35 protein-coding genes, 1 pseudogene and 1 riboswitch are annotated in these 40,868 nt (G+C 66.4%); of the genes and pseudogenes, 18 read left to right on the top strand and 18 right to left on the bottom strand.

Features of this window, described 5'->3' with window-relative positions; all coding sequences use genetic code 11:
* Nucleotides 1–64: 64 nt before the first annotated feature.
* The gene (locus R1L06_RS16745) at nt 65–916 is read right to left on the bottom strand and encodes a pirin family protein (RefSeq protein WP_132810597.1); all 852 of its coding nucleotides are present in this window, start codon (nt 914–916) and stop codon (nt 65–67) included.
* 215 nt (nt 917–1,131) lie between these two features.
* On the opposite strand from R1L06_RS16745, the gene R1L06_RS16740 reads away from it, so the two are divergent.
* Entirely contained in the window at nt 1,132–3,213 is a 2,082-nt protein-coding gene (locus R1L06_RS16740) for a carbon starvation CstA family protein (protein WP_032129857.1), read from the top strand.
* Nucleotides 3,213–3,437, top strand: a complete 225-nt coding sequence (locus R1L06_RS16735) for a YbdD/YjiX family protein (RefSeq protein ID WP_005410613.1) — start codon at nt 3,213–3,215, stop codon at nt 3,435–3,437. The genes R1L06_RS16740 and R1L06_RS16735 overlap by 1 nt, the downstream gene beginning before the upstream one ends.
* Nucleotides 3,438–3,641: 204 nt before the next feature.
* Here the strand turns inward: R1L06_RS16735 and R1L06_RS16730 are convergent, their stop codons facing one another.
* Nucleotides 3,642–4,892 carry a DUF819 family protein gene (locus R1L06_RS16730; protein ID WP_049421249.1) on the bottom strand — a complete coding sequence of 417 codons (1,251 nt, stop codon included), beginning with the start codon at nt 4,890–4,892 and terminating at the stop codon, nt 3,642–3,644.
* Between the two features lie 133 nt (nt 4,893–5,025).
* Between R1L06_RS16730 and R1L06_RS16725 the strand changes: the two genes are divergently transcribed.
* Complete coding sequence (locus R1L06_RS16725; protein WP_317218256.1) at nt 5,026–5,415, top strand: VOC family protein; 390 nt, start codon at nt 5,026–5,028, stop codon at nt 5,413–5,415.
* A 215-nt stretch (nt 5,416–5,630) separates the two neighbouring features.
* Here the strand turns inward: R1L06_RS16725 and R1L06_RS16720 are convergent, their stop codons facing one another.
* The gene (locus R1L06_RS16720) at nt 5,631–6,917 is read right to left on the bottom strand and encodes a sensor histidine kinase (RefSeq protein ID WP_107431481.1); all 1,287 of its coding nucleotides are present in this window, start codon (nt 6,915–6,917) and stop codon (nt 5,631–5,633) included.
* Nucleotides 6,904–7,617: a response regulator transcription factor gene (locus R1L06_RS16715; protein ID WP_049421248.1), complete on the bottom strand. Its 714-nt coding sequence runs from the start codon at nt 7,615–7,617 to the stop codon at nt 6,904–6,906. Before R1L06_RS16715 ends, R1L06_RS16720 begins: the two co-directional genes overlap by 14 nt.
* Before the next feature lie 130 nt (nt 7,618–7,747).
* Here R1L06_RS16715 and R1L06_RS16710 point away from each other — a divergent pair, with 130 nt between their 5' ends.
* The 4 genes from R1L06_RS16710 (at nt 7,748) to R1L06_RS16695 (ending at nt 14,647) form a co-directional block, all read left to right on the top strand.
* Complete coding sequence (locus R1L06_RS16710) at nt 7,748–9,451, top strand: ArnT family glycosyltransferase (RefSeq protein WP_317218255.1); 1,704 nt, start codon at nt 7,748–7,750, stop codon at nt 9,449–9,451.
* Between the two features lie 111 nt (nt 9,452–9,562).
* Complete coding sequence (locus R1L06_RS16705) at nt 9,563–10,330, top strand: phosphatase PAP2 family protein (RefSeq protein WP_317218254.1); 768 nt, start codon at nt 9,563–9,565, stop codon at nt 10,328–10,330.
* Nucleotides 10,327–11,976 (top strand): phosphoethanolamine transferase, encoded by a 1,650-nt coding sequence (locus R1L06_RS16700; protein ID WP_317218253.1) that lies wholly within the window; start codon nt 10,327–10,329, stop codon nt 11,974–11,976. Before R1L06_RS16705 ends, R1L06_RS16700 begins: the two co-directional genes overlap by 4 nt.
* Before the next feature lie 706 nt (nt 11,977–12,682).
* Nucleotides 12,683–14,647, top strand: coding sequence for a M2 family metallopeptidase (locus tag R1L06_RS16695; RefSeq protein WP_317218252.1), 1,965 nt, complete (start codon nt 12,683–12,685; stop codon nt 14,645–14,647).
* 118 nt (nt 14,648–14,765) lie between these two features.
* Here the strand turns inward: R1L06_RS16695 and R1L06_RS16690 are convergent, their stop codons facing one another.
* The 3 genes from R1L06_RS16690 to R1L06_RS16680 all read right to left on the bottom strand — a co-directional run bounded on the left by R1L06_RS16690 (nt 14,766) and on the right by R1L06_RS16680 (nt 17,506).
* Nucleotides 14,766–15,158 carry a hypothetical protein gene (locus R1L06_RS16690; RefSeq protein ID WP_008265644.1) on the bottom strand — a complete coding sequence of 131 codons (393 nt, stop codon included), beginning with the start codon at nt 15,156–15,158 and terminating at the stop codon, nt 14,766–14,768.
* An 83-nt stretch (nt 15,159–15,241) separates the two neighbouring features.
* Entirely contained in the window at nt 15,242–16,138 is an 897-nt protein-coding gene (locus R1L06_RS16685) for a siderophore-interacting protein (protein WP_317218251.1), read from the bottom strand.
* A gap of 141 nt (nt 16,139–16,279) precedes the next feature.
* Nucleotides 16,280–17,506, bottom strand: a complete 1,227-nt coding sequence (locus R1L06_RS16680) for a multidrug effflux MFS transporter (RefSeq protein WP_317218250.1) — start codon at nt 17,504–17,506, stop codon at nt 16,280–16,282.
* A 299-nt stretch (nt 17,507–17,805) separates the two neighbouring features.
* Nucleotides 17,806–17,908, top strand: a riboswitch (glycine riboswitch).
* A gap of 62 nt (nt 17,909–17,970) precedes the next feature.
* Here R1L06_RS16680 and gcvP point away from each other — a divergent pair.
* The gene (gene gcvP / locus R1L06_RS16675) at nt 17,971–20,838 is read left to right on the top strand and encodes an aminomethyl-transferring glycine dehydrogenase (protein ID WP_317218249.1); all 2,868 of its coding nucleotides are present in this window, start codon (nt 17,971–17,973) and stop codon (nt 20,836–20,838) included.
* Nucleotides 20,839–20,930: 92 nt separating this feature from the next.
* Here the strand turns inward: gcvP and R1L06_RS16670 are convergent, their stop codons facing one another.
* The 3 genes from R1L06_RS16670 to R1L06_RS16660 form a co-directional block, all read right to left on the bottom strand.
* Nucleotides 20,931–21,341 (bottom strand): VOC family protein, encoded by a 411-nt coding sequence (locus R1L06_RS16670; protein WP_005410627.1) that lies wholly within the window; start codon nt 21,339–21,341, stop codon nt 20,931–20,933.
* Nucleotides 21,342–21,444: 103 nt separating this feature from the next.
* A complete protein-coding gene (locus tag R1L06_RS16665) occupies nt 21,445–22,812 on the bottom strand; it encodes an amino acid permease (RefSeq protein WP_317218248.1) in 1,368 nt (455 codons plus the stop codon).
* Nucleotides 22,813–22,893: 81 nt separating this feature from the next.
* Nucleotides 22,894–23,616: an AraC family transcriptional regulator gene (locus tag R1L06_RS16660; RefSeq protein ID WP_032127825.1), complete on the bottom strand. Its 723-nt coding sequence runs from the start codon at nt 23,614–23,616 to the stop codon at nt 22,894–22,896.
* Nucleotides 23,617–23,789: 173 nt separating this feature from the next.
* Here R1L06_RS16660 and R1L06_RS16655 point away from each other — a divergent pair.
* A pseudogene (locus R1L06_RS16655) lies at nt 23,790–25,823 on the top strand (catalase); the annotation flags it as partial.
* Between the two features lie 22 nt (nt 25,824–25,845).
* Nucleotides 25,846–26,319, top strand: a complete 474-nt coding sequence (locus R1L06_RS16650; RefSeq protein ID WP_317218246.1) for a hypothetical protein — start codon at nt 25,846–25,848, stop codon at nt 26,317–26,319.
* A gap of 9 nt (nt 26,320–26,328) precedes the next feature.
* Here the strand turns inward: R1L06_RS16650 and R1L06_RS16645 are convergent, their stop codons facing one another.
* On the bottom strand, nt 26,329–27,069 hold the full coding sequence (locus R1L06_RS16645) for an alpha/beta fold hydrolase (RefSeq protein ID WP_317218245.1): 741 nt from the start codon (nt 27,067–27,069) through the stop codon (nt 26,329–26,331).
* Between the two features lie 140 nt (nt 27,070–27,209).
* Here R1L06_RS16645 and R1L06_RS16640 point away from each other — a divergent pair, with 140 nt between their 5' ends.
* Nucleotides 27,210–27,749 carry a hypothetical protein gene (locus R1L06_RS16640; protein ID WP_180844200.1) on the top strand — a complete coding sequence of 180 codons (540 nt, stop codon included), beginning with the start codon at nt 27,210–27,212 and terminating at the stop codon, nt 27,747–27,749.
* Between the two features lie 14 nt (nt 27,750–27,763).
* Nucleotides 27,764–28,054: a hypothetical protein gene (locus tag R1L06_RS16635; RefSeq protein ID WP_107432237.1), complete on the top strand. Its 291-nt coding sequence runs from the start codon at nt 27,764–27,766 to the stop codon at nt 28,052–28,054.
* A gap of 86 nt (nt 28,055–28,140) precedes the next feature.
* Here R1L06_RS16635 and R1L06_RS16630 read toward each other — a convergent pair whose 3' ends face one another.
* Complete coding sequence (locus R1L06_RS16630; protein WP_317218244.1) at nt 28,141–30,267, bottom strand: methyl-accepting chemotaxis protein; 2,127 nt, start codon at nt 30,265–30,267, stop codon at nt 28,141–28,143.
* Nucleotides 30,268–30,501: 234 nt separating this feature from the next.
* Between R1L06_RS16630 and R1L06_RS16625 the strand changes: the two genes are divergently transcribed.
* On the top strand, nt 30,502–31,464 hold the full coding sequence (locus R1L06_RS16625; RefSeq protein WP_317218243.1) for a L,D-transpeptidase family protein: 963 nt from the start codon (nt 30,502–30,504) through the stop codon (nt 31,462–31,464).
* Between the two features lie 4 nt (nt 31,465–31,468).
* A complete protein-coding gene (locus R1L06_RS16620; protein ID WP_317218242.1) occupies nt 31,469–32,143 on the top strand; it encodes a M23 family metallopeptidase in 675 nt (224 codons plus the stop codon).
* Here R1L06_RS16620 and R1L06_RS16615 read toward each other — a convergent pair.
* The 5 genes from R1L06_RS16615 to hflK all read right to left on the bottom strand — a co-directional run bounded on the left by R1L06_RS16615 (nt 32,079) and on the right by hflK (nt 36,758).
* Complete coding sequence (locus R1L06_RS16615) at nt 32,079–32,747, bottom strand: hypothetical protein (protein ID WP_317218241.1); 669 nt, start codon at nt 32,745–32,747, stop codon at nt 32,079–32,081. The two genes, R1L06_RS16620 and R1L06_RS16615, sit on opposite strands and share 65 nt — an antisense overlap.
* A 117-nt stretch (nt 32,748–32,864) precedes the next feature.
* Complete coding sequence (locus tag R1L06_RS16610; protein WP_014038120.1) at nt 32,865–34,157, bottom strand: adenylosuccinate synthase; 1,293 nt, start codon at nt 34,155–34,157, stop codon at nt 32,865–32,867.
* 354 nt (nt 34,158–34,511) lie between these two features.
* Nucleotides 34,512–34,697, bottom strand: a complete 186-nt coding sequence (locus R1L06_RS16605) for a DUF2065 domain-containing protein (RefSeq protein ID WP_005410640.1) — start codon at nt 34,695–34,697, stop codon at nt 34,512–34,514.
* A 67-nt stretch (nt 34,698–34,764) separates the two neighbouring features.
* Nucleotides 34,765–35,628: a protease modulator HflC gene (gene hflC, locus R1L06_RS16600; protein WP_010482785.1), complete on the bottom strand. Its 864-nt coding sequence runs from the start codon at nt 35,626–35,628 to the stop codon at nt 34,765–34,767.
* The gene (hflK, locus tag R1L06_RS16595) at nt 35,625–36,758 is read right to left on the bottom strand and encodes an FtsH protease activity modulator HflK (protein ID WP_049401370.1); all 1,134 of its coding nucleotides are present in this window, start codon (nt 36,756–36,758) and stop codon (nt 35,625–35,627) included. Before hflK ends, hflC begins: the two co-directional genes overlap by 4 nt.
* Before the next feature lie 153 nt (nt 36,759–36,911).
* Here hflK and R1L06_RS16590 point away from each other — a divergent pair, with 153 nt between their 5' ends.
* Both R1L06_RS16590 and pilH read left to right on the top strand, forming a co-directional pair.
* On the top strand, nt 36,912–37,907 hold the full coding sequence (locus tag R1L06_RS16590; RefSeq protein ID WP_317218240.1) for a YhdH/YhfP family quinone oxidoreductase: 996 nt from the start codon (nt 36,912–36,914) through the stop codon (nt 37,905–37,907).
* A gap of 88 nt (nt 37,908–37,995) precedes the next feature.
* Entirely contained in the window at nt 37,996–38,367 is a 372-nt protein-coding gene (gene pilH / locus R1L06_RS16585; RefSeq protein ID WP_005410644.1) for a twitching motility response regulator PilH, read from the top strand.
* A gap of 163 nt (nt 38,368–38,530) precedes the next feature.
* Here the strand turns inward: pilH and R1L06_RS16580 are convergent, their stop codons facing one another.
* Nucleotides 38,531–39,424 carry a DnaJ C-terminal domain-containing protein gene (locus R1L06_RS16580; RefSeq protein ID WP_106468840.1) on the bottom strand — a complete coding sequence of 298 codons (894 nt, stop codon included), beginning with the start codon at nt 39,422–39,424 and terminating at the stop codon, nt 38,531–38,533.
* 260 nt (nt 39,425–39,684) lie between these two features.
* On the opposite strand from R1L06_RS16580, the gene R1L06_RS16575 reads away from it, so the two are divergent.
* Both R1L06_RS16575 and R1L06_RS16570 read left to right on the top strand, forming a co-directional pair.
* Nucleotides 39,685–40,167, top strand: a complete 483-nt coding sequence (locus tag R1L06_RS16575) for a peroxiredoxin (protein WP_317218239.1) — start codon at nt 39,685–39,687, stop codon at nt 40,165–40,167.
* 29 nt (nt 40,168–40,196) lie between these two features.
* Nucleotides 40,197–40,772 (top strand): ferritin-like domain-containing protein, encoded by a 576-nt coding sequence (locus tag R1L06_RS16570; RefSeq protein WP_317218238.1) that lies wholly within the window; start codon nt 40,197–40,199, stop codon nt 40,770–40,772.
* The last annotated feature ends 96 nt before the right edge of the window (nt 40,773–40,868 follow it).

The following is a 40,868-nucleotide window of genomic DNA, read 5'->3' as shown; positions in this document are numbered from 1 at the left end:
CCGCTGGCCGGCACCCCGATCCGCCTTTGTCCGAGGCTGCTGCCGGCCAGCGGCCGGCACTCCCTCAGAACTTGCCTTCCTGGAAATCGACGAAGGCCTGCATCAGTTCCTGCCGCGTGTTCATCACGAACGGCCCGTGGCGCATCACCGGTTCGCGCAGCGGACGGCCGGCCACCAGGATCAACCGCGCACCTTCGCTGCCGGCCGAGAGGTGCAACTGCTCGCCACCGCCCAGCACCGCCAGTTCCTGGCGTGCAACGTCGCGCGCGGCGTCCTGCTCACCCACGGTCATCGCACCTTCGAACACGTAGGCGAACGCGTTGTGCCCCTCCGGCAGCGCATAGGTCCAGGCCCGGTCGGGCGCCAGCGTGATGTCGAGGTAGAGCGGATCGGTGGCCGGCTGCACGATCGGGCCATCGGTGCCGTCCACGCTGCCGGCAATCACCTTCACCTCCACGCCCGGCTCCGGGTGCACCACGGGAATGCGCTCGGGTGCGAATTCCTGGTACTTCGGGTCGGTCATCTTCTCCTTCGCCGGCAGGTTCACCCACAGCTGGAACCCGCGCATCTGCCCGCTTTCCTGCTCGGGCATCTCCGAATGCACCAGGCCGCGGCCGGCGGTCATCCACTGCACGCTGCCCGGGGTCAGCAGGCCTTCGTTGCCGTGGTTGTCGCGATGCCGCATGCGTCCGTCGAGCATGTAGGTGACGGTCTCGAAACCACGGTGCGGGTGTTCCGGGAAGCCGGCGATGTAGTCTTCGGCACGGTCGGTACCGAACTCATCAAGCAGCAGGAACGGATCCAGGTCGGGCAGCGTCGGGCCGCCGATGACGCGGGTCAGGCGCACGCCGGCACCGTCGGAGGTGGGCATGCCACGGATGGTGCGCAGTACGCGGACCGGTTCGGGAAAGCTCATGGCGACTCCTGTTGGATGGATGCCACTGAACATGGACGCCACACGGCCGTAGGCCAATGGATGGCTCCGCAACCGATTGTTCCATCCCTGATGTTCGCTGCACGTCAGCGCAGCCGCCGTACGACCAAAGTACTACCGCTGATTCGTCCTGTGCCAATTGACCCTGTCGTGGGCAAGCAGGACTCTTTGTCTGTCTTTCCGGGAGAGAGCACCTCATGAAAGGGTTTTCCAAACTGGGCTGGGCGGTACTCGCTCTGCTCGGCGCGTTCTGTCTGGGTACCGTGGCGCTGCGCCGCGGCGAACACATCAATGCCCTGTGGATCGTCGTCGCGGCGGTGTCGCTGTACCTCGTCGCCTATCGCTTCTACAGCCTGTTCATCGCCAACAAGGTGATGCAGCTGGATCCGACCCGGGCCACCCCGGCGGTGATCAACAACGATGGCCTGGACTACGTCCCGACCAACAAACACGTGCTGTTCGGCCACCACTTCGCCGCCATTGCCGGCGCCGGCCCGCTGGTCGGCCCGGTGCTGGCCGCGCAGATGGGCTACCTGCCCGGCCTGCTGTGGCTGGTGGTGGGCGTGGTGTTGGCCGGCGCGGTGCAGGACTTCATGGTCCTGTTCCTGTCCAGCCGCCGCAATGGCCGCTCGCTGGGTGACCTGGTAAGAGAAGAGATGGGCCAGGTGCCCGGCACCATCGCGCTGTTCGGTGCGTTCCTGATCATGATCATCATCCTGGCAGTGCTGGCGATGGTGGTGGTCAAGGCGCTGGCCGAAAGCCCGTGGGGCATGTTCACGGTGATTGCGACGATGCCCATCGCGATCCTGATGGGCGTGTACATGCGCTACATCCGCCCCGGCAAGATCGGCGAGATCTCGGTGGTTGGCCTGATCCTGCTGCTCGCCGCGATCTGGTACGGCGGCAAGGTCGCCGCCGACCCGGTCTGGGGCCCGGCGTTCACCTTCACCGGCACCCAGATCACCTGGATGCTGATCGGCTACGGCTTCGTCGCCTCGGTGCTGCCGGTGTGGCTGCTGCTGGCCCCGCGTGATTACCTGTCGACCTTCCTCAAGATCGGCACCATCATCGCGCTGGCCATCGGCATCCTGGTGGTGATGCCGGAACTGAAGATGCCGGCGCTGACCCAGTTCGCCGCCAGCGGCGACGGCCCGGTGTGGAAGGGCGGCATGTTCCCGTTCCTGTTCATCACCATCGCCTGTGGTGCGGTCTCCGGCTTCCACGCGTTGATTTCCTCCGGCACCACGCCGAAGCTGCTGGCCAATGAAGCGCACATGCGCTACATCGGCTACGGCGGCATGCTGATGGAATCGTTCGTGGCGGTGATGGCGCTGGTGGCGGCCTCGATCATCGATCCGGGCATCTACTTCGCGATGAACAGCCCGGCGGCGGTGATCGGTGCCGATGCGGCCTCGGCCGCGCACTACATCACCAACACCTGGGGCTTCACCATCACCCCCGAGCAGCTGACCGCGACCGCGGCGGCCATTGGTGAACCCACCATCCTGCATCGTGCAGGTGGCGCGCCAACACTTGCGGTAGGCATCGCGCAGATCCTGCACGAAGCGATTCCCAGTGGCAGCGACGCGATGATGGCGTTCTGGTACCACTTCGCGATCCTGTTCGAAGCGCTGTTCATCCTCACCGCGGTGGACGCCGGTACCCGTGCGGGCCGCTTCATGCTGCAGGACCTGCTGGGCAACTTCGTGCCGGCCCTGAAGAAGACCGAATCGTGGACCGCCAACATCATCGGCACCGCGGGTTGCGTGGCGCTGTGGGGCTACCTGCTCTACACCGGCGTGGTGGATCCGTTCGGCGGCATCCAGACGCTGTGGCCGCTGTTCGGCATCTCCAACCAGATGCTGGCCGGTATCGCGCTGATGCTGGGCACGGTGGTGCTGTTCAAGATGAAGCGTGACCGCTATGCGTGGGTCACCGCGGTTCCGGCCATATGGCTGCTGATCTGCACCACCTACGCCGGCTTCATCAAGATCTTCGACAGCAACCCGGCACAGGGCTTCCTGGCCCAGGCGCACAAATTCCAGGCCGCGCTCGCCAGCGACACCATCACCGCACCGGCCAAGTCGGTGGCGCAGATGAAGCAGATCGTGGTCAACGCCTACGTCAACACCGGCCTGACCGCGCTGTTCCTGCTGGTGGTGGGCGCGGTGCTGGTGTATTCGATCAAGACCATCCTGGCGGCCCGCCGCAATCCGCAGCGCACTGACCGCGAGACCCCGTACGTGGCGCTGAAGCCGCATGAAATGGTGGATCTGTGATGAGTACCCAACTGGTTCCCGCCGGCCAGTACCAGGCGCACCGCCGCATCTGGCGGCGCCTGGTGCAGACCGCACGACTGTGCTGTGGCATTCCTGATTACGACAACTACGTCCGGCACATGCTGGAAAAACATCCGGACCAGGAGCCGATGGACTACAAGACGTTCTTCCGCGAGCGCCAGGAAGCGCGTTATGGCGGACGCAACGGTGGCCGCTGCTGTTGAGGGTCCGGTTCAACAGCGCTCGAGTGACGTTGAGTAGATCCACGCCATGCGTGGATGAAACCTGGCAGATGTCGAGTTGAGTCCGGGGTCAGATCCGTTTCCTCCGGGAAACAGATCTGACCCCTTCCTTGTTCATGGATACCCATGAAATGCATCCACGCATGGCGTGGATCTACGGAAGCATGACGCCAGGGCAGTCCGAACTCAGCCGGTGGCCATCCACTTCAGGATCAGGCCGGTGACGTAGGCCAGGCCCGTGCCGGTGGCATAACCCACCGTACCCAGCAGCACGCCCACCGGCGCCAGCGTCGGATGGAACGCCGCCGCCACCACAGGGGCCGAAGCGGCTGCGCCGATGTTGCCCTGCGAACCAATGGCGAAGAAGAACAGCGGCGCGCGCAGCAGCTTGGCCACCACCCACAGCACCAGCACGTGCGTGGCCATCCAGATCGCGCCGAGCAGGAACAGCCACGGCCGATCCAGCAGCGACAGCAGGTTCATCTGCATGCCGATGCAGGCGATCAGGAAGTACAGGAACACCGTGCCCAGCCGCGAAGCGCCAGCCGCTTCCAGCCGGCGGGCACGGGTGAAGCTCAGGCCCAGGCCCATCGCCGTGGACAGCAGGATCACCCAGACGAACTGGCTGTCGAGGCTGAACTGGCTGGCCCAGCTGACATTGGCCTTGAACCAGCCCGCCAGCGGCGCGGCGATGGCATGGGCCAGGCCGACGCCGCCCAGTGCCACGCCAACGATCACCATCAGGTCGGTCATGCTGGGAATGCGCGCGTTCTGCGCCTCGTAGGCACTGATGCGCGCCTTCATCTCGTCGATGGCACGGGTGTCGGCACCATTGCGGGTGTCGATCTGCTGTGCGCGGTTGGCCAGGAACAGCAGGATCGCCATCCACAGGCTGGCACAGGCCACGTCAACCACCGCGAACTGGCCGAAGGTGGTGGCATCGGTGCCGAACACCTCGCGCATGGCGACCATGTTGGCGCCGCCACCGATCCAGCTGCCGGCCAGCGCCGCCATGCCGGCCCAGGTATCACCGGCCACGGTTTCCGGATGGATCAGCTTCATCAGCTGGAACGAAACGATGGCGCCGAGCATGATGCCGGCGGTACCGGCACAGAACACGATCAGCAGTTTCGGGCCGAGCTTGATGACGCCTTTCAGGTCGATCGACAGGGTCAGCAGGACCAGCGCGGCCGGCAGCAGCACGTCACGCGCGACCGGGTTGTACAGCGAGGTGTTGTGGCCATCGATGACACCGGCGGTGTTGTAGACGGCGGGGATGAAATAGCACAGCAGCAGGGCCGGCACCCAGGCGAAGATCTTCTTCAGCAGCGGGGTTGGACCACTGGCGGCCCAGAAGATCAGGGCCAGGGTGGCGGCAATCAGGCCCAGTCCAACGATGTCGTTGCTGATCAGGGCAGTAGCGGGTTCGGTCGGCATGGGATCCTCTGTCGATCGAAAGAGCGGAGAAAAAAAAGCGCCGCATAAGGCGGCGCAGATCGAGATTAACATTGTCTTCACGCCCGGTCATGCTGCAGTGCCGACACCCCCCATCCCGTCAGGGAGCCCACTCATGCAGCTTGGTGCCTTTTCGGTCAGCCTCTCGGTGAAGGATCTCGCGGCCTCCCGTGCCTTCTACGAAGCCCTGGGCTTCTCGGTCACCGGCGGCGATCCGGCACAGAACTGGCTGGTGATGCGCAGCAACGGCACGGTGATCGGGCTGTTCCAGGGCATGTTCGAGGGCAACCTGCTGACCTTCAACCCCGGCTGGGACCAGCACAAGCAGGAACTGCCCCGCTTCCAGGATGTGCGTGGGCTGCAGGCAGAGCTGGATGCCAGGGGCATCGAACTGGCGGTCCGCACCGATCCTGATGGCCAGGGTACGGGCTATCTGCAGTTGGCCGATCCCGACGGCAACGTGATCCTGATCGACCAGCACGTGGCGCGACCGAACGGGCGTTGAGGCGGACAGCCATTGCCTGGGTGGGCGTCGACCTTGGTCGACGAACGGCATGCCAACCAAGGTTGGCATCTACCAGAGCACGGCCAGCCACCGCCAGGGCATGCCAACCAAGGTTGGCATCTACCAGAGCACGCCCAGCCACCGCCTGGGTAGGCGTCGACCTTGGTCGACGAACGGCATGCCAACCAAGGTTGGCATTTACACGAACGGCCGGATCAGCACGGTCGCGAGGCACTGAAATCGAGCGTGACACGCGTGCCACGCGGCTCGCAGGGCTGCAACTGCAGAGTCCAGCCCAGGTGCTCGCACAGCCGCGCGATCAGATCCAGTCCGATGCCGCCGCCACGATCGGCGCGTTCGCCACGGGCCATCCGCGCATGAATCGCCGCGATCTCTTCCGGGCTCATGCCATGTCCCGGGTCCTGCAGGGTCAGCACCGCCGATGAACTCAGGCGCAATTCGATGTGGCCACGGCCACTGTTCTCGATGGCGTTGCGCAGCAGGTTGCCGATCGCTGCCTGCACCACCGCCAGCGGCGCGACGATGTCCACCGGTGCGGCCTGGATGCCGATGCTCAGGTCCTTGTCGCCCAGCAGGTGGCGATGGTCGTCGACGATCTCCGGCAGCAGCTGGTCCAGCGCGATGCGCTCGGCACGCGCCGCCAGTCGCGCCGGATCACGCGCCAGCACCAGCAGCAGTTCGATCAGCTGCTCCACGCTCTGTGCGGTGCGCAGTACCCGTTGCATCTGCTGGCGCGCACGCTCGGGCAGGCCCGGTTGCTCCAGCGCCAGTTCGGCGGCACCGGTCATCACCGCAATCGGCGTGCGCAATTCGTGGCTGGCAGTGCTGATGAAGACCCGCTCGCGTTCGACGAACTGCTCGTTGCGGTCCAGGTAATCGTTCAGCGCATTGGCAATGGTGTGCAGCTCTGAGCTGCCGCGCGGGTCGACCTCGATGCGCTGCCCCTGCACGCCCGGCCTGAGCGCGGCGATGTGTTGTGCCAGCAGGCTCAGCGGACGCACCATCCGCTCCATGCCGAACGAGGCCATCAGCACGGTAACGAAGATCATGATCACCCCGGCCAGCATCACCCAGCGCGTGGCGAACTGTTCCAGGTCATGGAAGTCGGAGATGTCCAGTACCAGCGCGACCCGTCCCATCGACTGGGTTTCACGCACCATCACCGCCGTCTCGCGGCCCTTGACCATTACGCCGTCGTGCAGCCCTGGATGCAGGGTACGCAGGCTATCGGGAAGGTTGACCGCGTCGAAGCGGTACAGGCTCAGCGTGTCCGAATCCTGCCAGCGATAGTGCGGTTCGTGCTCGACATGCTCGACGATGCTGTCGAGCTCGGAGTTGAGCAGCGCGCGCCAGGCAGCATGCTCGGCGTGCTCGTGCACGTAGTTGCCGACGCTGAACACCGCGATCGACAGCAGCGCCAGATAGCCCAGCAACCACCACACCACGCGCCGGTACAACGGCCCCGGCTTACGCGCCCTCATCAGCATTCCTGCCGGCGTCGGCACCCTCCACTACCGCCAACCGGTAACCCACGCGCGGCAGGGTGTGGATCAGCTTCTCGGCAAACGGACCGTCAACGCTGCGACGCAACTCGTAGACATGCGAACGCAGCAGGTCGCCATCCGGCGGCTCGTCACCCCACAGGGCGAACTCCAGCTGCTGTCGCGTCACCGCACCCGGGCTGGCCCGCATCAGCACTTCCAGCAGTTTGCGGCAGGCCGGGTACAGGTGCAGCACCAGGCCCTCACGCTGGGCCTCCAGCGTCGCCAGGTCCAGCACCAGATCGCCCACCTGCAGGCGCTTGCGCGGGTTGCGGCCCTGCGCACGCAGCAGCAGCGCTTCCAGCCGCACCTCCAGCTCGGGCAGGGCAAACGGCTTGGTCAGGTAGTCGTCGGCACCGGCGCGGAAACCGGCGATCTTGTCCGGCAGTTCATCGCGCGCGGTCAGCATGATCACCGGCACCTCCGACGCGTGCTCGGCACGCAGCCGGCGCAGCACTTCCGGTCCCTCCATGCGCGGCAGCATCCAGTCCAGGATCACCGCATCGTAGGGGTGGCTGCCGGCCAGGTGCAGGCCGGTGATGCCATCCGGGGCCACGTCCAGCACATGCCCGCGCGACTCGAAATAGTCGAACAGGTTGGCCACCAGCTGGCGGTTGTCCTCGATCACCAACAGACGCATGCACGAAACATCCACGGAAGTTCGTACCATGGTAGCGCCGCCCATGTCGGAATGCGGTCGTCCCGCCCCCTTCTGACGCTTTTCCCACCCCCGCCACCTCAGAATGGCCGTTTTGCTCCCGGAGCCTGCCGTGCCCGTAGCCCTGCCCCGCCGTTGGCGCCTGCCCCTGTTGTGGCTGCTGATCATTGCTGCATTGGCAGCGGGCATCGGCCTTCGGCAGCCGCAGCCACCGGACGAGCCGCGCTTCGTGCTGGCCGCGCGGACCATGGTCGAGAGCGGGCAATGGCTGCTGCCGCATCGTGGCAGCGAGCTGTATGCCGAGAAACCACCGGTGTTCATGTGGCTGCAGGCGGCCGCCTACGAGGTGGTCGGCAGCTGGCAATGGTCGTTCCTGCTGCCGTCATTGCTGGGCGCCCTGCTGAGTCTGTGGCTGGTGTCGGATCTGGCACGGCGGCTGTGGTCGCCGCGGCATTCCATCTATGCCCTCGCGGCGCTGTTCTGCACCCTGCAGTTCGGGCTGATGGCCAAGCGTGCGCAGATCGACATGGTGCTGGTGGGGATGACCACCGTCGCCCTGTGGGGCTTGATGCGGCACCTGTGCGAACGTCGCAACCTGCCCGCGCTGTGGCTGGCCGGTTTCGCCGCCGGCCTCGGCACGGTGACCAAGGGCGTGGGTTTCCTGCCGCTGCTGCTGGTGCTGCCCTGGTTCGGCTGGTGGCTGTACCAGCGCCGTCGCGGGCACCGTGTGGAGGGTCCGCACCCGGCAACGCTGCTGTGGTTGATCCCGGCGTTCCTGCTGGGCGTGGGCGTGTGGCTGGCGCCGCTGGGCTGGGCCCTGCTGCATACGCCCAGCGCCGAACTGCAGGCCTACGCGCACGAGCTGTTGTTCAAGCAGACCGGCACCCGCTACGCCAATGCCTGGCACCACCGGCAGCCGGCCTGGTACTACCTGCAGGTGATCCTGACCCTGTGGCTGCCGGGCAGCCTGCTGCTGCCGATGCTGTTCAAGCCCTGGTGGCGCCGCATCCGTCGTGGCAATCGCCGCCAGTGGCTGCTGCTGGGCTGGGCCGTACTGGTACTGGTGTTCTTCAGTGCCAGCCCGGGCAAGCGCGAGGTGTACCTGCTGCCGATGCTGCCGGCGATGGCACTGGCCGTGGCGCCACTGCTGCCCGGCCTGCTGCGCCGCGTGTGCGTGCGCCGCTACCTGTTCGGCTACAGCGTGGTGCTGATGCTGGCCACCGGCGTACTCGGCGTGATGCTGATGACCGAGCACCCATGGGCGTTGGCGCAACTGCAACGCCGCGCCATGCCCGAGACCTTGCTGCCGGTGCTGGGCGATGGCCTGCTGACCTTCGCCATTGCCCTGGCCACGCTGATCGTGTGGCTGCGGGTACGCCGTGCCGCGACGCTGGTACTGCTGACCCACGGCATGCTGTGGATGCTCTACGGCCTGGTGCTGATGCCTGCCCTGGACCCCTTCGCTTCGGCGTCGGCACTCATGCGCCGGGTGGGCGCGCGGATCGGACCCGACGCCGAACTGGCGCTGGTGGCCTGGCGCGAGCAGAACCTGTTGCAGGCCGACCGGCCGGTGCGCGAGTTCGGCTTCAAGCGGCCCTGGGCCGAGCAGTGGCACGACGCCGGCCCGTGGCTGGCCGAGGCACCGGACAAGCGCTGGCTGCTGGTGCTGGACGATGCGATGAGCCCGTGCGTGGACCCGGGCAAGGTGATCGATATCGGTATTGCCAACAGGAATCGCTGGCAACTGCTTCCCGGTACCGCGTGGGACGCGGAATGCCACGCCGAACGGGCCGGCGCGACCGCTGAAGAAGACTGAATGCTGACACGTGCCGGGCAAGCATTAACCCGGCACGAACGAGCGTCCGACCCTTCTCCGACATCCAGGTGACGAGCATGGCCGCGGATTCCCGACCCGCCCTTTCCCAGCATGCCCGTCCGTCCCCTTGATTCGGTAGCGCCGCTTGCGACATCGCCACTGGCGTCAAAATTCGCCGTAACTCACCTCTGGCTGCCTGTCGCAATCGGTCTGCCCGTGTTTACGCTGCTGATGGGTTTCGGCGGCGACCAATGGGTGGCCGATCACCTGTTCCGCCTTGAGGGTGGCCATTGGGCGCTACAGGACGCCTGGGTCACCCGCACGGTGGTGCACAAGGCCGGCAAGTGGCTGAGCACGACTGCTGCGCTCGTGGCGATCCTGCTGTGCTTCCACCACTGGCGTAAGGGTCGCGATCGCACCCTGCGGTGGGCGCTGCTTTATGTCGTGATTGCCATGGCCCTGGGCACCGGTGTGATCTCCCTGCTGAAGTCGCTGGTGCCGATGGAATGCCCCTGGGACCTGCTGCGCTACGGCGGCCACCAGCCGTTCATCGGGCTTTTCACGGCACGCCCCGCAGGCATGGCCGCGCAGGCCTGCTTCCCGGCCGGCCACGCCAGCGCAGGTTATGCATGGTTGTCCCTGTACTTTTTCGCCTTGCTGTGGCGCCCTTCATGGCGCTGGGCCGGGTTATGGATCGGCCTTGGCACCGGCCTGGTATTCGGCGTCGGCCAGCAACTGCGGGGCGCGCATTTCCTTTCGCATGACGTTGCTACTGCGTTGATCTGCTGGCTGCTTTCGCTGGGCCTGTATCTGATCGTCAAACGCGTCCTGGCCCGCCGTCAGCTGGACCGTCCCCACCGCCAGGAGGCAAACGCATGAGTGCATCGGTCCAACGCCCCGCCCGCCTTCCCGCGTTGGCGAACCTTCGCCGCTGGCGGCCGCAGCTGTCCACCGAAGCACTGATCGCACTGACCAGCCTGTTCTTCGCAGTGGCCGGCAACGGCCTGTTCTGGCACAGCGCGATGGCCAGCCATCCGGGCAGCCTGCGCTACGCGCTGTCGCTGCTGCTGTTGCTGCTCGGTGCGCACGGCGTGCTGCTGGGTATCCTGGTCTGGCGCTGGAACGCCAAGGTGGTGATCAGCCTGTTGCTGCTGGTGACCGCATTCGCTGCGCATTACATGAGCCGTTACCACATCTACCTGGATGCGGACATGCTGCGCAACGTGCTGGCGACCGATCCCAAGGAAAGCCGCGAGCTGATGACCGTGTCGCTGCTGTGGCCGGTGTTGTTGCTGGCAGTGCTGCCGATGGCGGTGCTGTGGCGCGTGCAGCTGCGCCGCCGCAGCTGGGGCCGCAGCCTGCTCTGGCGCGTCGGCTTCCTGGTCGTGGCGGCAGTGACCGCGGTGGGCGGCGCATTGATCTCGTTCCAGGATGTCTCGGCACTGATGCGCAACCAGCGCGAAGTGCGTTACCTCGCCACCCCGGCCAATGTGCTGCTGGGCATGCCGCGTGCACTGCGTGGCGACAACCCGGTGCAGCGCGCACCGAAGTTGCCGATCGGTACCGATGCCAAGGCCACCCCGCGCGCCCCTGCCAGCAAACCGCGCCTGCTGGTGATCGTCATGGGCGAGACCGTGCGCGCGCAGAACTGGGGCCTCAACGGTGGCCGCAACACCACCCCGGAACTGGCCCAGGCCAGTGTGGTCAATTTCCCGGACATGCATTCGTGCGGCACCAGCACCGAGGTTTCGCTGCCGTGCCTGTTCTCGCCATGGGGCAGGCACGACTACGACGAGAAGAAGATCCGCGCGCACCAGTCGTTGCTGCACGTATTGAACCGTGCCGGTATTACGCCGCTGTGGCGTGACAACCAGTCCGGCTGCAAGGGCGTGTGCGAAGGCCTGGACTTCCAGTCATTGTCCGATGCGACCACCCCGGGCCTGTGCGCTGACGGCCGCTGCATGGACGAAATCCTGCTGCAGGACCTGGCCACCCAGGTACGTGCAAAGCCGGGCGACCGCGTTGTGGTGCTGCATCAGCTGGGCAACCACGGCCCGGCCTACTTCGAGCGCTACCCGCCCGCGTTCCGCCGCTTCACCCCCACCTGCGATACTCGCGACATCGGCCGCTGCTCGCGCGAAGAGATCACCAACAGTTACGACAACGCCGTGCTGTACACCGATCACTTCCTGACCAAGACCATCGGCACGCTGCAGGGCATGCAGGACTACGACACGGCGATGATCTACCTGTCCGACCACGGCGAGTCGCTGGGCGAGAAGGGCCTGTTCCTGCATGGCGTGCCCTACGCCATCGCGCCGGCCGAGCAGACCCGGGTACCGATGACGATGTGGTTCTCGCAGGGCTTCGCCAGCAGCCGCGGGCTGGACCTGCAGTGCGTGCGCAAGCGTTCGGCGGCATACACCGACCATGACAACCTGTTCCCGTCGGTGCTGGGCCTGATGCAGGTGAAGACCTCGCTGTACGAGCGCGACCGCGACGTGTTCGCCAACTGCGAGGGTTGAGGGTTGTTCGGCAGGGCTTGCAGCCCTGCACCCGCAGAGGCAACGGCAACTTCAACGGCCGAAGCAACAGCAGAAGCGGGCTTCCTGAAGGTTGGCGGGGTGGGTCCGGTTGCGGGGACGCTGCAAGTCCCCCTCCGGGGCCCGGCCCAGCCGCTGGCGGCTGTGCGTTCGGGCGCTTGCGAAGCGGTGCTTCGCAAGCAAAGCGCCCTCACCCATGTAAGCTCGGTCGCCGCTTGCTCGTGTGCGCAGTCCTGCGCACACGGCAAGACCGGGGCTGGGCATCCTGCCCAACCCGCCCGAGGCATGCCTCGGGCCCATGCGGCTCACGCCCCGTCAACCGCACCCACCCCGCCTTCGACATTTTTCCGCGATCTGTTGGAACCTGCTGCTGATGGTGGGTGCCGACCGTTGGTCGGCGCTGGGGCGGATGTCGATATCTGATGGATTTCATCCACGCACGGCGTGGATCTACTGCCGTCACCGAATCGCGTCTGGGGGAGAGCCCCCTGAGTCAGGGGGCGGCCGCGAAGCGGCGGGGGTCTGGAAGCTGATAAGCGGGGCCCGCGTTTCGCGCAGCGAAGCGTGGGAGCGACGGTGCGCATGCGATGTCGCGGTCCCAGGGCGCCGCCCGGCCGACTTCCGCCACTTGCGGTGGCGGCGACTGCCCACTAGCCTTCGGCCGTCGTTCACCACCCAAGGACCGCCCGTGAAACACCGTCATCTCCTGCTGGCCTCGGCAATCGCCGCCGCCACGCTGGCCCTGGCCGCCTGCAAGAAGGAAGCTGCCCCAGGCACCGATACCGCCAGCAGCAGCGCCCCGGCCGGCGAAACCGCCGACCAGTTCGTGGCCCGCATCAATACCGAGTTCAAGGCCGCCTACCCGGAGATGACCTCGGCGCAGTGGCTGTCCTCCACCTACATCAACAGTGATTCGGAACGCATCGCGGCCAAGGCCAACGAGCGCTCGCTGACCCAGCTCAACAGCTGGATCGAACAGGCCGCCAAGTTCGACGGCAAGCCGATGAGCGAGGACAGCAAGCGCGCGATCCACCTGCTGAAGCTGATGTCCTCGATGCCGGCACCGCGTGACCCTGCCAAGCTGGCCGAGCTGACCCAGATCGCCACCCGCATGGAAGGCAGCTACGGTGCCGGCAAGTACTGCACCGATGCCAACGATCCCAACTCCTGCCGCCAGCTGGGCGAGCTGGAGCAGGTGCTGGCACGCAGCCGCGACTACGACAAGCAGCTCGACGCCTGGCAGGGCTGGCACAGCACCACCAAGAGCATGCGCGGCGACTACCAGAAGTTCGTCGGCCTGGTGAATGAAGGCGCCAAGGGCATGGGTTTCACCGATGCCGGCCAGATGTGGCGCAGCGGCTACGACATGCCGCCGGAGCAGATCGGCCCGGAAACCGATCGCCTGTGGGAACAGGTCAAGCCGATGTACGAGCAGCTGCACTGCTACGCACGCGGCAAGCTGGACAAAACCTACGGCAAGGACAAGGCCGAAGTAGGCAACGGCCTGATCGCCGCGCACCTGCTGGGCAACATGTGGCAGCAGGACTGGTCGAATCTGTGGGACCAGCTGGAGCCGTATCCGGGTGCCGGCAGCCTGGACATCACTGCAGCGCTTGAAAAGCAGTACCAGACCAACCTGAGCGCGGCGCTGGCCAAGGCCGGCAAGGATGCCAACGTAGCGGCGCAGTACAAGGCACAGCGCGAGGCCGAACTGCGTACCGCCAGGCAGATGACCGAGCGCGCCCAGGACTTCTACGTGTCGCTGGGCATGCCGTCGCTGCCGCAGTCGTATTGGGAAAAGACCCAGTTCATCAAGCCCGACGATCGCGACGTGGTCTGCCACGCCAGCGCCTGGGACATGAACATGGAAGGCGACGTGCGCACCAAGATGTGCATCAAGCCGAACGAAGAGAACTTCACCACCATCTACCACGAGCTGGGCCACATCTATTACGACCTGGCCTACAACCCGCTGCCGCCGCTGTTCCAGGGCGGTGCCAACGATGGCTTCCATGAAGCGATCGGCGACACCATCGTGCTGGCGATGACGCCCAAGTACCTCAGCTCGATCGGCCTGGTTGATGCGCCGACCGAAAGCCGCGAAGCGGTCATCAACAACCAGATGCGCATGGCGCTGTCGGGCGTGTCGTTCCTGCCGTTCGGGCTGATGATCGACCGCTGGCGCTGGGGCGTGTTCGATGGCTCGATCACCGCCGACAACTACAACAAGGCGTGGTGGGACCTGAAGGCCAAGTACCAGGGCGTGGCGCCGGCCAGCACCCGTGGCGAAGAGTTCTTCGATCCGGGCGCGAAGTACCACGTGCCGGGCAACACCCCGTACACCCGCTACTTCCTGGCGCGCATCCTGCAGTTCCAGTTCTACAAGGGCCTGTGCGACGCGTCCGGCTACAAGGGCCCGCTGCATGAGTGCACCTTCTACGGCAACAAGGAAGCCGGCCAGAAGTACTGGGCGATGCTGAGCAAGGGTGCCAGCCAGCCGTGGCAGGCCACGCTGAAGGAGCTGACCGGTACCGACAAGCTCGATGCCGGCCCGATGATCGAGTACTTCACCCCGGTCAACGAGTGGCTGAAGCAGCAGAACGAAGGCCAGATGTGCGGCTGGCAGGCCAACGCGTCCCCGGCGGCGAAATGAGAAAAGGGCGGGTCCGCGAGGACCCGCCCCTTTCCGGTAGAGCCGGCCGCTGGCCGGCAACTGCACGGTGGACATCTGTCTGGCAGCCGGCCAGCGGCCGGCTCTACCGAAATGCCTGTCAGCTGTTCTTCTTCGCCGCCATCGCTGCGGCCAGCTCGGCCTTGAATTCCTCGAAGGTCTGGCCCTTCTCCTTCGCTTCGGCCTGCGCGGCATCGCGCAGCGCATCGGAGTACATCAGGCGCACCGGCGTGCCGTTGCGTTCGTGCAGTTCACCGGCCTGCATGATCAGCGCCAGCACCTGCGCAGCACTCTCGCTGTGGCCAGCGATGCGGCCGTCCATGCCCAGCACCCATTCGCCGTCACGGCGCACGACACCGGCCAGCAGGGTGCGCTGCGCATCGCGCAGCTCGGCATGCGGTTCCACCGGCGATGCCTGCGCGGCGGCCTTGTTGGCGGCCTGCTTTTCCTGGCGACGGCGCTGGTCGCGGCGGGTCTTGGAGCTGGTGGACATGGTGCGGTACCGCTGCGAAGGGGGGCGCAAGGATAGCGCACCCCGCCCGCAGCGCTGCTTCACGCGTGCTCGATCAAGTATGGTCAGTCCAGCACCTTGCCGTGCCGCCAGTAGCCCATGAAGGTGATCGCGCGGCGGTCCAGCCCGCAATCGCGCACCAGGTGGCGGCGGATCGCCATCACCGCCCCCGCCTCGCCCGCCACCCAGGCATACAGCGGCCCGGCCACGCAGGTGTCGGCCTGCTCCCAGAGGATCTGCGTATCGACGTCGATCTCCTCCAGCGCATCGCCAGCAGCCACGCTCGAGGTCGCTGACAGCCGTTCCTGGACCGCCTGCAGCAGCGGCTGGCCATAGGCGGCCTGCCCACGCGGCAACCACACCAGCTCGGCGGTGCCCGGCGCTTTCAACGGCACCGCATCGCCGGCCTGGGCCACTTCCAGCAACGCCAGCGTGCGCGGCGGATCAGGCATGGCCGCCAGCTCTTCGAGGATGCCCGCCACCGCAGGTAACGCCGTTTCATCGGCCACCAGCAGTACCTGGCCGACACCGGCCGGTGGCTTCCACTCCCAGCCTTCGCTGCTCTCGGCACAGTCGGCATCGGGGGCCAGCAGCACCACGCGATCGCCCGGCCGTGCATGCATGGCCCAGCGCGAAGCGGGGCCGGTCACGCCGTGAATGACGAAATCGACATCGACCTCGCCCTGCTCCGCACGCAGCTGGCGGATGGTGTAGGTGCGCATCGGCGGGCGCTGATCGTCCGGCAGCGCCCGGTAGCGCGGGTACCAGTCCTCGCCGCTGGGGACCTGCGGCAGGTCCTGGCCGGGCAAGGGGAAGAACACCTTGATCCGCTGGTCCGGGCCTTCGGTCTTCATCCGCGCCACGTCGGCGCCAGTGAATACCATGCGGTCCAGGGAAGGGGAGAGAACGCGGCGCTCCTTCAGCGCCACCTCGAACAGGCGGTAGGTCTGCTGCGCAGCCATGGGGGAACCTCATGCAACGACATCGGATTGGCTGGCTGTCGTGCACCCGTGCACCGGCTGGCTGGAGTGCCCAGCCTAGTCCGGTGGTTTCCCGTCGCAAGCGCTGCCGGCGTCGCGGCCTGCCCTACCCCTGCACGCTGCTCAGTGACCCGTGCAGGCTGCCTGCGCCGCGCGTTCACGCTGGTGTTCCCAGTACCAGAACACGAAACCAGCACCGAAGAACGCAGCCTGGCCCAACGCCAGGTGCAGCGGGCTGGCGCTCAGCAGCGGCGATACCACGCCAGCCACCACGGTGCTGATCATCAGCTGCACGAAGGCCTGCAGCGACGAGGCCAGGCCGCGCTGGTGCGGGTACATGTCCAGCACCGCCAGCGCCAGGATCGGGAAGATCAGCGCCATGCCCATGCCGCCCAGGAAGATCGGCAGCACCGCCCACGGCAGCACGAACTGCGGGGCCAGCGCCACGTAGCCGACGTTCAACAGCACCGACAGCGCGCACAGGCCGAAACCGATGGCGACCTGGCGGGTAGGCGTGGTGTGCCCGGCCATGCGCCCGGACAGGAACGAGCCGGTGGTCATGCCGCCGATGGTGGGGATGAACAGCCAGGCGAAGCCGCCCTCGCCCAGATGCAGGTGCTGCATCACGAACACCGGCGCCGAGGAGATGTACAGGAAGATGCCACCGAAGCCGATGCTGCCGGCCAGCGCCAGGCGCAGGAAGCGCGGATTGAAGCCGATGCGCAGGTAATCACGCATCAACGTGCGCGGCGACAACGGCACGCGCGCTTCAACCGGATGGGTCTCCGGCAGGTAGCGCGCAGTGGCCGCCAGCAGGACCAGCCCGAACACCACCAGGAACCAGAAGATCAACGGCCAGCCGGCGCCGCTGAGCAGGATCCAGCCACCGATGATCGGGGCGATCGCCGGGGCGATGCCGAACAGCATCGACACCTGGCTCATCAGCCGCTGCGCGTCATGGCCGTGGTACAGGTCGCGGATCACCGCTCGGCCGACGATCATGCCGACACCTGCCGACAGGCCCTGCAGTGCGCGGAAGCCCAGCAGCGTGGTCAGGTCAGTGGACAGCGCACAGCCGACCGAGGCGCCGACGAATATCACCAGGCCGCCGAGGATCACCCGCTTGCGGCCCCAGGCGTCGGACAGCGGGCCGTGCGCCAGGCTCATCAGGCCGTAGAACAGCAGGTACACGCTGATGGTCTGCTGCACCGCCACTTCGTCCACCGCCAGGCGCTGGGCCAGCTGCGGGAACGCCGGGAAGATGGTGTCGATCGAGAACGGACCGAACATGGCCAGACCGGCGAGCAGCAGGGCCATGCGGCGGGTGGAGGGAGCAACAGCGGCGGTCATGGGGAAGGCGTCCGGCAGGGCCATGCGCGGCACGCACGGCGGGCGCCGGTCCCCTTCTGCAGGGACGGCGCCAGATGAATTCGGGTATCCACCCATCATAGGTGGGGATTGCGCCCGATGCCATGCAGCGATGCACAAAACGCACGGTCGGGCCATCGGCCATTCAGGCGCGGCGGCCATGCCTGGAGGCGGCTGGCGGGCCCGCAACGGGCTATAATCAGCGGGCAACACGGTGGGAGAAGCGGAACACCGCTGCCGAAGGCGCAACGCCCGTAATCGCTCAGGCCCGATACCACCCGTAACAGAACTCTGGAGAGACCGGTTCGATCCGGCGCCGAAGGGGCACGAAGCTGCGGTCCGCCGCGCTTTTAAACTCTCAGGCAAAAGGACAGAGGGGCGCCCCGCAGACCGCCGACCGGCGGCTTGTGCCCGTGCGTGTGCCCTTTCCTGACGGATCCTTCGCCATGTCCCAGAACACCCCTTCCCTGCGTGAGCTCGAGCACCACAATGCGTTCGTCGAGCGCCACATCGGCCCCAACGACGCCGAGATCGCGCAGATGCTCGATGTCGTCGGCCACGCGTCGCTGGATGGCATGACCGATGCCATCGTACCGGCCAAGATCAAGTCGCCGGCGCCGCTGGCGCTGCCGGAGTCGATGACCGAAGTGCAGGCACTGGCGAAGATCCGTGCGATCGCCGACAAGAACACAGTGCTGCGCAGCTTCATCGGCCAGGGCTACTACGGTACCCACACGCCGAACGTGATCCTGCGCAACATCCTGGAAAACCCGGCCTGGTACACCGCCTACACCCCGTACCAGGCGGAAATCTCGCAGGGCCGCATGGAAGCGCTGATCAACTTCCAGACCCTGTGCGCCGACCTCACCGGCATGGAAATCGCCAACGCCTCGCTGCTGGACGAAGCCACTGCCGCCGCCGAAGCGATGACCCTGGCCAAGCGCTCGGCCAAGTCGAAGTCGGACACCTTCTTCGTGCACGACGCCGTGCACCCGCAGACGCTGGAACTGCTGCGCACCCGCGCCGAGCCCATGGGCATCGTGCTGCGCGTCGGCACTCCGGCCGAAGCGCTGGAAGCGGAAGCCTTCGGCCTGCTGCTGCAGTATCCGGATACCTTCGGCCAGGTCGGCGACTACAAGGCGCTGGTCGATGCCGTGCACGCGCGCGGCGGCCTGGTGGCCGTGGCCACCGACCTGCTGGCCCTGACCCTGCTGGCCGCTCCGGGCGAATGGGGCGCGGACATCGTGGTCGGCAACAGCCAGCGTTTCGGCGTGCCGTTCGGCTTCGGTGGCCCGCACGCCGCCTTCATGGCCTGCCGTGACGCCTACAAGCGCTCGATGCCGGGCCGCCTGATCGGCGTCTCGATCGACGCGCAGGGCAACCCGGCCTACCGCCTGACCCTGCAGACCCGCGAGCAGCACATCCGCCGCGAGAAGGCCACGTCCAACATCTGCACCGCACAGGTGCTGCTGGCGGTGATGGCCTCGATGTACGCCGTTTACCACGGCCCGGACGGCCTGACCCGCATCGCCCGCCGCACCCATCGCCTGGCCTCGATCCTGGCCGCCGCGCTGCGCAACGCCGGCGTGCAGGTCGGTGGTGACTTCTTCGACACCCTGCATGTCACCGGCGTGCATGCCGATGAAATCCACGCCAAGGCACGCGCCGCTGGTTACAACCTGCGCGCGATCGACAGCGACTCGGTCGGCATCAGCCTGGACGAGACCACTACCCGCGCCGACATCGTCGCCGTGGCTGCCGTGTTCGGTGCCTCGGTGGACGTCGACGCACTGGATGCCAGCACTGCCGATGCGCTGCCGGCCGGCCTGCTGCGCCAGTCCGCGTTCCTGACCCACCCGGTGTTCAACACCCACCACAGCGAGCACGAGCTGCTGCGCTACCTGCGTTCGCTGGCCGACAAGGACCTGGCGATGGACCGCACGATGATCCCGCTGGGCTCGTGCACCATGAAGCTCAACGCCACCGCCGAGATGATCCCGGTGACCTGGCCGGAGTTCTCGCAGATCCACCCGCTGGTGCCGGCCGACCAGGCGCTGGGCTACAAGGAACTGATCGACACGCTGGAAGCGATGCTGGTGGAATGCACCGGCTACGACGCGGTCAGCCTGCAGCCGAACTCCGGCGCGCAGGGCGAGTACGCCGGCCTGCTGGCGATCCGCGCCTACCACCGCTCGCGCGGTGAGGAACATCGCGATATCTGCCTGATTCCGGACTCGGCGCACGGTACCAACCCGGCTTCGGCACAGATGTGCGGCATGAAGGTGGTGGTGACCAAGACCGATGCCAACGGCAACGTCGACGTCGAGGACATCCGCCTCAACGCCGAGAAGTACAGCGACCGCCTGGCCGCGATCATGATGACCTACCCGTCCACGCACGGCGTGTTCGAGGAAGAGGTGGTGGAGATCTGCGAGATCATCCACAAGCACGGCGGCCAGGTGTACACCGACGGTGCCAACATGAACGCCCTGGTCGGCGTGGCCAAGCCGGGCAAGTGGGGTTCGGATGTTTCGCACCTGAACCTGCACAAGACCTTCTGCATCCCGCACGGTGGTGGCGGCCCGGGCGTCGGCCCGTGCGCGGTCAAGGAGCACCTGGCCCCGTTCCTGCCGGGCAAGCTGGGTGACAACGGCCCGGTCGGCATGGTCAGCGCGGCCAGCTTCGGCAGCGCCTCGATCCTGCCGATCAGCTGGATGTACATCGCGATGATGGGCCGCGACGGCCTGCGCAAGGCCACCCAGGTCGCGCAGCTCAACGCCAACTACATCGCCAAGCGCCTGGCCCCGCACTTCAAGACCCTGTACACCGGCCGCAACGGCCTGGTGGCACACGAGTGCATCCTGGACGTGCGCCCGCTGGAGAAGACCAGCGGCATCGGCGCCGAGGACGTGGCCAAGCGCCTGATCGACTTCGGCTTCCACGCCCCGACCCTGAGCTTCCCGGTGGCCGGCACGCTGATGGTCGAGCCGACCGAGAGCGAATCGCTGCACGAGCTGGATCGCTTCATCGACGCGATGATCCAGATCCGCGAGGAGATCACCGCGATCGAAGACGGCCGCCTGGACCGCGAGGACAACCCGCTGAAGAACGCACCGCACACTGCCACCGCAGTGACCGCGAGCGAGTGGACCCACGCCTACCCGCGCGAACTTGCCGCCTTCCCGCTGGCCAGCCTGAAGCAGAGCAAGTACTGGCCGCCGGTGGCCCGTGTCGACAACGTGTACGGCGACAAGAACGTGATGTGCGCCTGCATCCCGGTCGATGCCTACAAGGATGATGAAGTCGAGGCGTGATTCCTCGCTGCATCGGTAAACAGAACGGCCCGCGCAAGCGGGCCGTTTTCATAAGCGCGTGTGGACCAAGGTCCACACCCACAAACATCCGATCACGGATCCGGCATCTGCCCCAGGCTCAACTGCCACGACACACCGAAGCGGTCCTGCACCCAGCCGTAGCGGTTGCTGAAATCGTAGTCACCCACCGGCATCAACCAATGGCCGCCCTCACCCAGCACGCGTGCGGCACGCTCGAACTGCTCGGCGCCGGAGCACTCCACGAACAGCGAGATCGACGGTGAGAAGGTGAAATCGTGCACGTCCAGGCTGTCGAAGCACAGGTAGTGGGTTCCACCGAGCAGGAAGATGGCCTGGCGGACCTGCCCGGGCACGCCGGCACCGGCGCCGTCCGGATGGCGCTGCATTGCCAGCAGGCGGAAATCGGCGAAGGCCTCGGCATACAGAGCCAGGGCCGCTTCGGCCTGGCCGGTGAACATCAGGAAGGGGCGGCTGCGCAGCATGCGGTACTCCTGGTCGACGGGCCGCGGACGGCCCACACGATCAGGATGGCACGGCGGATGTGCAGCCCCCGTGGTAGTGCCGGCCGCTGGCCGGCAGCTTCAGTCACGCCTCGCGCATGCGCCGGGCGATGGCGCTGCTGGCGGCGATCGTGGCAGTCAGTGCCACCATCGACAGGAACTGCAGGCGGGTGTGCGACTCGCTCAGCAGCAGGCCGAAGATCAGTGCCAGAATCGCCAGCGCGCAGCAGGTCAGCCACGGGAAGCCGGTCATGCGGAACGGCAGGCGGGTACCCAGGCGATCCGCGCGGCGGCGCAGCACCAGCTGCGACACCAGCGACAGCGTCCACACCAGCAGGCAGGTGGAACCGACGATGTTCAGCAGCACCGGCAGTACCCGGTCCGGGAACAGCAGTTCCATCACCGTGGCGGCAAAGCCGAACAGCACGCTGGCCAGCACGGCGATCACCGGCACCTGGCGCGGGTCGGTCCAGCCGAGCACCGCCGGTGCCTCGCGGCGCTGCGCCAGCGAATACATCATGCGCGAGGCGCCGTAGAGGTTGGCATTGAGTGCCGACAGCAGTGCGATCACGGCGATCAGGGTGATGGCCGTACCCGCGCCCGGGATGCGGGCGATATCCAGCACCGCAGCGAACGGCGACTTCAGCGCCTCGCTGGTCCACGGCACCACGGCGATGATCACGCTCAGCGAGCCGATGTAGAACACCAGGATGCGCCAGGCCACGGTGCGGATGGCACGGGCAATGCTGCGCTCGGGATCTTCGGTTTCGGCCGCAGCGACGGCTACGATCTCGGTGCCGCCAAAGGCAAAAACGACAACCAGCAGCGCCGCGCCGATGCCGGCCAGCCCCTTCGGCGCGAAGCCACCATGCTCGGTGAAGTTGCTCAAGCCCGGCGAGGTCACCTGCGGCAGCCAGCCCATCAGCAGCGCCACGCCGATGGCGATGAAGGCCAGGATCGCCACCACCTTGAGGATGGCGAACCAGAATTCGAACTCGCCGAAGTTCTTCACCCCGAGCAGATTGATCGCGGTGAAGAACAGCATGAAGGCCAGCGCCGCCATCGGTACCGGTATCGCCGGCCAGACCGTGGCAAGAAGCCCGGCCGCGCCTACCGCCTCGGCGGCGATCACGATCACCAGCTGCACCCACCACAGCCAGCCCACGGTGGCGCCGGCGGTGGCTCCCATGGCATCAGCGGCATAGACCGAGAACGCGCCACTGGTCGGCTTGGCCGCCGCCATCTCGCCCAGTGCGTTCATCACGATGATCACCAGCGCACCAGCGACCAGATACGACACCAGAACCGCCGGGCCGGCCGCCTGTACACCCACGCCCGAGCCGAGGAAGAGGCCGGCGCCGATGGCGCTGCCCAGACCCATCATGATCAGCTGGCGGGGCTTGAGCGAATGTCCGAGGCGGGACGGCGAAGCGGTCGGAATCGAGTTGGGCATCGGCAGGGCTGGCGGCGGCTACAGGGGCGACACCTTACCCTGTCCCGTGCCCACGGGGATAGGCACAGCGCAGCAGGCGGCTCAGGCCAGCGCCGGCTCGCCGACGTTGCCACCAATACGGGCCCGGTAGGCGCGCGGCGAGAAACCGGTTTCAGCCTTGAACTTGCGGGTAAAGGCGCTCTGGTCGCTGAAACCGCAGGCCTGGCCGATGCAGGCGATGCTGTCGTCACCGTGCAGCAGGTGCATGGCCATCTGGATCCGCAGTCGGGTCAGCACCTGCTGCGGGGTCATCTGGAACACCTTGCGGAAGCTGCGCTCCAGCTTCGACAGCGAGAAGCCGGTGATGTCCAGCAGGGTCTGCATGCGCACGTTCTCGGCGTAGTGCGCATTGAGGTGGGCCAGGGCCAGCCGCAGCTGCTCGTATTGGGTGCCCAGGCTGTCCTTCTGGCCGAGGTCGCGGGATATGCCGATCAGGCCCTCGATGGCCCCATCGACCACCAGCGGGCGCTTGCAGGTCAGGCACCAGCCCGGTTCGCGGTTGGCGAACAGGTGCAGCTCCATCAGGTTCTCGATCACCTCACCGGACAGCACGCGGGCGTCCTGGTCGACGTAGTCCGCGCTGAGGCCGGTCGGGTAGATTTCAGCCGCGGTACGCCCGATCACGTCCTTGCGCGCGCGCAGGCCCAGCCGCCGCAGCATGGTCTGGTTGACGTGGGTGTAACGCCCCTGAAGGTCCTTGATGAAGAACAGCACATCCGGGATGGCGTCGAACAGGGCTTCGATGTCGGCGGGCTCGACTCGCATGGGGCAAGCATACCCGAGCCTGCTTTTGCCTGTACGTTCACCTTTGCCGGACCTCGGTTTAACGGGCTCGGTTCCAGTGTCGTGGTTCTCTTTCAGATCCTCCGGAGCCAACGTCAATGGCCGCCAGCAAGCCGACCGGCAAGCGCGCAACCACCCACGCCGAAAACCACTACCGGGGCGACGGTGATGAACTGCACCAGCAGGCCGGGGCCAGCCATCCGGTGATGACCACCGATCAGGGCATCCCGGTGGCGGACAACCAGAACTCCCTGCGGCAGGGAGCTCGGGGGCCCACGCTGCTGGAGGACTTCATCCTGCGCGAGAAGATCACCCACTTCGATCACGAACGCATTCCCGAGCGCATCGTGCACGCACGTGGCAGCGCAGCACATGGCTACTTCGAGCTGACCCGATCGCTGAAGGCGCATACCCGAGCGCGCATCCTGACCGAGGTAGGCGTGAAGACACCCGTGTTCACCCGCTTCTCGACGGTAGCCGGTGGCGCAGGCTCGGTGGACACCCCGCGCGACGTGCGCGGCTTCGCGGTCAAGTTCTATACCAAGGAGGGCAACTGGGACCTGGTCGGCAACAACATCCCGGTGTTCTTCATCCAGGACGCCATGAAATTCCCGGACTTGGTACACGCGGTGAAGATGGAACCGGACCGTGCCTTCCCGCAGGCGGCCACGGCCCACGACACCTTCTGGGATTTCATCTCGCTCCTGCCCGAGTCGATGCACATGATCATGTGGGCAATGAGCGACCGTGCCATTCCGCGTTCGCTGCGCATGATCGAAGGCTTCGGCGTGCACAGCTTCCGCCTGCTGAACGAGGCAGGTGAGTCGACTTTCGTCAAGTTCCACTGGCGGCCGAAGCTGGGCATCCAGTCAACGGTCTGGGACGAAGCGCTGAAGCTGCAGTCGGCCGACAATGACTTCCATCGCCGTGACCTGTTCGAGGCCATCCAGCGCGGTGACTTCCCGGAATGGGAGCTGGCAGTGCAGCTGTTTACGGAAGAAGAGGCCGACGCATTCCCGTTCGATCATCTGGACCCGACCAAGATCATTCCCGAATCACTGGTGCCGTTGCAGGTCATCGGCCGCATGGTGCTGGACCGCTGGCCGGACAACTTCTTCGCCGAGACCGAGCAGGTGGCGTTCTGCCCGGCCAACGTGCCGCCCGGCATTGACTTCAGCAACGACCCGCTGCTGCAGGGGCGCCTGTTCTCCTATCTGGACACCCAGCTGCTGCGCCTGGGCGGCCCCAACTTCCACCAGATCCCGGTGAATGCTCCGAAGTGCCCGTTTGCCAATCATCAGCGCGACGGCCACATGCAGATGCAGGTTCCCAAGGGCCGGGTGGCCTACGATCCCAGCTCGCTGCAGGAAGACACACCGCGCGAGGCCTCAAGCGGATTCCGCAGTCACGCCAGCACGGACGATGGCCGCAAGGGCCGCATCCGCGCGGAGAGCTTTGCCGACCACTACAGCCAGGCCCGCATGTTCTTCCGTAGCCTTGAAAAGCCGGAACAGGCCCATCTGGCATCAGCGCTGGTGTTCGAGTTGTCCAAGGTGGAAACGCTGAAGGTGCGGGTGCGTACCCTCAGCCACCTGCGCAATATCGACGACTCACTGGCACAGCGCGTGGCCGACGGGTTGGCGTTGCCTGCACTGCCCGCCCCCGCGCCGACTGCCACCCCGGTGCGGGACATGCCCCCCGCTCCCGAGGTACGCGTGATCGGGCGCAACAAGCCTACCCTGCAGGGTCGCTGCATCGGCATCCTGTTCGATGAAGGCTCCGACGCTCGCATCATTGCCAGCCTGAGCAAAGCAGCCAGGAAAGCAGGTGCAGACGTGAAGCTGGTCGCCCCCAAAGTGGGTGGCGCCACGCTCAGCGACGGCGCCTTGCAGGCGGCGGATGGGCAGCTGGCGGGCACCCCCTCGGCCGTGTTCGATGCGGTAGCCGTAGTGCTCAGCCCGGAAGCCGCGAAGGCTTTGTCGAAAGAGAGTGCAGCCATCGAATTCCTCAGCCAGGCGTGGGCGCACCTGAAGGCCATTGCCAGCGATGCCGGCGGCCATGCGCTGCTGAAGGCAGCAAGGGTCGGCAATGATGCCGGCATCGTCGAAGCGGAAGATGCCAAGGCCTTCCTGGCGGTCGCCGCCACCCGCCAATGGGCGCGTGAACCCAAGCTGCGCCTGCTGGCCTGACTACAACGACAGGAGAACCGTCATGCCCCGTGGTGACAAATCCGCATATACCGACAAACAGAAGCGCCAGGCCGAGCACATCGAGGAAAGCGAGCGCGAGCGCGGTGCCAGCGAAGGCACGGCCGAGCGTATTGCCTGGGCTACCGTGAACAAGCAGGATGGCGGCGGCAAGCGTAGCGGCAGCGCACGCAAGGGTACGAAGAAGGCGACCCGCAAGACGGCTGCGAAGAAGGCGCCTGCCAGGAAGTCCGCTACAAAGAAGGCCACGCCCAAGACGGCAGCGAAGAAGGCACCTGGGAAGAAGGCGGCGGCCAAGAAGGCACCGGCTCGCAAGACAGCCACAAAGAAGGCGACAAAGAAGACGGTGGCCAAGAAGTCCAGCACTCCCGCCTCGCGTAGCGCTGCGGCGAAGAAGGCAGCGAAGACCCGTGCGGCAAAGAAGACCGTGCGCAAGGTGGCGGCGAAGAAGGCAGCACGTACCCGCGCGCGGGGCTGAGCCCCTCCATCAGGACGGCAGCGTCCTCATCCACGCGGCAACTTCGGCTGCAGCTGCGTCGGTGCGCGCCTGGAGTAGCAGATGCGGCCCTTCCAGCGAAACATGACGAGCATCCGGCAAAAGGGCCTGCAGTTCTGCCACGCTGGGCGGCCACAGCAGGCGGTCATGGCACGCGTGCAGGCACAGCGTCGGCACTTCGATTGCCGACAGCAATGCGCGTACGTCGACCCGCAGGGTCGCTGCGGCGCGTTGCCGCAACGTGATCGCCGGAATCTGGACCAACGCATCGCGCAGCATCGATATGTGCTCGCGGGTGCGCCACCGCCCCAGCAGCAGGCGCGCCAGCAACGCCACGGGAGGCAGAGGCCAAGCCGGCGACAGCAGGGCTGCGCTGGCTGCCGGCAATGGCACCGGCCGACTCGCAAAGGTCGAGGCAAGCACCAGTCCGCGCAGCCCGGTAGGGTGTCGCGTGGCCAGTTCAACTGCCAACGGGCCCGAGAAGGACTCGGCAAGCAGGATGAAGGGATGGCCGGGCAGCTGCGACCACAGCCGTTGGGCTAGCGTGGCGTGATCCTGCCCTCCCTGCGCAGGTAGCGTAATCGCCTGCGTCGTCAGCCCATGAGCCTCAAGTGCTGACAGAAACGGGGTGGACAGCCTGCCGGAGCCATCCAGGCCGGGCAGCATCAGCACGTGCTGCGGCGCAGCCGATGCTGAATCACAGCCCGGCTTTTCCTCGCTCCCGATTCCCATGTCACCTCCTTTGCTGACAAACATCACCCACATCGGCAGGCAACGGAAACTCTGCTCCGGCTCTCCGGCTGCTTTGCCGGTCAAGGTTGAGCAATACTGCCCGCTCTGCCGCGGAACGCGGCTGCCAAGGAGAGCCGTTGATGCGATGGACCTACGCGCTGGCCATGATGGCCATGATGCTGCCACTGAACAGCTCCGCCAGCGATGGTTGGATAAACGGGGACGGCAAGGCGATGCCGGAGACCGGTGCCATGAAATCCAGCGGTGGCTTTGCTGCATCGCTGCTGGTTACCTCCGATGCCGACTGGCAGGCCAAGTGGGAAACCCCACCGGAGACCACTCCCGGTTTTACCGAGGCCAACGAAGTCCACCTGGGCGGTGAATTGTTCTTGCTGACATTCCTGTCCAACCCGCAACTGGACGAGAACCGCGTACCCAAGGTGCACTGCGATCTGCGCATGCTACGTCCGGACGGCAGTACCAGTATCGACGAACGCGATGTTCCCTGTTTCACCACTGCCCTGCCCGGCCCGCCAACCCTGTTGTACATGGCCAACCTGCACCTGAAGTTCGTCGCCGAGGCCAGTGATCCGAAAGGCACATGGACTGCGCAGGTGGTGGTCAGGGATCTGCTGCGGAATGTGAGCCTGCCTCTGCAGGCTCGCTTCGACGTCCGTTGAACGGAGGCATGCGAATGAAGATGCGGCGATTACTGAGCTGGACCGGTCTTGCGCTTTGCGTGGTCTACCTGCTGTTGACCGCATGGCTGGTTCACGGCGCGCAGTCGGACGCGGACCCGAAGGGCACCTATATCCTGATGGCGCTCCCCATCACCCTACAGTCCGCCGCACTCGATGCCATCGGCGCAGGCAGCCTGCTGTACGGCAAACCCTGGTCGACCGCGTATGCAGTGCTGCTTCCGCCAACACTGCTGTTGCTGTACGCAGCCGGCTGGCTGATCGAACGCGCCGCGCGCGGGCGCTAGCCAGCGGCACGGACCGGTTGCGCGCATCGACGCCCTGCACGCGGGAGCGCATGCAGGGCGCCATCCAACATCCAGTCGCAGGTTGCTTACGCCGCCTGCGCAGGCATGATGGGCATGCGCGCGCCCTGCTCCACCTTGAACACCGACACCGAGTTGGTCAGAGCATGCGCCTGTTCTTCCAGCGCGCGGCTGGCGGCAGTGGCTTCTTCCACCAGCGCGGCGTTCTGCTGGGTCACCTGGTCCATCTGCACCACCACCTGGTTGACCTGCTCGATACCGGCGGCCTGTTCCTTGCTGGCCGCTGCGATGTCGCTCATCAGCTGGGTGGTGCGCGAACTTGCCTGGGCTACGCGGGCGATCGCGGCTTCCGATTCGACCGTCACTGCCAGGCCGCTCTTCACCTTCGCAGCGGCATCTTCGATCAGTTCCTTGATCTCCTTGGCGGCGACACCGGCACGCTGTGCGAGCGTGCGTACTTCGCTGGCGACCACGGCGAAACCACGCCCCTGCTCACCTGCACGGGCCGCTTCCACCGCAGCATTCAGCGCCAGGATGTTGGTCTGGAACGCGATGCCGTCGATCACCGTAGAGATTTCCGAGATGCGTGCCGAGGACTGGTCGATCTCACCCATGACCGATGCCATCTGTGCCATCGCCTGTTCGGTCTCGCGCACGGCGGCACCGGCCGCATGCGCTTCACTGTCGGCCTGACGCGCCAGCTCGGCGTTCTGGCGCACGGTGGAGGTCAGTTCCTCCATCGATGCGGCCGCTTCTTCCAGATTGGCTGCCTGCTGCTCGGTACGGCGCGACAGGTCGTTGTTGCCGGCGGCCAGTTCCTGCGCTGCGTTGTTGATGCTGTCGGCGGCCACCTGGATGCCCCGCACGATGCCGGTCAGCTGTGCGGTGGTGGTGTTGGCGTCGTCGCGCATGCGCGCGAACACACCGTCGTACTCGCCCTCCATGCGTGCGGTCAGGTCGCCGTGCGAGATTGCACGCAGCACGTCGGAGACGTCGGCGATGCTGGCCTGCGAACTGGCCATCATGCCATTGAGGTGTTCGACCATCGCCTTGAACTGGTACTGGAACGCAGCGGCATCGCCACGCATGCTGAAATCACCGGCGCGGGCGGCACGGGCCAGTTCATCGATCTGCGCGTTGATCGCCATCAGGCTCTGCTTCACCGCGGCAAGGGTGCGGGTCAACGTGCCCTTCTCGCCCGGGTAATCCGGCAGGTCGCGGCTGAGGTCGCCGATGGCGTAGCGCTGCATCACCTCGGCCATCAGCAGTTCCACCTGCACGTGCGACTCGACCAGGCTGTTGGTGGCCTGCACCATGCGGCCGAAGTCACCGGGGAACGCCGTGACGTCCATGCGGTAGCGGATCGCGCCCGCCTCATGCTGCTCAGCCATCTGCAGCTGTGCGCCGATCGCCGCCTGCACGCTCTGCCGCACGCTGGCCATCGCCTCGCCCAGCTGGGTCAGTTCGTCGCGGCCGCCAAGGCGGAACTCCTGGTCCAATTGTCCCTTGGACAGGCGCTCGGCCAGGTTCACCGCGCGGGCCAGCGGACCGGTCAGGCTGCGGCCGATCATCACCGAGGCACCGATGCCCACCAGCAGCGCGACGCCGCCCAGCACCAGCAGCTGCAGCAGGCTGCGCTCACCCAGGCGGATCGCCTCGGCGGCTGCCTCACGGCTTTCCTTCTCTTCGAAGTCCACGCCATCGGACAGCGCCTTGTTCCAGCCGTTTGCCGCTTCCTGCACCGGGCCCAGGGTCAGCGCTACGGCGCCCGGGTAGTCGCCCTGCTCCATCAGTTCGCTGGTCTGCTTGTTGAGTGGACGCGCAATGGCACGCTTGGCGGCGATGGTTTCCGCGATGGCCTTGCCGTCGGCGTCGCTGGGCAGCGCCTGATAGGCGGTCCAGCTGGCCTCGTAGCGCTTCACCAGATCGGCGATGCGCTGCTCGTCGTGGCCACGGTCGTCGCCTTGGCGGATCAGCATCTCGCGACGCACCACCATCATCTGGTTGTTGGCATCGAGCATCTGCGACAACAGGCGCACCTTGGCTACGCTGACGTCGACCACCTGCTGCATCGCGCGCTTCTGCACGACACTGGCGGTGGCGCCGGTGGCCACCACGGCGGCAACCAGCAACAACAGCAGGCCAAAGCCCAGCCCAAGACGCCAGGCAACCCTGACGTTCCTCAAGTAGTTCATGGGGGTATCCAAAACGGGGGGATGCGCCCTTATCGGCGGCCCGGCAGGCAATCTTGATCGCCGTCCGTCGACGGCGTCGGCCACCGTTCACCTTGGTGAGCCCCGGCCCGGCCGCTTCTGGACACGGGAGTTGACTGCGGTGGGCGCGACTGCTCATGCGGACGTCAGATCCCTTTCACGGTGGCTCGGCGGCTGCTGCGGGCAAGGTGGTGGCGTGACCTGCTGGAGATCCCAATGCCCTTGCCCGTGTCCCGATCCACCCTGCTCGCTCTCTCGCTGCTGGCGTCGCCAGCCTTCGCGCAGGCGCCGCCGCCCCACCTGCCCGCACCTATTGCCGAAACGGCCGGACCGGACACCGCACCCCACTCCGCGCTGCACGCCCAGGTGCTGCTGGATCGCGCGAACTTCTCCCCTGGCCAGATCGACGGCGAAGTGGGCAGCAACCAGCGACGCGCGGTGTCGGGTTTCCAGGCAGCGCATGGGCTGGACGTAACGGGCGAACTGGACGACACCACCTGGAAGGCCCTGCAGGCCGATACCGTTGGGCCGCTGGCCAGCTACACGCTGACTGCTGAGGATGTCGCCGGTCCGTTCCAGGCCACTCCGAAAGGGCCCGCCGCCCAGGCCAAGCTCACATCGCTGGGCTACGGCAGTGTGGAAGAAGCCCTCGGCGAGCGCTTCCATGCCTCCCCTGAGCTGATGAAAGTGCTCAATCCCGGCGTGGACCTGACCAAGGCTGGCAGCCGCATCCAGGTACCCAACATCGCACTGGCCGCATTGCCGAAGGCGGCGAAGATCGTGGTCGACAAATCCGATTCCACGCTGCAGCTGCTGGATGCGCAGGGCAAGGTGATCGCACAGGTGCCGGTGTCGTCGGGTAGCCAGCACGACCCGTTACCGATCGGCGAATGGAAGATCCTGGGCGTTTACCGCGACCCGCCGTTCCACTACAACCCGAAACTGTTCTGGGATGCCCGCAAGGGCGAAAAGAAGGCCACCCTGCCACCGGGCCCGAACAATCCGGTCGGGCGGGTCTGGATCGATCTGTCCAAGCCGCATTACGGCCTGCATGGCACGCCCGAACCCGGCCATGTGGGCAAGACCGAATCGCATGGCTGCGTGCGCATGACCAACTGGGATGCGCTGCGCGTGGCCGATGCCGTGGATACCTCGGTACCCGTGGTGATGCAGGAGTGAGCCGATGCGCCTTTCGCAACTGATCGTGCTGGGCGTTCTGCTGGGGCTGGGTGCAGGCTGGTGGCTGCACCGCGATGCGGGTGATCCGGTACCCGCCCCGCTGCCGCAAGCGCAATCGGCACTGGCAGCGGCGCCGGAAAAGGAATCTGTAGCGACACCCGCAACAGCCCCACCCGCCAACACCGCGCCGTCGGCCGCGCAGACTGCGGATGCACCGTCCGGTCTGCTGCTGCCGGTGCAGGGTATCCATGCGTCCCAGCTGCGCGATACCTTCACCGATGCACGCAGCGAGGGTCGCGTGCACGATGCCATCGACATCATGGCCGATACCGGTACGCCGGTCCTGGCGGTGGCCGATGGAACGGTGGAAAAACTGTTCGACAGCGAGCGCGGCGGCTTGACGATTTACCAGTTCGAGCCCAGCGGGCGCTGGTGCTACTACTACGCGCATCTGCAGCGCTACGCCGATGGCCTGGCGGAGAAGCAGGTGATCAAGCGCGGAGAGGTGATCGGTTACGTGGGCAGCACCGGTAACGCCAGCGCCGAGGCTCCGCACCTGCACTTCGAAGTGCACGTGTTGGGCCCGGAGAAGCAGTGGTGGAAGGGCGAATCGATCAACCCGTATCCGCTACTGAAATCGGCTGCTTCGATGCCCGACGCTGCCAACGCCGCAAGGTGATGGTGAATACCACCAGGGCAGCCCCCGGAATCAGCAGGAACAGCGCGGCCACCGTCCAGAAGAAGAACGGCCACAGCCACACGTAGTCCAGGTCGGTCAGCTTCAGCACGTTCATCGGTGGCAGCAGTTCCACCGAGGCCACGCGTCCCGCCAGCGCGGGCTCGACCTCCAGAACGGTCACCCGCAGCCACGAACGCCCGCGCGGCAGCGCATCCCCCCGGCCATAACCGAAGTACGAGGCGGCAAATCCAGCAGGCTCAACCGATTCCAGCGCGCGGGTGATGCCGGAGCCCGGCACGCCCGAACGCGTTTCGGCGCGGAAGTCGGTCTGATCTGTCGGGGTTTCCACGCGCAGGCGCACCTCAGGATCGATCGCCGTGGAAGTACCGTCATCCGCGTAACGCAGGCGCAGCCGCAGTTGGTCATCGATGAAGCGGTAGACCGTGACCTCGGCCGTCGCACCCGGCCTCAGCACCAGAGGCAGCACCTGCGTGCGTGAGGCCATGTGGTTGGCGATCGCGCCCAGCACCAGCACCGCGCAGGCAAGCGCCCACAGGCTCCACAGCACCCACAGGGTGATCCGCACCACCGTTACGCCCTTCACGCTGACATCCGGGTCATCACGTCACCTCCCTGCTGGCCGTGCCGACACAGTAACGAAAAAGCCCCGCTTTCGCGGGGCTCTTCCTGTCACCTACGCCGGGCAGCGCCCGGCGCTACCTCAGGCGAACGGATCCTGCAGGACCATGGTGTGGTCGCGGTCCGGGCCGGTGGAGACGATGCTGATCGGGCAACCGGCCAGCTCTTCCAGCGAACGCAGGTAGGCACGTGCGGCCGGCGGCAGGTCGTCCCAGTTGGTGATGCCGTGGGTGTTCTCACTCCAACCCGGGAACTCCAGGTACACCGGGGTGCAGTCTTCCCAGCCCTGCGCGTCCAGCGGCGCGTACTCGGTGCGCTTGCCGTTGTATTCGTAGGCGATGCAGACCTTCAGCTTTTCCATGCCATCCAGCACGTCCAGCTTGGTGATGCACAGGCCGCTGATGCCGTTGATGGCCACGGCGCGCTTCAGCGCGACGATGTCCATCCAGCCGCAGCGACGCGGACGGCCGGTCGAGGCACCGTACTCGGCGCCGCGGTCACGGATGCCCTGGCCGACTTCATCGTCCAGCTCGGTCGGGAACGGGCCGCCGCCGACGCGGGTGGCGTAGGCCTTGGCGATGCCCAGCACGTAGTCGATCGAATCGGCGCCGACGCCGGAACCGGCCAGTGCACCACCAACAGTGGTGTTGGAGCTGGTGACGTACGGATAGGTGCCGTGGTCGATGTCCAGCAGCGCACCCTGCGCGCCTTCGAACAGCACGCGCTTACCCTGCTTGCGCAGGTCGTGCAGGATGCCGGCCACGTCGGACTTCATCGGCTGCACGTATTCGCCGAAGGCCAGCGCTTCGTCGAAGGTCTTCTGGAAATCGACCGCATCGGTGTTCAGATACTTGGTCAGCACGAAGTTGTGGTAATCCAGCGCGGTGCGCAGCAGTTCTTCCAGCTGCTTCGGGTAATGCAGGTCGGCGATGCGGATGCCGCGACGCGCCACCTTGTCTTCGTAGGCCGGGCCGATGCCACGGCCGGTGGTGCCGATCGCCTTGCCGCCGGCAGCGCGCTCGCGCGCCTGGTCCAGGGCGATGTGGTACGGCATGATCAGCGGCGCGGCCGGGGAGATCTTCAGGCGCGAACGCACTTCCACGCCGGAGGCTTCCAGCTCGGCGATTTCCTTCTGCAGCGCGGCCGGCGAGATCACCACGCCGTTGCCGATCAGGCACAGCGCATCGTCACGCAGGATGCCCGACGGGATCAGGTGCAGGACGGTCTTCTTACCGTTGATGACCAGGGTGTGGCCGGCATTGTGGCCGCCCTGGAAGCGCACGACGGCGCCGATTTCCTCAGTGAGCAGATCGACGATCTTGCCCTTGCCTTCATCGCCCCACTGGGCACCCAACACTACGACAGACTGACCCATGACGGGCTCCTCATATGTTGCGGCCATCGGGGCCGCGGACGGTTGAACCGTGGCGGGGCTGGCCAGCACCTGGAGGGCGGCTCCAAACGGGGAGCAGCCGGCGATGGAAGGCCCATACACGGAAAAAGCCGAACGGGGAGGCCCGTCCGGCTTTTGTGCATTATCCGGGTTTCCGGGGTCGGGTGCCACCTTTCCGACGGACGGCTTCACCGGCCGGTCAGCCGCCCCGCCCGGTCGTGCCGGCCGTTGGCCGGCAATGCCAACCAAGGTTGGCATCTACCAGAGCCGGGCCACGCATGTACCGGCCGGTCAGGCACCTCCCGGTCGTGCCGGCCGCTGGCCGGCACTACCCTTTCAATGCCGCGCCCACCACAGCAGGCTCAGGCCGGCCAGCAGCACCAGCCCACCGAAGCTGCGCAGGGCCGGGCTGGGCAGGTCCAGCAGGCGCTCGGCCATGCGCTTCCAAGCGAACGGGGCGACGAACAGGAACAGGCCTTCCAGCACCGCCACCAGGCAGACGGCGGCGAACAGATCTTTCATGGGGGACTCCGGAAAAAGCACGGGGCCCGGCATCTGGCCGGGCCCCGTGGGGTACTGCCCTGCGACCTCAGCGGTCGTTCTTCAGGTACTGCAGGAACGGGTCGTTCTTGTCGAGCACGATCACGCCGTTGCCGTCGGTCATGGAGCCACGGTAGGCCTCCAGGCTGCGGTAGAACGCATAGAACGACGGGTCGGCCGAGCCGGCCTTGCCGTAGATGCGCGCCGCATCGGCATCGCCTTCACCGCGCAGGCGCTGGGCATCACGCTCGGCCTCAGCGATCAGCACGGTGCTGTCACGGTCGGCCTGGGCGCGGATGGTCAGCGACTGCTCCTCGCCCTCCGCACGCAGCTTGGCCGCTTCCTGCTTGCGCTGGGCGCGCATGCGCTCGTACACGTCATTGATCACCTGGCTGTCGGTGGGCAGGTCCACCTGCTTGATGCGCAGGTCGATCATCTGCATGCCGAGGCCGGCCACCGCTTCGTTGATCCCCTTCAGCTGCTCGGCGATCAGCTCGCTGCGGTCGCCGGAGACCAGCTGCTGCAGGGTGCGCGAGTTGATCTGGTTGCGCAGCGAGTCGGTGATGATCGGTGCCAGGCGGGCGTTGGCGATGCGCGGATCGCCACCGGTGGCACGGAAGTAGTCACCCACGTTGGAGATGTAGCCGATGGCGAAGAAGTCAACGCTGACGTCCTTCTGCTCGGCGGTGAAGTAACGTGCCGGGGCGGTGTCGAGCACCTGGAAGCGGCGGTCGAAGACCTTCACCGTTTCCACCACCGGCACCTTGAAGTGCAGGCCCGGCTTGATGTCCGAACGCACCACCTTGCCCAGGTTCAGCACCATGGCGGTCTGGTCCTCACGGACCACGTACACCGAGCCAAGCAGGCCCAGCACCACCGCCACGATCACGGCGATCCAGATAGGACTCTTCATCGGCTGCCCTCCTCACGGCCGCTCGGTCGCCCGGTCGGGCGGCCCACCGGCCGGCCCGGATCACGGGAAGCTTCCGCCGCTGCACCCGGCAGCGACGGCATCACCACCTCCGGATTGGTCACTCCCGGCGGCGCCGAGGTGGTGGGACGGGTATCGCCGGTCATCGGCACGTAGATCAGCTGGCGGCCATCGCCACCGATCACCTTGCGGTTCTCGCTCAGCACCTGCTGCACGGTCTCCAGCCACAGGCGCTTGCGGGTCACTTCCGGGGCGTCCTTGTACTGGGCCTGCAACAGGCTGAAGCGCTGCGCGTCGCCCTCGGCCTTGGACACCACCGCCTGCTTGTAGCCTTCGGCGGTGGTACGGGCGCGCGAGGCCTGGCCCCGGGCTTCCGGCACGACCTTGGCGGCGTAGGCCTGGGCTTCGTTGATCAGGCGTTCCTTGACCTGCTGGGCACCGTTGACTTCGTCGAAGGCCGGCTTCACTTCTTCCGGCGGACGGGCGTCCTGCAGGGTCAGGCCGGTCACGGTGAGGCCGGTCTTGAACGCCTTCAGCAGCGCCTGCAGGCGCTCCTCGGCGGCCACGGCCAGCGGGCCACGGTTGTTCAGTACCGCGTTGAGGTCGGCACGGCCGACTTCCTCGCGCACCGCGCTCTGCGCCGACTGCTCCAGCACCTGGTTGGCATCGACCGTGCCGAACAGGTACTGCTGCGGGTCGTCGATGCGGTACTGGACGTTCAGCGACACGTTGACGATGTTCTCGTCACGGGTCAGCACCGGCACCTGGATCGAGAAGGTCTTGATCTCGGTGGCATTGACCTTGGTGACCGATTCGATCGGCCACGGCAGCTTGAAGTTCGGGCCGGGCTGCAGGATGCGCGAGAACTGGCCGAAGCGCAGCACCACGCCACGCTGCTGTTCGCCGATCAGCTGGAAGCTGGAGAACAGCACCAGCAACACCACGGCTGCCACCACCCAACGCATGATGCCGCCGTCGAACAGGTCCTTCAGCGGCCCGGGCAGTCCGCCCCAGCCACCACCATTGCCACCGCCGCGCGACCCGAAGGGCCCGCGTCGATTGTCCTCGGGGCCTTGTCCGCCCTTGTTGCCGCCGGGTGTATTCCAGGCCATGCACGCTCCATCAAGATTTGGGCTGCGGCGCGGGCCCTTCCCGCACCACCAGCCGTGAAACCATCACCGATCATACAAGATGGGGCGGATCGGCAGGATCGAAAGGGGGGCAACGGGGTAAGGTGACGTTTTCCTCGAAGTCAGGCAACGCCGATGGCCCCCACCACCCCGTTCACCGCCTTCCGCATCGAAAACGACGCCGCCGGCTACCGCAGCGGCTTGGCCCAGCTCAATGTCGACGACCTCAACCCCGGCCAGGTACTGATCCGCGCCCACTGGTCTTCAGTCAACTACAAGGATGCCCTGGCCGGCACCGGCAAAGGCAGGATCCTGCGCCGTTTCCCGCTGGTCGGCGGGATCGACGTAGCCGGTACCGTGGTCGCCAGCACCGACCCGGACTGGCGTGAAGGCGATGCGGTGCTGGCCACCGGCTGCGGCCTCAGCGAGACCCGCGATGGCGGCTACAGCCAGTATGTGCGGCTGGAGTCGCGTGCGGTGATCGCCCAGCCGGCCGGGCTGACCCCGCGTGAGGCGATGGTGCTGGGCACCGCCGGCTTCACGGCAGCGCTGGCGCTGCTGCGCATGCAGGACAACCGGCAGACACCGGAGCTCGGCCCACTGGCGGTCACCGGCGCCAGCGGTGGTGTGGGCGCGCTGGCGCTGTCGATCTTCAGCCGCGCCGGCTACACCGTGCACGCGGTCAGCGGCAAGCCAGAGCAGTCGGACTTCCTGCATGGCATCGGCGCCGCCGAAGTGCTGCCACGTAAGGCGTTGGCCGAAGCGGGCCCACTGCAGTCGGCCCGCTTCGGCGGGGGCCTCGACAATGCCGGAGGTGACATGCTTGCCAGCCTGCTGGCGCAGACCGTGCCCTACGGCAGCGTGGTCAGTGCCGGCCTGGCAGCCAGCCCGACGCTGGACATGACGGTGATGCCGTTCATCCTGCGCGGCGTGTCACTGCTGGGCGTGTCCTCGGCCAATGCACCGCGCGGGCTGCGCGAAGAAGTGTGGTCGCGGCTGGGCAGTGACTGGAAGCCGCAGCACCTGGACCGCATCTGTACCGCCGAAGTCGGCCTCGATGGCCTTCCTGCCGTGTTCGAACGGATGCTGGCGGGCGGTTCGCTGGGCCGCACCGTGGTGCGGATCGACTGAACGTCGCAGGCAGGCGACGGACGGCAGATGCGCTCCTCCCGCCAGTAATGAGCCCGCACTACACTGCGGGCATTACATGGGGAACAATATGGCACGCATTCTGATCGTCGACGACTCACCGTCGCAGCTGTTGGGGATACAGCGCATCGTCGAGAAGCTCGGGCACCAGATCCTGACCGCCACCGATGGCGCCGCAGGGGTCGAAACCGCCAAGGCCGAGCTGCCCGACCTGGTCCTGATGGACGTGGTGATGCCCAACCTCAATGGCTTCCAGGCCACCCGCACCCTCGCCCGCGACGAGGCGACCCGGCATATTCCGGTGATCCTGGTGACCACCAAGGACCAGGACACCGACCGCATGTGGGGCATGCGCCAGGGCGCCAAGGCCTACATCACCAAGCCGTTCTCGGAAGACGAACTGTCCGAGGTGCTGGAGCGGGTGTTCGCCGGGCAGGGCTGAGCCCGCCCTGGCGGTGCCAACCCTGCTTGGCCCACCGCTCTGGTAGGTGCCAACCTTGGTTGGCACGCTTCTGTAGAGTCGAGCCATGCTCGACTCATCAAGAGCAGTCGAGCATGGCTCGACTCTACATGTTAAAGCCGCCGGGCATGGCCCGGCGCTACCTTCAGATCGTTTCGCCGAAGGCTTTGGCCAGATTGCGGTAGGCCTTCTTCTGCGCCTCATCGGTCGCGGCCGGGGCCACGATCTCGATTTCAACAATCTGGTCGCCATCCGGGTTGCCCGGCAGCCCACGGCCACGCAGGCGCAGCTTGCGACCGGCATCGGAATCGGCCGGAATCTTCAATTCCACCGCTCCACCCAGGGTCGGCACGCTGATGCTCGTACCCAGCGCGGCCTGCCACGGCGTGACCGGCAGCGTATAGAGGATGTTGCGGCCATCGACCTCGAACTGCGGGTGGGCGGCATATTCCACTTCCAGCAGCAGGTTGCCGCCATGGTTGCCCTGCCCGGCCAGCCGGATCACTTGGCCTGGGCGGATGCCCTTGGGCACGCGCACGTCCAGCTGCTTGCCGTTGACGGTGATGCGCAGGCTGTCGCCGCTGTAGGCCGCTTCCAGCGGAACCGACAGCTTGGCGCGGGTGTCGCGGTTGGGCGCGTGGCCCTGGCTGCTGAAGCCCGGCCCCGGACCAGCGCCACCACCGCCACGCTGGCGCGCGAACAGGCTCTCGAAGAAGTCGCTGAAGCCGCCATTGGGGCCGCCACCGCCGAATACTTCCTCGAAATTGAAACCGCCAGCACCACCATAGTTCGGCGGCACGTTGAACTCCTCGCCCGGGCGATAGCCCTGCGCGCGCAGCTGGTCGTAGGCCGCGCGCTTTTCCGGATCGCGCAGCGCCTCGTAGGCCTCGTTGACCGCCTTGAACTTGTCTTCGGCCCCGGCCTCCTTGCTGACGTCCGGGTGGTACTTGCGTGCCAGCCGGCGGTAGGCGGTCTTGATCTCCGCCTCGCCCGCGCTCGGTTCCACCCCCAGGGTGGCGTAGTAATCCTTGAATTCCATCCAGCTACCTCGATCTGCTTCGGCCGCGCCGGTGGCGCCGCCCCGGGTTCATTCTACGCGCCGGCATGCTACGCCGCCCCTCGTGCGGCCACGGTGAGGCCGACTGATCCTGCGCAATGCGGCTGCCATCCCCATGCACCACGCTGTGGCTGGAAGCCCCCGCCGCAAAGCCTGAAGATGGGGCCTGCACACGGGTTTTCCAATGTCTTGACGCCCCTGTCCCATCCGGCCCACTAGCCTGCCCCAGCAAGGAGTTCCCCATGACCATCCATGTCGGCGACCGCATTCCGGAAGTGACCCTCAAGCACATCCGCGAGGGCATCGAAACGCTCGATACGCATTCGCTGTTCGACGCACGCAAGGTGGTGCTGTTCGCCGTGCCCGGCGCGTTCACCCCGACCTGCTCGGCGCGCCACCTGCCCGGCTACGTCGAGAAATTCCAGGCGTTCCGCCAGCGCGGCATCGATGTCTACTGCATGGCGGTCAACGACCCGTTCGTGATGAAGGCCTGGGCCGCCGACCAGAGCGTGCCCGACGGCCTGCTGATGCTGTCCGACGGCAATGCCGAACTGACCCGTGCGCTCGGCCTGGAGCTCGACGCCAGCGCCTCGGGCATGGGCATCCGCTCACGCCGTTTCGCTCTGTACGTGGTGGATGGCGTGGTGCGTGCGGCCTGGATCGAGCAGCCCGGCCAGTTCGAAGTGTCTTCGGCCGAATACGTGCTGGAGCACCTGCCAACCTGATCTTCCACCCCAAGAGGAAACGGCCAGCCATGTCCACCAAGCCAGCCAAAGCCGCAAAGCCTGCCGCAAAGCTGCCCGGCATCAGTGACCGCAAGACCCTGCGCGAACGCGCCCGTCGCAATATCGAAGACGGTGCGATCACCGACAGCTACAGCGCCGACCGAAAGGTCGTGATCAAGCTGCTCAACGATGCGTTGGCCACCGAGTACGTGTGCGTGCTGCGCTACTACCGGCACTACTTCATGGCCAAGGGCATGCTGGCCGACGCGGTGAAAGCCGAATTCCTCGAACATGCACAGCAGGAACAGGCGCACGCCGGCAAGCTGGCCGAGCGCATCGTCCAGCTCGGCGGCGAGCCGGACTTCAACCCCGACACGCTGACCGCGCGCTCGCATGCCGAGTACAAGGAAGGCAGCGACCTGCGCGACATGGTGCGCGAGAACCTGGTGGCCGAACGCATCGCCATCGACAGCTACCGCGAGATGATCAACTTCATCGGCGACCGCGATACCACCACCAAGCGCATCCTTGAAGAGATACTGGCGCAGGAAGAGGAGCACGCCGACGAGTTCGCCGACCTGCTGGATGGGTGGATCGGGGAATAGCGGCCCAACGCTCTCTGTAGAGTCGAGCCATGCTCGACTGGGGAAAAGCAGTCGAGCATGGCTCGACTCTACAAGCCGGTGGCCCGATCAGGCCTC

Origin of the sequence: Stenotrophomonas mexicanensis (assembly GCF_032911605.1) — a bacterium.
Taxonomy (GTDB): Bacteria; Pseudomonadota; Gammaproteobacteria; order Xanthomonadales; family Xanthomonadaceae; genus Stenotrophomonas; species Stenotrophomonas maltophilia_A.
The sequence above is the reverse complement of the archived record's forward strand: the minus strand, read 5'-3'. Positions and strand labels throughout refer to the sequence as shown.

Bases quoted from the DNA above. Each gene is read 5' to 3' on its own strand.
- R1L06_RS16630 (WP_317218244.1), bottom strand. From the start codon at position 30,267: ATGAACTACTTGAGGAACGTCAGGGTTGCCTGGCGTCTTGGGCTGGGC.
- R1L06_RS16635 (WP_107432237.1), top strand. From the start codon at position 27,764: ATGAAGATGCGGCGATTACTGAGCTGGACCGGTCTTGCGCTTTGCGTG.
- R1L06_RS16580 (WP_106468840.1), bottom strand. From the start codon at position 39,424: ATGGAATTCAAGGATTACTACGCCACCCTGGGGGTGGAACCGAGCGCG.
- hflC (WP_010482785.1), bottom strand. From the start codon at position 35,628: ATGAAGAGTCCTATCTGGATCGCCGTGATCGTGGCGGTGGTGCTGGGC.
- R1L06_RS16570 (WP_317218238.1), top strand. From the start codon at position 40,197: ATGTCCACCAAGCCAGCCAAAGCCGCAAAGCCTGCCGCAAAGCTGCCC.
- R1L06_RS16700 (WP_317218253.1), top strand. From the start codon at position 10,327: ATGAGTGCATCGGTCCAACGCCCCGCCCGCCTTCCCGCGTTGGCGAAC.
- R1L06_RS16640 (WP_180844200.1), top strand. From the start codon at position 27,210: ATGCGATGGACCTACGCGCTGGCCATGATGGCCATGATGCTGCCACTG.
- R1L06_RS16690 (WP_008265644.1), bottom strand. From the start codon at position 15,158: ATGTCCACCAGCTCCAAGACCCGCCGCGACCAGCGCCGTCGCCAGGAA.
- R1L06_RS16685 (WP_317218251.1), bottom strand. From the start codon at position 16,138: ATGGCTGCGCAGCAGACCTACCGCCTGTTCGAGGTGGCGCTGAAGGAG.
- R1L06_RS16605 (WP_005410640.1), bottom strand. From the start codon at position 34,697: ATGAAAGATCTGTTCGCCGCCGTCTGCCTGGTGGCGGTGCTGGAAGGC.
- R1L06_RS16610 (WP_014038120.1), bottom strand. From the start codon at position 34,157: ATGGGTCAGTCTGTCGTAGTGTTGGGTGCCCAGTGGGGCGATGAAGGC.
- R1L06_RS16670 (WP_005410627.1), bottom strand. From the start codon at position 21,341: ATGCTGCGCAGCCGCCCCTTCCTGATGTTCACCGGCCAGGCCGAAGCG.
- R1L06_RS16590 (WP_317218240.1), top strand. From the start codon at position 36,912: ATGGCCCCCACCACCCCGTTCACCGCCTTCCGCATCGAAAACGACGCC.
- R1L06_RS16645 (WP_317218245.1), bottom strand. From the start codon at position 27,069: ATGGGAATCGGGAGCGAGGAAAAGCCGGGCTGTGATTCAGCATCGGCT.
- R1L06_RS16740 (WP_032129857.1), top strand. From the start codon at position 1,132: ATGAAAGGGTTTTCCAAACTGGGCTGGGCGGTACTCGCTCTGCTCGGC.
- R1L06_RS16745 (WP_132810597.1), bottom strand. From the start codon at position 916: ATGAGCTTTCCCGAACCGGTCCGCGTACTGCGCACCATCCGTGGCATG.
- pilH (WP_005410644.1), top strand. From the start codon at position 37,996: ATGGCACGCATTCTGATCGTCGACGACTCACCGTCGCAGCTGTTGGGG.
- gcvP (WP_317218249.1), top strand. From the start codon at position 17,971: ATGTCCCAGAACACCCCTTCCCTGCGTGAGCTCGAGCACCACAATGCG.
- R1L06_RS16650 (WP_317218246.1), top strand. From the start codon at position 25,846: ATGCCCCGTGGTGACAAATCCGCATATACCGACAAACAGAAGCGCCAG.
- R1L06_RS16735 (WP_005410613.1), top strand. From the start codon at position 3,213: ATGAGTACCCAACTGGTTCCCGCCGGCCAGTACCAGGCGCACCGCCGC.
- R1L06_RS16725 (WP_317218256.1), top strand. From the start codon at position 5,026: ATGCAGCTTGGTGCCTTTTCGGTCAGCCTCTCGGTGAAGGATCTCGCG.
- R1L06_RS16715 (WP_049421248.1), bottom strand. From the start codon at position 7,617: ATGCGTCTGTTGGTGATCGAGGACAACCGCCAGCTGGTGGCCAACCTG.
- hflK (WP_049401370.1), bottom strand. From the start codon at position 36,758: ATGGCCTGGAATACACCCGGCGGCAACAAGGGCGGACAAGGCCCCGAG.
- R1L06_RS16625 (WP_317218243.1), top strand. From the start codon at position 30,502: ATGCCCTTGCCCGTGTCCCGATCCACCCTGCTCGCTCTCTCGCTGCTG.
- R1L06_RS16620 (WP_317218242.1), top strand. From the start codon at position 31,469: ATGCGCCTTTCGCAACTGATCGTGCTGGGCGTTCTGCTGGGGCTGGGT.
- R1L06_RS16660 (WP_032127825.1), bottom strand. From the start codon at position 23,616: ATGCGAGTCGAGCCCGCCGACATCGAAGCCCTGTTCGACGCCATCCCG.
- R1L06_RS16665 (WP_317218248.1), bottom strand. From the start codon at position 22,812: ATGCCCAACTCGATTCCGACCGCTTCGCCGTCCCGCCTCGGACATTCG.
- R1L06_RS16680 (WP_317218250.1), bottom strand. From the start codon at position 17,506: ATGACCGCCGCTGTTGCTCCCTCCACCCGCCGCATGGCCCTGCTGCTC.
- R1L06_RS16730 (WP_049421249.1), bottom strand. From the start codon at position 4,892: ATGCCGACCGAACCCGCTACTGCCCTGATCAGCAACGACATCGTTGGA.
- R1L06_RS16575 (WP_317218239.1), top strand. From the start codon at position 39,685: ATGACCATCCATGTCGGCGACCGCATTCCGGAAGTGACCCTCAAGCAC.
- R1L06_RS16720 (WP_107431481.1), bottom strand. From the start codon at position 6,917: ATGAGGGCGCGTAAGCCGGGGCCGTTGTACCGGCGCGTGGTGTGGTGG.
- R1L06_RS16705 (WP_317218254.1), top strand. From the start codon at position 9,563: ATGCCCGTCCGTCCCCTTGATTCGGTAGCGCCGCTTGCGACATCGCCA.